At 61.6% G+C, this 55867-nt stretch carries 61 protein-coding genes and 1 riboswitch (2 of these 62 cut by a window edge); of the genes, 33 read left to right on the top strand and 28 right to left on the bottom strand.

Annotation, left to right across the window (positions count from 1 at the left end):
* The 3 genes from HH303_RS20295 to rfaE1 form a co-directional block, all read left to right on the top strand.
* A protein-coding gene (locus tag HH303_RS20295; protein ID WP_169625595.1) for an HD domain-containing phosphohydrolase crosses the window boundary here: on the top strand, positions 1-605 show its final stretch. Its footprint begins 1561 nt before the window's first position; 605 of the gene's 2166 nt are visible here — the last part of the coding sequence; its start codon lies off the left edge, out of view; the stop codon is at positions 603-605.
* A 66-nt stretch (positions 606-671) separates the two neighbouring features.
* The gene (locus tag HH303_RS12190) at positions 672-1421 is read left to right on the top strand and encodes a metallophosphoesterase family protein (RefSeq protein WP_169625596.1); all 750 of its coding nucleotides are present in this window, start codon (positions 672-674) and stop codon (positions 1419-1421) included.
* Positions 1422-1455: 34 nt separating this feature from the next.
* Positions 1456-2931: a D-glycero-beta-D-manno-heptose-7-phosphate kinase gene (rfaE1, locus tag HH303_RS12195; RefSeq protein ID WP_169625597.1), complete on the top strand. Its 1476-nt coding sequence runs from the start codon at positions 1456-1458 to the stop codon at positions 2929-2931.
* A gap of 30 nt (positions 2932-2961) precedes the next feature.
* On the opposite strand, the gene HH303_RS12200 is transcribed toward rfaE1, so the two are convergent.
* Complete coding sequence (locus HH303_RS12200; protein ID WP_169625598.1) at positions 2962-3117, bottom strand: hypothetical protein; 156 nt, start codon at positions 3115-3117, stop codon at positions 2962-2964.
* 110 nt (positions 3118-3227) lie between these two features.
* Positions 3228-4499, bottom strand: a complete 1272-nt coding sequence (locus tag HH303_RS12205) for an MFS transporter (protein WP_169625599.1) — start codon at positions 4497-4499, stop codon at positions 3228-3230.
* A 124-nt stretch (positions 4500-4623) separates the two neighbouring features.
* Here HH303_RS12205 and HH303_RS12210 point away from each other — a divergent pair, with 124 nt between their 5' ends.
* The 3 genes from HH303_RS12210 (at position 4624) to HH303_RS12220 (ending at position 6693) form a co-directional block, all read left to right on the top strand.
* Entirely contained in the window at positions 4624-5370 is a 747-nt protein-coding gene (locus tag HH303_RS12210; protein WP_169625600.1) for an AraC family transcriptional regulator, read from the top strand.
* A gap of 129 nt (positions 5371-5499) precedes the next feature.
* Positions 5500-5585: riboswitch (cyclic di-GMP riboswitch) on the top strand.
* 18 nt (positions 5586-5603) lie between these two features.
* Positions 5604-6143 (top strand): hypothetical protein, encoded by a 540-nt coding sequence (locus HH303_RS12215; RefSeq protein ID WP_169625601.1) that lies wholly within the window; start codon positions 5604-5606, stop codon positions 6141-6143.
* 64 nt (positions 6144-6207) lie between these two features.
* Entirely contained in the window at positions 6208-6693 is a 486-nt protein-coding gene (locus HH303_RS12220; protein ID WP_319637399.1) for an MmcB family DNA repair protein, read from the top strand.
* 16 nt (positions 6694-6709) lie between these two features.
* Here the strand turns inward: HH303_RS12220 and HH303_RS12225 are convergent, their stop codons facing one another.
* Positions 6710-7600, bottom strand: a complete 891-nt coding sequence (locus HH303_RS12225; protein WP_169625603.1) for a transcriptional regulator GcvA — start codon at positions 7598-7600, stop codon at positions 6710-6712.
* Positions 7601-7791: 191 nt separating this feature from the next.
* Between HH303_RS12225 and HH303_RS12230 the strand changes: the two genes are divergently transcribed.
* Positions 7792-8049, top strand: a complete 258-nt coding sequence (locus tag HH303_RS12230; RefSeq protein ID WP_227421740.1) for a DUF1127 domain-containing protein — start codon at positions 7792-7794, stop codon at positions 8047-8049.
* Positions 8050-8171: 122 nt separating this feature from the next.
* Here the strand turns inward: HH303_RS12230 and HH303_RS12235 are convergent, their stop codons facing one another.
* On the bottom strand, positions 8172-8498 hold the full coding sequence (locus HH303_RS12235; RefSeq protein ID WP_169625604.1) for a PilZ domain-containing protein: 327 nt from the start codon (positions 8496-8498) through the stop codon (positions 8172-8174).
* A gap of 265 nt (positions 8499-8763) precedes the next feature.
* On the opposite strand from HH303_RS12235, the gene HH303_RS12240 reads away from it, so the two are divergent.
* Positions 8764-9930, top strand: coding sequence for a hypothetical protein (locus HH303_RS12240; RefSeq protein ID WP_169625605.1), 1167 nt, complete (start codon positions 8764-8766; stop codon positions 9928-9930).
* 30 nt (positions 9931-9960) lie between these two features.
* Here HH303_RS12240 and HH303_RS12245 read toward each other — a convergent pair whose 3' ends face one another.
* Positions 9961-10761, bottom strand: coding sequence for a methyltransferase domain-containing protein (locus HH303_RS12245; protein WP_169625606.1), 801 nt, complete (start codon positions 10759-10761; stop codon positions 9961-9963).
* 77 nt (positions 10762-10838) lie between these two features.
* On the opposite strand from HH303_RS12245, the gene HH303_RS12250 reads away from it, so the two are divergent.
* From HH303_RS12250 to cobM, 11 genes are all read left to right on the top strand, one after another.
* Positions 10839-11528, top strand: a complete 690-nt coding sequence (locus HH303_RS12250) for a hypothetical protein (protein WP_169625607.1) — start codon at positions 10839-10841, stop codon at positions 11526-11528.
* A gap of 110 nt (positions 11529-11638) precedes the next feature.
* Entirely contained in the window at positions 11639-12964 is a 1326-nt protein-coding gene (locus HH303_RS12255) for an ActS/PrrB/RegB family redox-sensitive histidine kinase (RefSeq protein WP_227421741.1), read from the top strand.
* A 72-nt stretch (positions 12965-13036) separates the two neighbouring features.
* Positions 13037-13591 (top strand): ActR/PrrA/RegA family redox response regulator transcription factor, encoded by a 555-nt coding sequence (locus HH303_RS12260; protein WP_169625608.1) that lies wholly within the window; start codon positions 13037-13039, stop codon positions 13589-13591.
* Between the two features lie 527 nt (positions 13592-14118).
* Positions 14119-14427, top strand: coding sequence for a hypothetical protein (locus HH303_RS12265; protein ID WP_169625609.1), 309 nt, complete (start codon positions 14119-14121; stop codon positions 14425-14427).
* Positions 14414-14683: a hypothetical protein gene (locus HH303_RS12270; RefSeq protein WP_169625610.1), complete on the top strand. Its 270-nt coding sequence runs from the start codon at positions 14414-14416 to the stop codon at positions 14681-14683. The genes HH303_RS12265 and HH303_RS12270 overlap by 14 nt, the downstream gene beginning before the upstream one ends.
* Positions 14684-14887: 204 nt before the next feature.
* Entirely contained in the window at positions 14888-16126 is a 1239-nt protein-coding gene (locus HH303_RS12275; RefSeq protein WP_169625611.1) for a sirohydrochlorin chelatase, read from the top strand.
* Positions 16127-16128: 2 nt separating this feature from the next.
* Positions 16129-16764 carry a precorrin-8X methylmutase gene (locus HH303_RS12280; protein WP_169625810.1) on the top strand — a complete coding sequence of 212 codons (636 nt, stop codon included), beginning with the start codon at positions 16129-16131 and terminating at the stop codon, positions 16762-16764.
* The gene (gene cbiE / locus HH303_RS12285) at positions 16761-17978 is read left to right on the top strand and encodes a precorrin-6y C5,15-methyltransferase (decarboxylating) subunit CbiE (protein ID WP_169625612.1); all 1218 of its coding nucleotides are present in this window, start codon (positions 16761-16763) and stop codon (positions 17976-17978) included. The genes HH303_RS12280 and cbiE overlap by 4 nt, the downstream gene beginning before the upstream one ends.
* Before the next feature lies 1 nt (position 17979).
* A complete protein-coding gene (gene cobI, locus HH303_RS12290) occupies positions 17980-18717 on the top strand; it encodes a precorrin-2 C(20)-methyltransferase (protein ID WP_169625613.1) in 738 nt (245 codons plus the stop codon).
* Between the two features lie 2 nt (positions 18718-18719).
* Entirely contained in the window at positions 18720-20531 is a 1812-nt protein-coding gene (gene cobJ / locus HH303_RS12295; protein WP_169625614.1) for a precorrin-3B C(17)-methyltransferase, read from the top strand.
* Complete coding sequence (gene cobM / locus HH303_RS12300; protein ID WP_169625615.1) at positions 20528-21286, top strand: precorrin-4 C(11)-methyltransferase; 759 nt, start codon at positions 20528-20530, stop codon at positions 21284-21286. Before cobJ ends, cobM begins: the two co-directional genes overlap by 4 nt.
* Here the strand turns inward: cobM and mobA are convergent.
* The 8 genes from mobA to HH303_RS12340 all read right to left on the bottom strand — a co-directional run bounded on the left by mobA (position 21283) and on the right by HH303_RS12340 (position 27023).
* The gene (gene mobA / locus HH303_RS12305) at positions 21283-21891 is read right to left on the bottom strand and encodes a molybdenum cofactor guanylyltransferase MobA (protein ID WP_169625616.1); all 609 of its coding nucleotides are present in this window, start codon (positions 21889-21891) and stop codon (positions 21283-21285) included. The genes cobM and mobA overlap by 4 nt on opposite strands.
* A complete protein-coding gene (locus HH303_RS12310) occupies positions 21888-22814 on the bottom strand; it encodes a diguanylate cyclase (protein WP_169625617.1) in 927 nt (308 codons plus the stop codon). Before HH303_RS12310 ends, mobA begins: the two co-directional genes overlap by 4 nt.
* A gap of 33 nt (positions 22815-22847) precedes the next feature.
* The gene (locus HH303_RS12315; protein ID WP_169625618.1) at positions 22848-23366 is read right to left on the bottom strand and encodes a hypothetical protein; all 519 of its coding nucleotides are present in this window, start codon (positions 23364-23366) and stop codon (positions 22848-22850) included.
* A gap of 88 nt (positions 23367-23454) precedes the next feature.
* Positions 23455-23868 (bottom strand): nuclear transport factor 2 family protein, encoded by a 414-nt coding sequence (locus HH303_RS12320; protein ID WP_169625619.1) that lies wholly within the window; start codon positions 23866-23868, stop codon positions 23455-23457.
* 1 nt (position 23869) lies between these two features.
* A complete protein-coding gene (gene mutT, locus HH303_RS12325; protein WP_227421742.1) occupies positions 23870-24334 on the bottom strand; it encodes an 8-oxo-dGTP diphosphatase MutT in 465 nt (154 codons plus the stop codon).
* Positions 24331-24912: a GNAT family N-acetyltransferase gene (locus HH303_RS12330; RefSeq protein WP_169625620.1), complete on the bottom strand. Its 582-nt coding sequence runs from the start codon at positions 24910-24912 to the stop codon at positions 24331-24333. Before HH303_RS12330 ends, mutT begins: the two co-directional genes overlap by 4 nt.
* Positions 24893-26125, bottom strand: a complete 1233-nt coding sequence (argJ, locus tag HH303_RS12335) for a bifunctional glutamate N-acetyltransferase/amino-acid acetyltransferase ArgJ (RefSeq protein WP_169625621.1) — start codon at positions 26123-26125, stop codon at positions 24893-24895. The genes HH303_RS12330 and argJ overlap by 20 nt, the downstream gene beginning before the upstream one ends.
* A gap of 34 nt (positions 26126-26159) precedes the next feature.
* Complete coding sequence (locus tag HH303_RS12340; protein WP_169625622.1) at positions 26160-27023, bottom strand: peptidylprolyl isomerase; 864 nt, start codon at positions 27021-27023, stop codon at positions 26160-26162.
* Positions 27024-27360: 337 nt separating this feature from the next.
* Between HH303_RS12340 and secA the strand changes: the two genes are divergently transcribed.
* Together secA and HH303_RS12350 are read left to right on the top strand one after the other, a co-directional pair.
* The gene (gene secA / locus HH303_RS12345) at positions 27361-30120 is read left to right on the top strand and encodes a preprotein translocase subunit SecA (protein WP_169625623.1); all 2760 of its coding nucleotides are present in this window, start codon (positions 27361-27363) and stop codon (positions 30118-30120) included.
* A gap of 21 nt (positions 30121-30141) precedes the next feature.
* On the top strand, positions 30142-30735 hold the full coding sequence (locus HH303_RS12350) for a tetratricopeptide repeat protein (protein WP_169625624.1): 594 nt from the start codon (positions 30142-30144) through the stop codon (positions 30733-30735).
* Here HH303_RS12350 and HH303_RS12355 read toward each other — a convergent pair.
* Positions 30713-31138: a winged helix-turn-helix transcriptional regulator gene (locus tag HH303_RS12355; protein WP_227421743.1), complete on the bottom strand. Its 426-nt coding sequence runs from the start codon at positions 31136-31138 to the stop codon at positions 30713-30715. The two genes, HH303_RS12350 and HH303_RS12355, sit on opposite strands and share 23 nt — an antisense overlap.
* 149 nt (positions 31139-31287) lie before the next feature.
* On the opposite strand from HH303_RS12355, the gene HH303_RS12360 reads away from it, so the two are divergent.
* Positions 31288-32163, top strand: a complete 876-nt coding sequence (locus HH303_RS12360) for an NmrA family NAD(P)-binding protein (protein ID WP_169625626.1) — start codon at positions 31288-31290, stop codon at positions 32161-32163.
* A 24-nt stretch (positions 32164-32187) separates the two neighbouring features.
* On the opposite strand, the gene HH303_RS12365 is transcribed toward HH303_RS12360, so the two are convergent.
* Positions 32188-33105: an AraC family transcriptional regulator gene (locus HH303_RS12365; protein ID WP_264465894.1), complete on the bottom strand. Its 918-nt coding sequence runs from the start codon at positions 33103-33105 to the stop codon at positions 32188-32190.
* A 109-nt stretch (positions 33106-33214) separates the two neighbouring features.
* On the opposite strand from HH303_RS12365, the gene HH303_RS12370 reads away from it, so the two are divergent.
* Entirely contained in the window at positions 33215-33829 is a 615-nt protein-coding gene (locus HH303_RS12370) for a LysE family translocator (RefSeq protein WP_169625628.1), read from the top strand.
* Here the strand turns inward: HH303_RS12370 and HH303_RS12375 are convergent.
* From HH303_RS12375 to HH303_RS12395, 5 genes are all read right to left on the bottom strand, one after another.
* Positions 33826-34533: a hypothetical protein gene (locus HH303_RS12375; RefSeq protein ID WP_169625629.1), complete on the bottom strand. Its 708-nt coding sequence runs from the start codon at positions 34531-34533 to the stop codon at positions 33826-33828. The genes HH303_RS12370 and HH303_RS12375 overlap by 4 nt on opposite strands.
* 32 nt (positions 34534-34565) lie before the next feature.
* Positions 34566-35420, bottom strand: a complete 855-nt coding sequence (locus tag HH303_RS12380) for an ABC transporter permease (RefSeq protein WP_169625630.1) — start codon at positions 35418-35420, stop codon at positions 34566-34568.
* Between the two features lie 45 nt (positions 35421-35465).
* Positions 35466-36500, bottom strand: coding sequence for an ABC transporter permease (locus tag HH303_RS12385; RefSeq protein ID WP_169625631.1), 1035 nt, complete (start codon positions 36498-36500; stop codon positions 35466-35468).
* Positions 36493-37575 (bottom strand): ABC transporter ATP-binding protein, encoded by a 1083-nt coding sequence (locus tag HH303_RS12390; RefSeq protein WP_169625632.1) that lies wholly within the window; start codon positions 37573-37575, stop codon positions 36493-36495. Before HH303_RS12390 ends, HH303_RS12385 begins: the two co-directional genes overlap by 8 nt.
* 107 nt (positions 37576-37682) lie before the next feature.
* Positions 37683-38810: an extracellular solute-binding protein gene (locus tag HH303_RS12395; protein ID WP_169625633.1), complete on the bottom strand. Its 1128-nt coding sequence runs from the start codon at positions 38808-38810 to the stop codon at positions 37683-37685.
* Positions 38811-39113: 303 nt separating this feature from the next.
* Between HH303_RS12395 and HH303_RS12400 the strand changes: the two genes are divergently transcribed.
* The gene (locus tag HH303_RS12400; RefSeq protein WP_169625634.1) at positions 39114-39950 is read left to right on the top strand and encodes a pirin family protein; all 837 of its coding nucleotides are present in this window, start codon (positions 39114-39116) and stop codon (positions 39948-39950) included.
* Between the two features lie 18 nt (positions 39951-39968).
* Here HH303_RS12400 and HH303_RS12405 read toward each other — a convergent pair whose 3' ends face one another.
* Together HH303_RS12405 and HH303_RS12410 are read right to left on the bottom strand one after the other, a co-directional pair.
* Entirely contained in the window at positions 39969-41681 is a 1713-nt protein-coding gene (locus HH303_RS12405) for a sensor histidine kinase (protein WP_169625635.1), read from the bottom strand.
* Between the two features lie 54 nt (positions 41682-41735).
* A complete protein-coding gene (locus tag HH303_RS12410) occupies positions 41736-42353 on the bottom strand; it encodes a TetR/AcrR family transcriptional regulator (protein WP_169625636.1) in 618 nt (205 codons plus the stop codon).
* Positions 42354-42421: 68 nt separating this feature from the next.
* On the opposite strand from HH303_RS12410, the gene HH303_RS12415 reads away from it, so the two are divergent.
* The gene (locus HH303_RS12415) at positions 42422-42847 is read left to right on the top strand and encodes a VOC family protein (RefSeq protein WP_169625637.1); all 426 of its coding nucleotides are present in this window, start codon (positions 42422-42424) and stop codon (positions 42845-42847) included.
* Between the two features lie 105 nt (positions 42848-42952).
* Here HH303_RS12415 and HH303_RS12420 read toward each other — a convergent pair whose 3' ends face one another.
* Complete coding sequence (locus HH303_RS12420; RefSeq protein ID WP_169625638.1) at positions 42953-43411, bottom strand: MarR family winged helix-turn-helix transcriptional regulator; 459 nt, start codon at positions 43409-43411, stop codon at positions 42953-42955.
* 208 nt (positions 43412-43619) lie between these two features.
* Between HH303_RS12420 and dctP the strand changes: the two genes are divergently transcribed.
* The 4 genes from dctP (at position 43620) to HH303_RS12440 (ending at position 47504) form a co-directional block, all read left to right on the top strand.
* On the top strand, positions 43620-44624 hold the full coding sequence (dctP, locus tag HH303_RS12425) for a TRAP transporter substrate-binding protein DctP (RefSeq protein ID WP_169625639.1): 1005 nt from the start codon (positions 43620-43622) through the stop codon (positions 44622-44624).
* 1 nt (position 44625) lies between these two features.
* On the top strand, positions 44626-45180 hold the full coding sequence (locus tag HH303_RS12430) for a TRAP transporter small permease (protein WP_169625640.1): 555 nt from the start codon (positions 44626-44628) through the stop codon (positions 45178-45180).
* Between the two features lie 3 nt (positions 45181-45183).
* Positions 45184-46491: a TRAP transporter large permease gene (locus HH303_RS12435; RefSeq protein ID WP_169625641.1), complete on the top strand. Its 1308-nt coding sequence runs from the start codon at positions 45184-45186 to the stop codon at positions 46489-46491.
* A gap of 95 nt (positions 46492-46586) precedes the next feature.
* Complete coding sequence (locus HH303_RS12440; RefSeq protein ID WP_169625642.1) at positions 46587-47504, top strand: alpha/beta hydrolase; 918 nt, start codon at positions 46587-46589, stop codon at positions 47502-47504.
* A 6-nt stretch (positions 47505-47510) separates the two neighbouring features.
* On the opposite strand, the gene HH303_RS12445 is transcribed toward HH303_RS12440, so the two are convergent.
* Positions 47511-49469, bottom strand: a complete 1959-nt coding sequence (locus tag HH303_RS12445; RefSeq protein WP_169625643.1) for an acetoacetate--CoA ligase — start codon at positions 49467-49469, stop codon at positions 47511-47513.
* Between the two features lie 171 nt (positions 49470-49640).
* Here HH303_RS12445 and HH303_RS12450 point away from each other — a divergent pair, with 171 nt between their 5' ends.
* Positions 49641-50642, top strand: coding sequence for a DMT family transporter (locus HH303_RS12450; RefSeq protein ID WP_169625644.1), 1002 nt, complete (start codon positions 49641-49643; stop codon positions 50640-50642).
* A gap of 4 nt (positions 50643-50646) precedes the next feature.
* On the opposite strand, the gene HH303_RS12455 is transcribed toward HH303_RS12450, so the two are convergent.
* The 3 genes from HH303_RS12455 to HH303_RS12465 all read right to left on the bottom strand — a co-directional run bounded on the left by HH303_RS12455 (position 50647) and on the right by HH303_RS12465 (position 52257).
* Positions 50647-51180, bottom strand: a complete 534-nt coding sequence (locus HH303_RS12455; RefSeq protein WP_169625645.1) for a GNAT family N-acetyltransferase — start codon at positions 51178-51180, stop codon at positions 50647-50649.
* Positions 51180-51674: a VOC family protein gene (locus HH303_RS12460; protein WP_169625646.1), complete on the bottom strand. Its 495-nt coding sequence runs from the start codon at positions 51672-51674 to the stop codon at positions 51180-51182. The genes HH303_RS12455 and HH303_RS12460 overlap by 1 nt, the downstream gene beginning before the upstream one ends.
* A gap of 73 nt (positions 51675-51747) precedes the next feature.
* Positions 51748-52257: a PAS domain-containing protein gene (locus tag HH303_RS12465; protein ID WP_169625647.1), complete on the bottom strand. Its 510-nt coding sequence runs from the start codon at positions 52255-52257 to the stop codon at positions 51748-51750.
* A 285-nt stretch (positions 52258-52542) separates the two neighbouring features.
* On the opposite strand from HH303_RS12465, the gene HH303_RS12470 reads away from it, so the two are divergent.
* On the top strand, positions 52543-52968 hold the full coding sequence (locus HH303_RS12470; protein WP_169625648.1) for a hypothetical protein: 426 nt from the start codon (positions 52543-52545) through the stop codon (positions 52966-52968).
* 75 nt (positions 52969-53043) lie between these two features.
* On the opposite strand, the gene acs is transcribed toward HH303_RS12470, so the two are convergent.
* Positions 53044-54984 (bottom strand): acetate--CoA ligase, encoded by a 1941-nt coding sequence (acs, locus tag HH303_RS12475; protein ID WP_169625649.1) that lies wholly within the window; start codon positions 54982-54984, stop codon positions 53044-53046.
* A 351-nt stretch (positions 54985-55335) separates the two neighbouring features.
* Between acs and HH303_RS12480 the strand changes: the two genes are divergently transcribed.
* Both HH303_RS12480 and HH303_RS20300 read left to right on the top strand, forming a co-directional pair.
* The gene (locus HH303_RS12480; RefSeq protein WP_169625650.1) at positions 55336-55860 is read left to right on the top strand and encodes a PAS domain-containing protein; all 525 of its coding nucleotides are present in this window, start codon (positions 55336-55338) and stop codon (positions 55858-55860) included.
* Positions 55835-55867 carry the start of a methyl-accepting chemotaxis protein gene (locus HH303_RS20300; RefSeq protein ID WP_169625651.1) on the top strand. 1305 nt of this gene lie beyond the right edge of the window, so 33 of the gene's 1338 nt are visible here — the first part of the coding sequence; its start codon is at positions 55835-55837; its stop codon lies off the right edge, out of view. The genes HH303_RS12480 and HH303_RS20300 overlap by 26 nt, the downstream gene beginning before the upstream one ends.

Below are 55867 nucleotides of genomic sequence, written 5' to 3' on the forward strand. Positions count from 1 at the left end.
TGGTCGGCACGCTGGTTTCCGTCGTCGACCGGCGCGATCCCTATTCCGCGAACCATTCGGTGCGCGTGGGCGAGGTCGCCCGCGCCGTCGCGCAGGAAATGCAGGTCGAACGCGTATTGGTCGAAACCGCGGCGATCGCGGGCAGCCTGATGAATTTGGGCAAGATCACCATCCCGGAAGAGGTCCTGACAAAGCAGGGCGCGTTGACGCCGGACGAGATGCAATTGATCCAGCAGTCGGTCCTGACCAGTGCCGATCTGGTGAAGGACGTCGATTTCGACGGGCCGGTCTACGACACGCTGCGCCAGTTGCAGGAACATTTCGACGGCAGCGGCACGCCGGATCATCTGTCGGGCAAGGACATCGTCGTCACCGCGCGGATCGGCGCGGTCGCCAATGCCTTCGTCGGCATGGTCAGCGCGCGGGCATGGCGTGCGGGCATGAGCTTCGACAAGGCGCTGGATATCCTGCTGGGCGACGGCAACAAGAAATACGACCGCGGTGTCGTCGTGGCCCTGGCCAACTACCTGGACAACCGGGGCGGTCGGGATCAGTGGATGAGCTTCGGCGAACCGCCGGAAGACGGTGGCGACGCCCAGGCCTAATGCCGATCCATCGGTCGTCGCGGATCGCCGGGCAGTCCCCGACGACCGGGGAGACAGGAGAGCGTAATGGCGTCCTTCCGTATACCGGACGGGCTTCGCGTAATTGCCTTCGGCGATATCCACGGGCATTTGGAGGCCCTGAACAGACTGTTGACCCGGCTTCGGGAAAACAGGCTTGAGGACCAACGGGGCCTTCATGACCGCTATATCTTCCTGGGCGATTATGTCGACCGCGGCCCGGATTCCGCCGGGGTGATCGACCGCTTGATCGAATTGGGCGGGACCGGCCTGGATTGTATCTTTCTGCGCGGCAATCACGAATCCCTGTTCTATCGCTATCTCGTTTCCGAAGATCTGCGGATGGGCGACTCCTGGATGGCCAATGGCGGCGTGGAAACGCTGGCGAGTTATGGCGTGACCCTGCCGCGCGATCTGCCGCCGGAAGAAGCCTTGGCGGTCGGTCTGGCGGAAGCCCGGAAGACCGTGCCCAAGGCGCATGTCGATTTCCTGGGCAGCCTGCGCCCCAGCCATCGGGAAGGCGATTATTTCTTTACGCATGCGGGTGTCCGGCCGGGGGTCGCCTTGGACGATCAGGACCCGGAAGACCTGATGTGGATTCGCGGGTCCTTCCTGACATCGACCCGCGATCACGGCGCGATGGTCGTGCATGGACACACGCCGGAACGCGCGCCGGATATTCGCGACAACCGCATCGGCATCGACACCGGCGCGGGGAAAGGCGGATATTTGACGGCAGCCGTGTTCTGGAGTACCGAGAGAACCTTCCTTCACGCCGATCCGAACAGCCTGCGCTGATCGCGGCGGCAATCCGAACGGGACGATCCGGACGATGACGAAATCCGACCTTGCGGCGACCCTGGACAGGATGGGCGAAGCCCTGGTTCTGTGCGTCGGCGACCTGATGCTCGACCGCTTCGTGGAAGGCGCGGTGGAGCGGATTTCACCGGAAGCCCCGATCCCGATCCTGTCCGTGGGACGGGAACGGACGGCCCTGGGTGGGGCCGCGAATGTCGCGCGGAACATTGCGGCATTGGGCGCGCGGTGCCGATTGATCGGTACGGTGGGTAAGGACCCGACGGCCAATGAGATCGAGGCGCTGATCGCCGAACTGCCGGGGATCGAGCCGGTGACGATCGCCGCCGCCGATCGTCCGACGGCGGTCAAGACGCGCTATATGGCCGGTCGACACCAATTGCTGCGCGCGGATCGCGAAAAGACCGGACCCTTGCCGCAGGCGGAAGCCGAAGCCTTGAAGGGCGCCGCCTTGGCGGCCCTGTCCGGCGTCGGGGCGCTGGTCCTGTCGGACTATGGCAAGGGCGTGTTGAGCAATGACTTGATTGCGGAATTGATCGCGGCGGCGAAGGTAGCGGGTATCCCCGTTCTCGTCGATCCGAAGGGGCGGGATTTCAGCAAATATCGCGGGGCCGACCTTGTAACCCCGAATCGCCAGGAACTGGCCCTGGCCAGCGGGTTGCCGACCGAAGGCGACGACGCGGTGCTGGCTGCCTGCCGGTCGGTGGCGGAAACCTGCGGCCTGGGCGGGGTTCTGGCCACACGGTCCGAACAGGGCATGACCCTGTATAGATGCGCCGCCGACGGCGCGGAACAGGTCGATCACCTGCCGGCGCGGGCGCGTGAGGTATTCGACGTCGCCGGGGCGGGCGATACGGTGGTGGCCACCCTGGCCGCCGGATTCGCGGCGGGCCTGTCTGCCTTGGACGCCGCCGCCCTGGCCAATCGCGCGGCGGGCATCGTCGTGGCGAAAACCGGCACCGCCGTTGCCTATCCCAGCGAGATTTTGAGCGATTCCCACGAAGAAACTTTCGAGGCCGGGGAGGCGAAGGTCGCGACCCTGGACGGCGCGTTGGACCGGGTCGCGGTCTGGCGGCGGGACGGGAAGAGCGTCGGCTTTACCAATGGCTGTTTCGACCTGCTGCATCCCGGTCACGTATCGCTGATATCCCAGGCCCGGGCGGCCTGCGACCGATTGATCGTCGGGTTGAACAGCGATGCGTCCGTGGCACGGCTGAAAGGGCCGGAACGACCGGTCCAGCCGGAATCCGCGCGCGCCAACGTGCTGGCTGCCTTGGGCGATGTCGATATGGTCGTGATTTTCGGGGAGGATACGCCCCTATCGCTGATCCGCAGCCTACAGCCGGATGTCCTGATCAAGGGCGCCGACTATACGAAGGATCAGGTCGTCGGGGCGTCCGACGTCGAATCCTGGGGCGGGAAGGTGGTCCTGGCCCAGCTTGTCGACGGTCAATCGACGACCCGGACCATTTCCCGCATGACCGGACGCTGATCGGCGCCCGGCCCTATTCTTTCGAAGAGTCTAACGACCCCAAAGCAGCGTCTGGGCGAAGACGATCGGCACCAGGATCAGTGCGATCCAGAAGACGATTTCGACACCGAAGGCGATGGACGCCGCGAAGCCGAAGATGACCAGCACACCGACGACGGCGAGAATGATCGGGAACAAATTTTTCATGATCTCGGTTCCTTTTTAGTCCGGACGAGAGTGCCATACCCCATCCTACACCAAAAGGATTTGACCTGCGTCAAGAAGCAGCGGGCCGATCCGGGGATTATTTCCGGGGATCATTCCGCCGGTTGAACCGCCGTGCCGCCGCCGCGCGTCAGTGTCGTTTCATTGCCGGGTTCCGGATCGCGCGGCACCAGCAGCGCCAGCACCAGCGAAATCACCGCCATGCCGGCACCGATGCTGAACACCAGGCTGGGATTGCCCAGCCAGATAAACCCGAACAGGGCCGGGATACCGACCGCCGCGATATGGTTGATGGTGAAGCTGACCCCGGCGGTGGAGGCGATGTCCTTCGGGTCCGCGATCTTCTGGAAATAGGTTTTGATCGCGATGGCGAAGGCGAAGAACAGATGGTCGAGAACATAGAGCCCCGCCGCCGCGATATGATCGTCGACGAAGGCGTAGCCGGTGAAGATGCAGATCAGGCCGAGATATTCGAAGATCAGCGCCCGCCGTTCGCCCAAATGGCGGATATATTTTCCGATATAGGGGGCGACGAAGATATTGGCGATCAGGTTGATCATGTAGAGCAGCGTGATCGCGGTCACGTCGTAGCCGAATTTCTCCACCATCAGGAAGGCGGCGAAGACCATGAAGATCTGCCGCCGCGCTCCGCCCATGAAGGTCAGCGCGTAATACAGCCAATAGCGGGGCCGCAAGAACAGCGTCTTCACCTGGGTCGATGCCTCCACCGACGGATAGGCCAGCTTGCAGTAAACGGCGACCGCCAGGGTGAACAGGCCCGCGCCCAGATACAGCGGCTTATAGCCCAGATTGAAGCCCGGGAAGGGGTTTTCGATCCCGATGAAACCCTGGACCATCAGCATCAGCTTTTCGTCGAAGCAGATCATGATGACCAGGAAGACCGCCAAGGTCCCGATCGACGCGGATTTCAACTGCGTCGCCAGATGCACGGCGGCGCGCTGCTTGTCGATGACCTGCAGCGTCAGCGATTGGTTCATGGTTTCGTAGTAGTGGAAGCCCGTCGACATGATCAGCGTCGTGGCATAAAGGCCCATTTCCGTCGGGAAATACCCTGTCAGCGCCGTGCCGATCCCCAACAGTGCCAGGGACAGGAAGGCCAGATTCTGTTCGCGGATGAACGGCAGCAGCAGAACCGCCGCGAAGGACATGAAGCCTGGAATTTCCCGGATCGACTGAAGAAACCCGATCTCCTTCCCGGTGAAGCTGGCCCGTTCCACCGCGAAATTGTTCAACAGCGCAAACCAGCCGTTCATGCTCACGGCCATGGCGCAGGCCATCAGGATCAGCATGCCTTCGGGGCCTTGCAGGAATCGCGGCATATAGCGGGTCAGGAACGGCGACATGAGTATTCGTCTCTTCTTCAAAATCGGGTCTATGCGGTTAGGGTGATATACCCCTGGCGCGATAGGCTGTCTCACGATATTGTGTCATTCAATGTCGAGAAACGGACACACGAGACGCCCTCCTTTGCCCGCCACGCTGTCGCGGCATGTCGAAATGCGTGCCTTCGACATGCGCATGGGCGAATTGGTGGAACCGCATTACCACGATTGGGGCCAGTTCACCTATTCTGCGGAAGGGGTGATGACCGTCCTGACGGAGGATGGCCGCTTCACCGCGCCGCCCGCCATGGCTGTCTGGCTGCCGCCCGGTGTCGTGCACCACATCCGCACCATCGGCCCGGCGAAGTTTCGCAGTCTCTACGTTTCCAGCGGCAATCTGGACGGCATGCCGGATCGCACGACGGTCCTGTCGGTCGATCCGCTGTTACGGCAGTTGATCCTGGCGGCGGCGGATTTTCCGCGCGATTGGGATGAAGACGGGCCTGAAGGGCGGTTGATGTCCGTTCTGATGGACCGAATCCGTGTCGCACCGACCGCGAAGCTGCATTTGCCGCTGCCCGCCGACGCGCGATTGCGCGGGGTGACCGACGCCCTGCTGGCCGATCCGTCGGACCGCCGGACGCTGGACGAATTCGCGAAAACCACCGGCGCGGCGGCGCGCACGCTGGCCCGCCTGTTCGTCGCGGAAACGGGGATGAGCTTCGGCGAGTGGCGTCGACAGCGGGTTTTGCTGGCGGCGCTGGAGCGGTTGGGCGACGGCATGCCGGTGACCAGTGTCGCGCTCGACCTCGGCTATGACAGCCCGTCCGCCTTCATCGCCATGTTCCGCCGGCATTTCGGTGAAACGCCGACCCGTTACATGCAGGTTTGACGCGATACTATTTCCGTTTCGGCGATAATTTTCGTCCGCCTGTGATTCACGTCACTGACCGTTGCCCCGTACCGACCTATAGTCAGGATCACGTGAGACGCCCGGCATCGGCATCTGCCCCGCCGCGGCTCTCGAAAAAGGCAAACCGCCGGGAACGGCGGGACGCAAAGTTACCGGCCCGAAAGCGATCCTCGCTGGGCAGCGGGACTACCGAGTAGCCGCCGGAGAGGGATATGAGCAGCCGATTCGTCCAGACCATACGCAACAACCGCCTGGCCGCCGTCGCGGCCATGCTGTTGGCCGCCGCGGTCCCGATCACGGTCCTGCCGATCCTGGGCTCCCTGATGGTCGATTTCATCGAAGTCGCCGACGGTGTCGAACAGGACAAGGCGGTCTGGGACGACAGCACGCCCGTTCGTCTGGTCACCCGCCCGCTGATCAATCACGCCGGACGGGCGAAAGACATGCTGGTCGCCGTGATCGACCTGCCGTCGGTGACGGCCGCCCATAAAATGTGTGGCCGGTCCCCGCATCTGAACGACGCCTTGCAAATATTCGCGGCGGAAAACCCGGAACGAACCGATGCATTGACCCGCGTGCCGGGCCGCGATCCGGAGCTGAAGGCGGCCCTGTCCGCGCGGTTTCCCGAAATCCCGATCGATACCGTGCGCCTGACGGAACCGACGGCGTATAAGAAAATTTACCCGTTCCGCGACGTCTATGAATGCGTCGGGTTGGGCTACCGCCCCCTCGCGACCAAGTCTGAACAGTAGACAAGTTCCCTTTTTGTTTTATATACCGACAGGCACAGCCAATTCCTGCCGGAGCCCGATTTCCGTGTCCGACGCCGATACCGATATTCCGCCCACCGTCTTCTCACCGACGGCAGCCCGGTTCGACACGCGCCCGGACGCGACACTGGCCGTGACGCGCGGCACGTTGCGGCTGATGCGGGATATGGGCCTGGGCTGCATCACGGAAATGCCGCTGAACAATGGCCGCCGGGTCGATATTATCGGCTTCGATAAAAAGGGCGTCGCGACGATCGTGGAGGTCAAATCCTCCCTGGAAGACTTCACCGCCGATTCGAAATGGGAGGAATACCTGCCCTATTGCGACCGGTTCTTTTTCGCCGTGCCGATGGATTTCCCGGTGGAGGTCCTGCCCGGTTCGGTCGGGCTGATCCTGGCGGATGCCTATGGTGCGGCGGTGGAACGTCCGGCGGCGGAAGGCACGATGAACGGCAGCCGCCGCAAGGCATTGACCCTGAAATTCGCCCGTCTGGCGGCGGAACGCCTGTTGCGGCTGGCGGAAACGGTCTGATCCTCCGGTCCGGGGGCTATTCCCGTTTCGCTTCGCTGAGCAGCCAATCGGTGAAGGCCTTGATCTTGGGCCGTCCGGCGCGGTCCTTTGGGCAGACGATCCAATAGGCGTAGTCGCTGGGAATGGAAAAGCTGAACGGCTTCACCAGCAACCCCTGTTCCAAGGCATCGTGGGCGATGGCGCTGCGGCCCAGCGCGACGCCTTCCCCCGCAATGGCGGCCTGCAGAACGAGGTTCGAATAATTGTAGCGCGGCCCCTTTTCCGGGTTCACGCCCGTCACATTCGCGGCGGTCAGCCAGACACGCCAATCGGTGCGGACATCGTCATGCAGCAATGTGTGGTACTTCAGGTCTTCCGGTTTTTGCAGCGGATGGGTCGGATCGTTGTAAAGGCGCGGACTGCAAACGGGGAACACCTCCTCCGTCATCAGGCGGATTTCGTGCAGGCCTTCATAGCCGCCGGTACCCCAGCGAATGGCCATGTCGATGTCTTCGGTATCGAAATCGGTCATCTCGTAATCGGCGGACAGGCGGATATCGATCTGGGGGTGCAGGGCACGGAACCGGGCAAGGCGCGGCACCAACCAGGCGGAGGCGAATGACGGCAGGCAACTGACGGTCAGCGGGCCTTCCGCGTCGTAATGCCGAATGCGTTCCGCGACCTGACCGATCTGGATCAGCGCCGGGCGCACGGTGGCGGCGAAGATCTTTCCTTCCTCCGTCAGGGCCAGGGCGCGGTTCAAGCGGCGGAACAGCGTGACCCCCATCGCATCTTCCAACTGTTTGATTTGATGGCTGATTGCGGCTTGCGTGACGTGCAGTTCCTCCGCCGCTTCGGTGAAAGACAACAGCCGCGCGGCGGCCTCGAAGGCCGGTAGAGGTTTCAGCGGCGGTAATCGTTGGGCCATGATCCGCGCCCTTCACATAAATATTTCTAATTCGATGAATGAAAATATATCCTTTGTCGCAGTGCGGTAAAGCCCCTATTTCTCCCTTGTCAGGGCGATATGGCCCTGAAGCAGGTCCAGGGTCGCATTAAACGACCGGACTTGAAGCGCTGCAGCCGGATGAGCCGGCTGCATAAAGAGGAGTAAGGAAAATGGCGAGCACAATGCAAATGCATGGGGCTGGCGGCCCGTTCATGCCGCTGGCTTCCCTCCTGGTAGACACGACGGCTTCGGCCCTCGACGGTATCCGTTCCCTGTCGCTGAACCCGATCGCCGCGCTGATGCGGTTGCAGGGTCGCGCCGACGAACGCCGCCGTCTTGCCGAACTGGACGACCGCCTGCTGGCGGATATCGGCCTGGATCGCGTCACCGCGCAAGCGGAAGCCGACAAGCCGGTCTGGAAAGCGTAATCGCTGCCAACCGACACCGGGCGCGGACGGGTACCCGCCCGCCCCGGTGAAGCCCGAAGCCCCTGCGATCGCTCGCGGGGGCTTTGTCATTCCGGATTGATTTTACGGAAAAGGCAGGCGTCTTAGGCGTTCTGGCGGCTCAGCTTCGTGACGAATTCCGTCACCGTTTCCACATGCTGCGGGAAGACGCAGGCCATGGAACAGCCGACGCGATCGTCCTCGATCCGGCGGACGGTCAGCTTTACCGGCATTTCGTATTGTTCTTCGGTATCCTGCAGCACCAAGAAGCCGTCGATCGTCTGACCTTTCGACAGGGCATCGACATTTTCCGACCGGAAGCCCAGCCCGCTCGCGCTCAAGTCTTCCAGGGGCAGCGGTCTGTCGTCGATTTCGATAAATCCCGCCTTGAAGGGATACCGCGGTTCAGAGCGGGCTTCCGTAAAGCGCATCAAGACCTTCCCCGTTTACATCCGCACCGGCTATACCGTCACCCGAACATCGTGACACCGACTTAAGGTCCGGACCCGTCGCCGACCGCGAAACCGACCCGTTAACCATGCGGCGCGATTCTTAACGCCTCGCCCTTGTGCCAAGGCTCTTTGTCCCAATAGTATAGGGCGGGAGATCGGTCGGTGGAAACCCTGATCGACGGATGGAGTTTGTTCCGCGTTGTCTGCATGAAGATCGCGGCGTTCTTGGGGGGCGTCTGGCCGAATGAATCGCCGGGCATTGAAAACACTTCTGCGGTCGGGGCGGTTCTTGTGTTTCGATGCGCGCGCCGTCTATTTGAATCTGAAGGAAGCCCATGGCGACGAGGGCTTTCCGCGGGATAAGCTGTTCGACCTGTCGACGCTGAATCTGGGTATCTTTTTCAAGGAAGTGACGCTGGACGATGAGGGGGACGAGGTTCTCGTCTCCACCCGGGTCTATTTCCCCTATAACGATTCGGAGGTCGATCAGGGCGGAGAATCCACCCTGGCGGACCCGGATCGCATCGTGCGGGTCCTGGCGAAGCGCGGCGCGATCAAGGCCGATGAATCGCTGTCGACCCACGATCAGCGCGTGTTGGATATCCTGACCAAGGTCCCGACCTTCGACCCGTTCCTGTTGCTGTCGCAACGCCGGGAACTGGAGGTCGAACGATCCATTTCCCCGAACTATTTCGATATTACGGAGGCGGATTGGATGCTGATCCGCCGTCCGGTGCTGGAAAAGATCGGCACCCTGGTGGCGAAGGCGAATGCCGGCGACGGGTTGGACGTCTATCAGGAATATGTCGGCGACCGGCACAACGAGAAGGACGACCATCAGCGCATCATGACCGGCGCGGTGGTCGACGCCATCTGGCAGGGGGAGGAAACGCCGGGGTCGCGCAGCCTGATCCGCAGCTTCCGTCTGAACGAAAGCCAGACCAAACAATTCCTGTTCGCCTGGAAGGGCATCAATTATTACGAATTCCAATATGAGCGGCATAAGCCGTTGTTCTATGAATTCTTCGAATGGCTGGGGTCGGAACGGTCGCTGCCGCGCGACCGGGAGGCGATGACGGAATCGGCGATGGATCGCTTCATCTTCCGCCGTAACCGGGCAAAGGCGCTGATCCGGTCGACCCATTCGACGGTGATCCGGATCATCCAGAACTACAATCAGGCCTTCGATCAGTTGATTCAGAACGACGATCCGCGGCCGTTTCAGGCTTTCCTGCGGGATGCGCCGAAGAATTTTCTGACCGTCGGTCTGGCCATCGGCATTCTGGCACACACGGCCAATGCCTGGGACAACACGGCCAGCAACAAACGCAAGCCGATGCGCAGCGTCGATCTGGAACCGTTTTACGATTTCATCATCGCGATCAACGGGCAGGACTTTCAGTTCAGCTGATCGTCCCGCCCGTCTCGCGGATGCGGGCGTCTATTGCGGTTTTTCCCCGATGAACAGCGCCCAGCCGATCCGGCCCTCCGCCGCCAATTCCGCCCCCCATTGCCACATCGCATAATTGTCCCGCAGCGTGTCCGGGTCGATTTCCGCCTCCAGGCGCGGGCGATCCGCATCGATGCGGCGGCACAGTTCCGCGAAGTGCCGGGCCATATGGGTCGTCCATTCCTGGGATCGAACGTTACCGAATCCAGCCTGACGCAACCCGGTCTCGAAACCCTCGCGGTCCCATAGATCGTTGGATCCATGGCGGGCCACGATCCGGTCCCGGTCAGGCTGGGACAGGCGGTCCGGTTGGGTCGTCTGATCGGAAAACACGATCCGGCCCCCCGGCTTCAGGACCCGCAGGGCTTCCGCGAAGACGCGGGCCTTGTCCGTGGCATGGACGAGGCATTCCTGACTCCAATGCACGTCAAAATGGGCGTCCCGGAAGGGAAGGCTGTGAAAGTCCGCCATCGCGAACCGGATCGATCCCGTCGCGGCGAGGTCCGCGCTAAGGGACCGCGCGATGTCGGCTTGCCGCCAGGAATAGTTGGTGGCCGTAACGTGGCAGCCGATTTCACGGGCCAGAAATCGGGCCGTGGCCCCCCAGCCGCTGCCGACCTCCAGCACGGAATCACCGCGGCACAGCCCCGATTCCCGGGCCATCCGGCATTTCGTGCCCAAGGTTGCCTGACCGATTTCCGTCACGTCGGTATCGAAAAGACCGAAATGGATACTGTCGCCCCAAGCATGGGAGAAAAGCCGATCCATGGACCTGTCGTCATAGCGCTTCATGTCTAACCCTTTTCTATAATAACAAGAGAGCGATCGGTTCTCTCCACTCTTTGGAATAAACCACAAGGGGTGAAGAGATGACATACGCGTTCGATGAACTGTCCGCCGCGAAATACGTGGCGCGACGGGTCGCCGCCGTTGAGGCGAAGGGAATCAGCTTAAGATTGCTAAATGATTTTGATCACCTTCGTCAGGTGGTCGGCGAAACGGCGGGGCGGGCGCCGCTGACGCCGATTTTCGACAATCGCGTGTCGGAGGTCGGACCGGACAATGCCTTCTGGCTGTTGGGAACGGGACCGGACGGTACGGTGCGACACCTTCAGGCCGTGAGAATGGACGACCTGATCCGCGAATCGTTGTCGGAATTCCTGAAACGACACGGACCGCAACTGATGTCGCCGCATATTCCCGGCAATCCCATGGCGTCGGATTATGCTGCCTGCCGATACACACGGGAAATGCGGGGACGGATTTGTTATCACGGAGAGGTTTGGTTAAGCCCGGAAGGCGCGGTGCGCGGTCAGGGCCTGTCGGTCGACCTGCCGCGGATCGGTGTCGCCGTCGCCTTGCTGCGCTGGCGTCCGGACTTCATCTATGGGCTGGTCCATCCCGATCTGGTGTTGAAGGGAATTCCCGCGCGCTACGGCTATACCCATTTCCATCCGCATGGCATTCGGTGGCACAGGACGGACCAGCCGGGAACGCTGGATGAATATATCACCTGGATGACACGTCAGGATATGCAGGACATGATCGGCGCGGAATAACGCATCCGCCCCGCCCAGCCCCGCCCCGCCCGGATGTAGCAGCGTATCGCTTGCCGGATCGGGGCGGGGCGTGCTGCATTACCGGCATCCGATACGATCAGGAGCCGGATATGAAATATCTGCCGGATTTCGGCGGCGGTGCCGCGACCGAAATGCTGCAAGGGCGGACCTCGCGGACCGTCGGTCTCAGCCTGTCCAGCTTGATTCTCGTCCGGTGGATCGCGATGACGGGCCAGATGACGGCCTTGCTGGTGGTCGAATATGCGCTGGGTTTCGATGTCCGTATGCCGGAATGCCTGATCGCGGTCGGGGCGCTGGCGGGGTCCAACCTGGCCTTGATGGCGACGCGCCGCCGCCGGTTGACGGCGATGCGCGCCACCTTCCTGATGGCCTTCGACATCCTGCAACTGGCCAGCCTGATCGGGCTGACCGGCGGTCTTCAGAATCCCTTCGCGCTGTTGATCCTGGCCCCGGTGACGGTCGCGGCGACGATCCTGTCGCGGCAGGCGGCGGCGGGGCTGACCGTTCTGGCGATTGCGGCGGCGACCTTCGTCTCCTTCTATCATCTGCCGCTGCCCTGGGATGGCGGGGAACTGCCCGCGCTCTATCGGCTGGGCATCTGGACGGCGCTGACCATGTCGATCGCCTTCATCGCCGCCTATGTCTGGACCGCGTCGGAAGACACGCGTCGCCTGGGCGCGGCCCTGTCCGAATCCGCCGCCGCCCTGGCGCGGGAGCGCGAAGTGTCGGCCCTGGGCACCTTGGCGGCGGCGGCGGCGCATGAATTGGGGTCGCCGCTGGCCACCATCGCGGTGGTCGCCAACGACCTGATGAAATCCGTGCCGAAGGACGATCCGATCCACGAGGATATCGAGCTTCTGAAACAACAGTCGGATCGGTGCCGCGATATCCTGGTCGGCCTGTCGCGTCAGCCGGGATCGGCCTCCGACGATCCGTTCGAAACCCTGCCCCTGTCCGATCTGGTGGACCTCGCGACGGACAAGCATGTGCCGGACGCGATCGATCTGGAGATCGAAATCGCGGAGGATTGCGACGGCCCGGAACCGATGGTCCGGCGCACCGCCGAATTCCTGCATGGATTGGGGAACTTCGCGTCCAATGCGGGGCAATTCGCGAAAACCAAGGTGACGATCCGCCTGCATTGGGATGCGCGGGAAGTCGTCGTGTCGGTGCGGGACGACGGGCCCGGCTTCACGCCCGCGATGATCCAGGTTCTGGGCGAACCCTATATGTCCACCCGGTCCGGCAAGGACGGCCATATGGGGCTGGGCGTCTTCATCGCATCGACTTTGCTGGAGCGGATCGGCGCGGAAACCGGCTTTCGCAACCGGGGCGGCGCGGAAATCCTGATCCGCTGGCCGCGTGAGCAAATCGACGAGAATTTCCAACATAGCGCCGACGAAGACGACCGCTGATCCAACGGAAGGTTGGAAGGTCCGGTTCCGACGCTATAATCGAGTTCAAGAATGTGATGGAGATAGAAGAAGATGGTCGAACCGTTGCCGTCCCATATCCGTGACCGGTCGCTGTTGGTGGTCGATGACGACGCGCCTTTGCGCAACCGGCTGGTCCGTGCCCTGGAACAGCGCGGGTTTCAGGCCACCGGCGCCGCCGGGGTGACGGAAGGGCTGGAAGCGGCGTCCGAACGCCCGCCCGCCTTCGCCGTCGTCGATATGCGGCTGGAGGACGGAAACGGCCTGGACGTGGTGGAGGCACTGCGCGACGCGCGGCCCGATATCAAGATCGTCATGCTGACCGGCTACGGCAATATCGCCAGCGCGGTGACGGCGGTGAAGAAAGGGGCCATCGACTATTTGGCCAAACCCGCCGATGCGGACCAGATCGTCGCCGCCCTGTTGGAGGACGACCGCCCCCTGCCGCCGCCGCCGGAAGACCCGATGTCCGCCGACCGCGTGCGCTGGGAACACATTCAGCGCGTCTTCGAACAGTGCAACCGCAACGTCTCCGAAACCGCGCGGCGTTTGAAAATGCACCGCCGGACCCTGCAGCGGATTTTGAACAAGCACGCCCCGCGCGGATAAACACTTACCTACTTAAAACGTTAGTTTCACTCGGGCGTATTCGCATTTGTGTATGCGCATGATATGCGCATGATATATTGACGTGATGTGCTGGTTTGTGGCATGTTGCATAAGTCCAGAAGTTGGGCAATCAAACTCAATACGCCTTTCGCTGCGCGTATGATTCACCAGAAAGGAGGTGATTTTAATGTTCTTAACTTCGACGAAATACCAACTCTTTGGAATGTCGAAACTTATGAAGCGCTAAAGGCGCCGCCACAAAGCCGTGGGAGAGGTCTAAGGCCCTCCCTACCAAGTTCGTGCCTTTGAAAGTCGCGAGCTTTCTTAAGCAGGAGGTTCTCGGATGAGAATGTTCTTCCACATATTGATCACCTAGCGGTGATCTATCCTTGATGAAAGAACACTGACTTCAGTGCACTTTTTCTCGCAGCTATCACTCGGGCTTTACTGAGTCGTTAGGCTGCTTTCATCAAGGGAGGCGAGAAAAGGTGAGTCTGGCGGCTCGACGCCCGTGGAGGGCTGAGAGCATGAAGATGCGTGTTGTGGTCGGAGGCGCTTTCGACAGTCTGAAGGTGTCGGAGCGTTATGGACAAAGTGATGAAATCGTTTCGCAGATTGAGGCGGAACGAAAGGCTAGCGAGAGTCGGACAAAGTCCGTTCTTGCGTGCATAGCTGTGCTTGTTGGGGGCATGTTCCTCTTTGTCGCAGCCGGGATAGGTTTGTACGACGGCTCGTTCGACGAACTGCAAAACGTGTGGATCGTGAGCGGTCCTGTCGTTGGTGCCGTCTTCGGGCACTATTTTGGTGGGGCCGGAAGGAATAATGAGCAAAAATAACGAAACGGGTAAGAGCATTCTGCGATCTAACCCAAAAAATATGCGCCTCAATGTCGTTTTGTCCAAAGATGACAAAGCAAGAATAGAGCGTCTTGTTGAATTAATTGAGGCTGATACTGTTACCGAGGTTACTAAGGATGCTTTTAGATTGTTGGAATATTTTGTTATTAAGTCAAAAAATGGAAACAGTTTTTATATAAAAGACCCAGAGGGTACTCTGTCTAGAATAGAGATATTCGGTATTACGACAAAGTGATTTCGATGTTCCTAACCCATTAAGCCTATTGGAAGGTCGCTTTCGCGTTGAAATCGGACGGTTTCGCGGCTGACGGCCCCTGTCCGATCTGTTAGACAGCCTGTCATGAGCACCCTACCCGGATGCGGGTTCGAACCCGTGGGGGCAAATTTTCGCCGGGACATGAGCTGTCGATAAGAACCCTAGCTTAGGACGGGGGCAAATATGTCCGAAGGTACCCAACAGGCGCACACCGCGTCGTCCATCATCGATATTCCCACCCATATCGGCGCCGACAAGATCGGCATCATGGTCTGTGGCCATGGCAGCCGCGATCCGGGCGCCGTCGCCGAATTCGAACAGATCGCGCAAACGTTGAAAGCGCGCTGGCCGCATTTGCCGGTCGAATACGGTTTCCTGGAATTCGCGACGCCGATCATCCGCACCGGCCTGGACAAGTTGCGCGAACAGGGTGTGACGAAATGTCTGGCCGTGCCGGGCATGCTCTTCGCCGCCGGTCACGCGAAAAACGATATCCCGTCCGTCCTGAATACCTATAAGGCGCAGAATTCGGGCATGGACATCACCTATGGCCGCGAATTGGCGGTCGACCTGAAGATGTTGCAGGCGGCGGGCGACCGGGTCGCGGAAGCGCTGGCCCAATGCAGTGACGATATCCCGCGCCATGAAACCCTGCTCTGCGTCATCGGGCGCGGCGCGTCGGACCCGGATGCGAATTCGAATGTCGCGAAGGTCATGCGCATGCTGTGGGAAGGCATGGGCTTCGGCTGGGGCGAGGTCGGCTATTCCGGCGTAACCTTCCCGTTGACCGAACCGGCGCTGGAACATTGCGCGCGCATGGGCTACCGGCGGATCGTCGTTTTCCCGTATTTCCTGTTTACCGGTATTCTGGTGCAGCGGATTTACGATTACACCGATAAGGTCGCCGCGCGGCACCCCGACATTGAATTCGTCAAGGCGGGCTATCTGAACGACCACCCGAAGGTCATGGATACCTTCGCCGACCGGGTCGCGGAAATCCTGGACGGCGCCAATCTGATGAACTGTCAGATGTGCAAGTATCGCGCGCAGGTTCTGGGGTTCGAGGACGAGGTCGGACTGCCGCAGGAAAGCCACCACCACCATGTGGAGGGCATCGGCACCGGCCTGGACGATCACAGTCACGATCATAGCCACGACCACGACCATGGGCATGATCACCACCATGACCATGACCATGACCATGATCACGGCCACGACCATGGGCACCACCATCACCACGCCCACGATCATCATCATGATCACAGTCATGGGCATAGCCACGACCATGACCACGGGCACGACCACCATCATCACCCCTATCCACATGCCGATCATCCGCATGGGCCGCGCAGCATGGACGAAGGCGTGAAGATGCCCGGAGACGCTATGTCGGGTGAAAATAGGTTGGGGGATAAGGGCTAAGCATCGTGACGGGCCGTTACGACTATATCCGGGATCCCGCCGCGATCTATCGGGAAAGCGAACGCATGATCCGGGACGCGACGGACCTTTCCGCCGTGCCGGAGGATCTGCGCACCGTCGCCGTCCGGCTGGTCCATACCGTCGGGCGGCCGGAGATCGTATCGAACCTGATCGGTAGCGACGGGGCGGTCGCGGCGGGGCGGCAGGCCCTGACGAATGGCGCGCCCGTCCTGTGCGATGTCGAAATGGTGTCGAAAGGCATCATCCGATCCCGCCTACCGGTGGCTAACGATGTGTTGTGCACCCTGACCCTGGGCGGGGTTCCGGCCCTGGCCTCGCGATTGGGGACGACGCGGTCGGCGGCGGCGGTGGATTTGTGGCAGCCTTGGTTGGACGGGGCGGTGGTCGCCATCGGCAATGCGCCGACGGCCCTGTTCCATCTGCTGGAGCGGATCGCCGAGGGCTTCCCGAAACCAGCCCTGATCCTGGGTTTCCCCGTCGGTTTCGTCGGCGCGGCGGAATCGAAACAGGCGCTGGCCGAAAGCGGCCTGCCTTTCATCGCCCTGACGGGGCGGGAGGGCGGCAGCGCCCTTGCCGCCGCGGCGGTCAACGCCCTGTGCGGAGGATTGAGCGAATGAGCGATACAGCCCCTTGGCTGTCGATTGTCGGGATCGGGGAAGACGGCTTGTCCGGCCTGTCCCCGATCGGTCGCGCCCTGATCGACGGGGCGGGGACATTGGTCGGCGGCAAGCGGCATCTGGCCATGATTCCGGACGATCATCGGGCCGAACGCCTGACCTGGCGCGTGCCGCTGACCGATACGGTCGCGGATATCACCGACCGGCGCGGTACGCCCGTCTGCATCCTGGCGACCGGCGATCCCATGAGTTACGGCATCGGCGTCACCTTGGGCCGCTATGTCGCGCGGCAGGAAATGACCGTCGTGCCGGCACCGGGGGCGTTCTCCCTGGCCGCCGCGCGCATGGGCTGGCCGTTGGAAGAGGTCACACGCCTGACCCTGCACGGGCGGCCCTTGAGCCTTCTGTCCAGCCATCTGGAGCCGGGGGCGAAACTGTTCATCCTGTCGGAAAACGCCCAGACACCGGGAGAAGTCGCAGGGGTCCTGACGGCGGAGGGCTATGGCGCCAGCCGCGTGACCGTCCTGGAACATCTGGGCGGCGAAAAGGAACGGCTCGTCGATGGGGTCGCACGCGGTTGGGACATCCCACCGGGCGCCGATCTGAACACGATCGCCGTGGACTGCATCCCGGAAGCGGGCGCAAGGGTGTTGAGCCGCATGCCCGGCTTGCCGGACGACGCCTTTCATTCCGACGGACAACTGACGAAGCGGGAAGTCCGCGCCGCGACCCTGGCGAAGCTGGCCCCGCGCCGGAATGCCCTGCTGTGGGATGTCGGGGCGGGTTGCGGGTCCATCGCCATCGAATGGATGCGGGCCGGGGGGCGGGCCGTCGCGATTGAACGCGATGCGACGCGCTGCCGCTATATCACGCGGAACGCGGCGGCGCTGGGCGTGCCGATGCTGGACCTGCTGGAAGGGCCCGCGCCGGACGCGCTGTCCGAATTGGACGAGGCGCCGGATGCGGTTTTCATCGGCGGCGGTCTGACTACGGCGGGATTGATCGCGCAATGCTGGGACCGTTTGGCCCCCGGCGGCACCTTCGTCGCCAATGCTGTGACCCAGGAAGGCGAAATCATCCTGGCCGGGTTGCAACGCGATTGGGGCGGCGAAACCGCGCGGATCGCCGTGTCCCGCCTGGAACCCATCGGTCCGCATCACGGCTGGCGGCCGATGATGCAGGTTACGCAGTATTCGATAAGGAAACCCTTCTGACATGACGGGCACCCTCTACGGTCTGGGCGTCGGTCCCGGCGACCCTGAACTGATAACGCTGAAAGCCCTCCGTATTCTGAAAGAGGCGCCGGTCCTGGCCTGGCCCGCGCCGCTGGAAGGCGATTCTCTGGCCCGCTCGATCGCCGAACCGCATCTGGACGGCCATCACCGGGAAATCGCGATCCGCATGCCGATGGACGTCGCGCGCTTCCCGGCGCAGCAGGTCTATGACACGGCGGCGGCGGAAATCGCGGCGGAACTGGATGCCGGGAACGACGTCGCGGTCCTGTGCGAGGGCGATCCCTTTTTCTACGGGTCGTTCATGTATCTGTTCGGGCGGTTGGCGGAGACGTATCCGGTGGAGGTCGTGCCCGGCGTGTCCTCCCTGATGGCGACGGCGGCGGCCAGCGGTGCGCCCTTGGCCGCACGCAACGATGTGCTGACCGTCCTGCCCGCGCCGTTGGAGGAAGCGGAATTGGTCCGCCGTCTGAAGGAGATCGAGGCCGCCGCCGTGATCAAGGTTGGCCGGCACCTGCCGAAACTGCGTCGCGCACTCGACGCGGCGGGGTTGAGCGATGCCGCGCGCTATGTCGGCCACGCCACGATGGGGGAACGCCAGACGGTCTGCCCGTTAACCGACTATCCGGAAGAAAAGGCCCCGTATTTCAGCATGGTCCTGGTGCATCGCCGCCGTGACGCCTGGATCGACGGACGCGGGCAGGAAGAGGCGGGAGAATAGCCATGCCGACAGAAACGCCCATCGCCCTGATCGTGTTGACGCAGGCGGGGTACGAAACGGCCCGCCGTCTCAAGGCGATGCTGCCCGAAATCGTTATTTTTGGGAAAGGCGATCGTATCGACGGCGCGGATTGCGTGTTTGACGATGCGATGGAAACCATCCGGGGCTTGCATGGCGAAGGCTGGACCGTTGTCGGCCTGTGCGCCGCCGGGATTCTGGTGCGCGCCCTGGCCGGGATGGCGTCGGACAAATGGCGGGACGCGCCGGTGCTGGCCCTGTCGGAGGATGGTCAGGTCGCGGTGCCGCTGCTGGGCGGCCATCATGGGGCGAACAAATTGGCGTGCCGGTTTGCCGAACTGTTGGGCGGGCAGGCAGCGATCACCACGGCGGGCGACCGCCGCCTGGGCTTCGCGCTGGACGATCCGCCGACGGGCTGGACGCTGAAAACACCCGATGCGGTAAAGGCGGTGACGGCGCGCTTGTTGGCGGGGGAAACCGTCACCTTGCGTCGAGAATGCGGCGATGCGTCCTGGCCGCCCGCCACGGCGTTTCGAGAGGCCGGGCCGGGACAAGTGGCCGACGTCCTCATTACCGACCGCGTGATAAAGGCGACGGACGGTCAGGTCGTTTTGGTGCCGCCGACCCTGGCACTGGGCATCGGCTGCGAGCGTATGGCGGATGCCGGCGGATTGCGCGATTTCGTACGGACCGTCCTGTCGTCGGAAGGATTGGATCCTGCCGCGATCGCCGCCATCGGCTCCGTCGATCTGAAAGGCGACGAACCGGCATTGAAGGCTTTGTCCGCCGATCTGGATCGCCCGGTGCGGCTGTTCGCGGCGGCGGAATTGGAAGACCTGACCCCGCATCTGCCGAATCCGTCGGATGTGGTGTTTCAGGAAATCGGCTGCCATGGCGTAGCGGAAGCGTCGGTCCTGGCCCTGGCCGGACGGGACGCCCGCTTCGCCGTCGAAAAGCAACGGCGCGGGCCCTATACCTGCGCCGTGGCACGGGCGCGGGACAAGTCGGTCGATACGGGGGCGGGGAAAGCGCCGGGCCGTCTGTTCGTTGTCGGCATCGGGCCGGGCGACACGCTGTATCGGACGGGCGCCGCGGCGCGGGCGATCCTGGGGTCGGATTGCGTCGTCGGTTATCGCCTGTATCTGGATCTCGCCCGCGATCTGATCGGGGGGAAGCCGACCCATGATTCGGAATTGGGGGAGGAAGCCGCCCGCGCGCGCAAGGCGCTGGAACTGGCGGCGCAGGGGCAGACGGTGTCGCTCGTCTGCTCTGGCGATCCGGGAATCTATGCGCTGGCGACGCTGGTTTTCGAGCTGATAGAAGCAACGGAGGACCGGGCGCTTCGGGCCGTCGATGTCGATGTGGTGCCGGGGATTTCCGCCTTCCAACTGGCCGCCGCCCGTCTGGGCGCGCCGATGGGGCATGATTTCTGCCTGATCAGCCTGTCGGACCTGCTGACCCCGGTCGCGGCGATCCGCATGCGGCTGAAGGCGGCGGCGGAAGGCGATTTCGTGCTGGCCTTCTATAACCCGCAAAGCAAGCGGCGGCGGACCTTGCTGCCCGAGGCGCGGGATATCCTGATGGCCCATCGTCCGCCGACCACGCCGGTCGCCCTGTGCCGTCAATTGGGCCGCCCGGAAGAAAGCATCACCGTCACCACCCTGGCCGATTTCGATCCGGCGGTGGTGGATATGTTCACGCTCGTCGTCATCGGGTCCAGCGAAACGCGGGCCTTCGATCACGCGGGCACACCGCGCGCCTTCACGCCGCGCGGCTATGCGGGGAAACAGACATGACCGTTCATTTCATCGGCGCGGGGCCGGGGGCCCCGGATCTGATCACCGTGCGGGGGCTGAAACTCATTCAGTCCTGCCCCGTCTGTCTGTATGCCGGGTCGCTGGTGCCGGAAGAAATCGTCGCCGCCGCGCCGTCGGATGCGCGGGTCCTGGATACGGCCCCGATGAACCTGGAAGAAATCATCGACGAAATCGTCGCGGCCCATGAAAAGGGGCAGGATGTGGCACGGGTCCATTCCGGCGATCCGTCGATCTACGGCGCGACGGCGGAACAGATGCGGCGCCTGGATGCGCTGGGCATTCCCTATGACGTGACGCCGGGCGTATCCGCCTATGCCGCCGCGGCGGCCAGCCTGAAGAAGGAATTGACCCTGGCGGGGGTCGGCCAGACCGTCATCCTGACCCGCACGGCGGTGCGCGCCTCCGGCATGCCGGAAGGCGAGGATTTGGAAACGCTGGGCCGCAGCAAGGCGACTCTGGCGATCCATCTATCGGTCAACAATCTGGCCAAGGTCGTGCGCGAACTGGTCCCGCATTATGGGGAGGACTGCCCCGTCGTCGTCGCCTATCGCGTCGGTTGGCCGGATGAGGATTTCATTCATGGCACGCTGGGCGATATCCGCCCGAAGGTGAAGGCGTCGGGCTATACGCGGACGGCGCTGATCCTGGTCGGTCGCGTCCTCGATCCGCACGGTTTCGACGACAGCAAGCTCTATGATGCAGGGCACCACCATGTTCTCCGGCCCAAGGCCTAAAGAGACGATAATAGGGTCTCCGCTTCTGTCAGGTTGTCCGGCGTATTCACATTGAAGAACGGGTCGACCGGATCGGTGGAAAAGGCGACAACAACCGTGCGGTGCCGCGCGGTCCACGCGCCGACCTTGCGAATCCCTTCCTCAATCAGCGCGTGCCGCAGATCGTCGGCCAGGGTCGCGGACCACAGGCCGATCACGGGGTGGTTGCGCCCACCGGACCGGGCATAGGCGATGTCCGCCCCGGCTTCGGTCAGAGCCGCGTGAAGGCGCTGTACGAGATCGGTCGGTAGAAAGGGCGTGTCGCTGGGGAAGGTCGCCAAATAGGCGCAATCTTGTTCCACGGCCCAATCCATACCGGTCAGGATACCCGCCAACGGACCTTCAAATCCTCCGATACCGTCCGCCAAAACCGGCAGGTCGACCGCCGCGAACCGGGTCGGGTCGCCATTCGCGTTGAGCGCAAGCGGCGATACCTGGGAGGCGACAATACCGACAATGCGGGTCAGGATAGGGGTGCCGCCCAAGGGCAGAAGCGCCTTGTCGCCGCCGCCCATGCGCGACGACCGGCCCCCGGCGAGCACCAGTCCGGCGATCGCGCCTTTCATGCCTCAACCTGTGTGTCGCCGTGGGCGGTAACCCGGTTCCGCCCGCCTTCCTTGGATTGGTACAGCGCGGCGTCGGCGCGTTCGATGACGGCCTTCAAATCCGCGTCCTTGGTAATCTGCGCCAGCCCGAAGGATGCGGTGACAGGCAGTTCCCGGCCGTCCTCCAGCTTGATGGGCCGTTCGGCCATGGATTCACGCAGGCGTTCCAGCACCGCCCGCGCGATTTCCAAATCGGCATTCGGCAAACAGATCAGGAATTCCTCCCCGCCATAGCGATAGATCATATCGTAGGGCCGCAGGTGGGAGGTCAGCCGCCCGGCGGTTGCGGCCAGAACCTCGTCGCCCACCGCATGGCCATAGGTATCGTTCACCTTCTTGAAGAAATCGATATCGGCCAGGGCCAGACAGCAGGGCGTACCGCTTCGCACCGCGCGTTCGTATTCGACCGTCAATTCCGCCGTCATCGTCGCCCGGTTGCTGAGGCCGGTCAGGGGGTCCAGGTCAGATACGGCCTTGCGGAATGCGTCGCGAATACGCCGTGCGGTCGACAGGAAACGATCGGACGCCGACAGGAAACCGTCATAGTCTTCTGAATGAATCCGGTCGTCGGGCCGTTCGACGGAACAGGCAATGCGTCGGGCTGCGTCATGCATGGCGGTATAGCGTTCCCACAGCCCCTGGAAAGCGGGCTGGGTCAACAGCGGGTCGTCGTTGTGGCGGGACCGCCACCGACCGAATTCGGTCAGGTTTTCCGATCCGTCGGCTTTCACGTCGTCCGGTAGGGGCAGGCCGCAGACCAGGGACCGGTGCCATCGGGCGGACCAGCGGCCCTGTTCCTCGATCGCGGCATCGATCGCGGTCAGAATATCGCCGGGGACGAGGGTCGGCGATTCGGTTTGGGAAGGATCGGCGTGATCGGACACTGCGCGTGCTTTTCTGTTACCGAGGGTCCGGGATCAACCGCCGACCTGGGTTCGGACGGCGCGCGAGACCTTTTCCGGTTCCTGCCGATTGTCGCGGACACGCACATCCGTCGAGCGCAGTACCTGAACGCAGCGGGTATTGGCCGCCGCGCAGGCCGCGACTTTCCGTTTCGGATGATAGTAGCCGGACCGGCTGACCGTCCGGATCGTTCCCGGATCGTAAAAATTGGAGAAGTCGCAATACCAGCCGATATCGGAATAGACGTTGTTCGCCTGAATGATGCGATAGCAGACCAGGGCGGCGACCTGCGCGTTGCACAGGTTTTGCGCGGTGATGGTGCGCAGGCCGTTATTGTTGACCTCCTCCACCTTCATGCATTTGGTCGCGTTGTAGAAGTTCTGGGAAAATTCCCCGGTGTCCTGGGCCGTATCCTGGGCTGCGCCCGGTTTCGGCAGGGCGGCGGCGAATGCGCCGATCAAGAACAGGAATATCGCCGTGGCGGCGGTGGGAAGACGGCATTCTGCAGCGTCCGACGGTCGCGTCGTAGTCATGATTGACCCCTCATTCAAATGGGTACGTCACCATATAAGGCTTCTGCCTTACGGATAGTATACCCACTCGGGGCCGATTATCCGAGCATCAATTGACCCGGTTGTTTTGCGGCGGTTGGGCAGACGTGGGCGGCGTGCCGTTCACGGGACCGGCCTGATGATGCACGATCTTCCACATGCCGCCTTCCCGCCGGTAAATGTTGGTCGCGATCAGGTAGTCTTCCTCGATCCCTTCCCAACAGATCACCGCGGCACCGTCCTCGCCCAGCGGTAAGACGGATGGGGCGGCGCAGACAATCGGGGGCGGTGCTTGAAGAACGGCGTTCCAGCTGGCGATGATCCGATTGCGTTCCATCAGCGGTTCCCAGCCGGGATGCAAGCAGCAGACGGGGCCATCCGATCCCCATAGCGAGTCCATAGCGGTCATGTCGCCCCCGGAAAACGCGGCATAGAACCGTTCGTTCGCGAACAGGATTTCGGCCTTCTGGCGGTCGTTCAACATATCAAACCCAATCGCGCAATTGCGCCACCAGCGGGATATCGGCGGGTGGCATGGGATAGTCGCCCAGACGGTTCGGGCGGACCCAGGCGAGTTCCTGACCTTCCATCGACGACGGCGTTCCCTGCCAGACGCGGCAGACATAAAGCGGCATCAACAGATGAAAATCGTCATAGGCATGGCTGGCGAAGCCGATGGGCGCAAGACAGCTTGTCCGCGTGTCGATTCCCAGTTCTTCCTGCAATTCGCGGATCAGCGCGTGTTCCGGTGTTTCGCCCGGATCGACCTTGCCGCCGGGAAATTCCCACAGCCCGCCCAGCTTTTTGCCTTCCGGACGTTTCGCGATCAATACGCGCCCGTCGGCATCGATCAACGCAACCGCGACGACCAGGACGATATCCACGGGTTTCGCCGGGCCTTCCGGGGTTTGATCGACAGCCCAACAGCCACCGGCGGTCAGTTCGCTCATCCGTTATCCTTCATCCATTTTTCTCGGGTCAGCTCGAATCGATACACCGGATAGTGTTTGTCGCGTGCGGGGAAGAATGTTTCGTCTTCGCCGGTGCGATTCAGGCCGACCTTTTCCAGCACATGGCTGGAGGCGGCGTTCTCGCGTACCACCGTTGATACGATTCGGTCCAATCCCATTGCCGTGAAACCGTGGCGGATCAGGGCTTGAGACGCCTGCGTCGCGAACCCCCGACCCCAGAACGGCAGGCCGATCCAGTAGCCGATTTCCGCCTCCGCCGGGTCGTCATCGATCGTCAATGCGGCGATACCGACGAATGTGCCGTCCTTCCGGTCGCGCAGGGCGCATTCCAGGGAGCCGTTCCGGCGCCAGGCATCGGCGACGCGCGCGACATAGGCCTCCCCATCCGCTTGGGAATAAGGGTAGGGGATGCGCGAGGTATAGCGCACCACTTCCCAGCTTCCGAGGAGCGGCAGGAATTCCGAAATATCGTCCCGCACGATCAGCGCCAGCGTCAGGTCAGGCGTCGTCAGGCCGGGCGTTGTCGGGTCGGGAAAATCAGCTTCGGTAGTCTGCATTGATGTCGATATAGGCATGGGTCAGATCGCAGGTCCAAACCCGGGCCTTGCCCTTGCCGATGCCGATATCGACGGCAATGTCGATTTCGCGGCCTTTCAGATGCTTGGTGACCGGCGCTTCGTCGTAGCCTTGGACGCCTTCGCCCTTTTCCACGATCAACACGCCGCCCATGGACACGGTCAGGCGGTCGCGATCCGCCTTTTCCCCCGCCTTGCCGACGGCCATGACGATCCGCCCCCAATTCGCGTCCTCGCCCGCGATCGCGGTTTTCACCAGGGGCGAATTGGCGATGGACAGGCCGATGCGGCGGGCCGCCTTGTCACTGGCCGCGCCGGTGATGTCGATGGTCACGAATTTCGACGCGCCCTCGCCGTCTTTCACGACCTGATGGGCCAGATCGGTCAGGACCTTGTCCAAGGCTTCCTTGAAATCGGCCAGGGATTTGTCGGACGCTTTCTTGGGCGCCTTGTTCCCGGCCTTGCCCGTCGCCGCCAGCAGCAACGTGTCGCTGGTGGAGGTGTCGCCGTCGACGGTGATGCTGTTGAAGCTTTTATCCGCGCCCTTGGTCAGCAATTGCTGCAACACGTCGGACGGGATATTCGCGTCGGTGAAGACGAAGCTCAACATCGTCGCCATGTCCGGGGCGATCATACCGGACCCCTTGGCGATCCCGGCGATCTTTACCGGAATGCCGTCGATTTCGCATTCCGCCCCGGCCCCTTTCGGGAAGGTGTCGGTGGTCATGATCGCGCGGGCGGCGGCTTCCCAGGATTCCGGCTTCAACCCGGCATGCAGCGCGGGCACGGCGACCGAAATGCGATCTGCGGGCAGGCGCATGCCGATCACCCCGGTGGACGCGACCAGCACTTCCTTTTTCTTACAGCCGACGGCGGCGGCTGCCGCAGCGGCCATGTGTTCCGTGCCTTCCATCCCCGCCTTGCCGGTAAAGGCGTTGGCGTTCCCCGCATTGACCAGCATCGCCCGGCCCGTGCCGTGCTTGATGACCTTCGCGCACCATTCGACGGCGGAAGACCGCGTCAGCGATTTGGTCAGCACGCCCGCGACGGCGGTCCCGTCGGCCATTTCGGCCATGAACAGGTCGGGCCGGTTCTGATATTTCACACCGGCGGCGATGCTGCCGATCCGAACACCGTCGATAACGGGCAGGTCCGGGAAGGATTTCGGGGCGAAAGGAGAGGGCGTCGCAGACATGGCTTTCTACGGTCCTTAAAGGGGTGGATACGGATCAGTTACCCGAGTCCGGCAGCGGGTTGCCCTGCATGTCGAACCGTTCGATTTCAGCGGCGGCGATCGCTTCTTCAACAATTTCGCGGATCTTGTCTTCCGCCAGATTCTGACGGAACTGATCGGCAACCTCTTCGAAGGCCGGCGGCGCCACTTCGCGGCGATCGGACACCAGAATAACGTGATATCCGAACTGCGTCTTTACCGGTTCGGAGGTAAACGTGTTCGGTTCCAGCGAGAAGGCGGCTTCTTCGAAGGGTTTCACGAAAGTGCCCTTGCGCTGCCAGCCGTAGCTGCCGCCATTGTCCTTGGAGCCCGGATCCTTGCTGCGTTCCTTGGCCAGATCGGCGAAGGGCGTGCCGTCGGTGACGAGCTGGATGATTTCCGTCGCTTCTTCTTCCGTGTCGACCAGGATGTGGCTGACATTCACTTCCTCTTCCACCGGCTGTTCGGACACCCATTGGTCATAGGCGGCGCGGACGGCGGCGTCATCGACGCGGGCCTTGGATTCCTGGGTCAGGTAAAACTGATAGATCAGTTCCGCTTCCAACTGCGCCAGACGTTCCTGAACTTCCGCGCTATCGGCGACGCCGGTTGCACGGGCCTTTTCCACGATCAGCTTCCGTCCGATGACTTCGTCCAGAACCAGCGGGTAGACCGGCTGAAGCCCGGTTTGCTGCACTTCGCGCGGCAGACCGGCAAAGAAGGTCGCGACCTCGCCTGCCGTGACGGTTTCGCCGTTGACCTTCGCAACCGTGGTGTCGGGGTCCTGGGCCTGGGCGGAAACGGCGGACGTCATCGCACCGGCGGCGGAAACGGCGATCGCGGCGGCGGCGGCAAGATGACGAAGGGACATGCGTCGCATGGGGAACCTTTCTTTAGGGAATGATGGGCATCCTTTACCGGGATCGGCATGGGGGCCGGGATACCGGGCGGATGCCGCCTTTAACGTACCGGCGCGCACGAAACCATGTCCCGCCACGCTTCACAAGTAAGTTTACCGGCGAATCCGGCGTTAGGCGGCACACCTGCGTTGACAGGGCCGGACCGGCCCCTTATCTCCAATCGCGCGGCTTCGTTGTGCGCCGCGTGCCGGGTATGGGCTGGGTGATTGCCATGCCGGGACGCAAGGGCAGCGATTTCTTACGGGACCTCATCCAGACGGGACCGGCACCGGCCCCCTTTCGAAGGTGATTTTCTTCATGCTGGGCGGATTGCTTAAAAGCGTTTTCGGGTCGGCCAACGACCGGATTGTCAAACAACTGCGTAATCGAACGGAAGCCATCGGCGCCCTGGAAGAGGGGCTGAAGGCGCTGGACGATGCGGCGCTGCAGGCAAAGACACAGGAATTCCGGACGCGCCTGGAAGGCGGCGAGACGGAAGATGCATTGCTGGAGGAGGCCTTTGCGGTCGTCCGCGAAGCCTCGCGCCGGGTCCTGGGCATGCGGCATTTCGACGTACAGCTGGTCGGCGGCATGGTCCTCCACCAGGGCAAGATTACCGAAATGAAGACCGGGGAAGGGAAGACGCTGATGGCGACCCTGCCGGTCTATCTGAACGCGCTGTCCGGCAAGGGCGTCCATGTCGTCACGGTCAACGACTACCTCGCCAAGCGCGATGCCGAATGGATGGGGGTGTTGTATTCCTTCCTGGGCCTGACGACGGGCGTGATCCTGCCGGGTATGGGCGACGCGGAACGGCAGGCGGCCTATCGCTGCGACATCACCTATGCGACGAACAACGAACTCGGTTTCGACTATCTGCGCGACAATCTGAAATTCCGGCTGGAGCAAATGGCCCAGCGCGAATTCAATTACGCCATCGTCGACGAGGTGGATTCCATCCTGATCGACGAGGCGCGGACGCCGCTGATCATTTCCGGCCCGACGGACGATTCTTCCGAACTCTATATGGCGGTCGACGCCCTGATCCCGCTGCTGACGGAAGAAGACTACGAAAAGGACGAAAAGCAGCGCGCCGTTACCCTGACGGAAGACGGCACGGAACGGATCGAACAGCTGTTGCGCGAAAAGACGGAACTGCTGGGCGAAGGCGGTCTTTACGATGTGCAGAACGTCACCGTCGTGCATCACGTCAACCAGGCCCTGCGCGCACACAAACTGTTCACCCGCGATGTCGATTACATCGTGAAGGACAACAAGGTCGTCATCATCGACGAATTCACCGGGCGCATGATGGAAGGCCGCCGGTATTCCGAAGGCCTGCACCAGGCGCTGGAGGCGAAGGAAAAGGTGGCGATCCAGATGGAGAACCAAACCCTGGCCTCCATCACCTTCCAGAACCTGTTCCGCATGTATCCGAAACTGTCGGGCATGACCGGGACGGCGATGACGGAAGCGGGCGAATTCGCGGAAATTTACGGCCTGGAAGTGGTCGACATTCCGACCAATAAACCGATGGCCCGTATCGACAACGACGACGAGGTCTATCGGACCTCCGCCGAACGCGACAATGCGGTGATCGAACAGATCCAGACCTGCCATAAAAAGGGTCAGCCGGTTCTGGTCGGTACGGTGTCGATCGAAAAGTCGGAGCAGCTGTCGGCGCAGCTCAAGAAACGCGGGATCAAGCACGAGGTGCTGAACGCCCGCCACCATGAGCGGGAAGCCTTCATCATCGGCGATGCCGGTGTGCCGGGCGCCGTCGTGATCGCCACCAACATGGCCGGTCGCGGGACGGATATTCAGTTGGGCGGCAACGTCGACCTGCGCCTCGCCCGTGAATTGGCCGATGTGACGGACGAGGGCGAACGGGAAACGAAGGCCGCTGAAATCCGCGCCGATATCGCGAAGAAACACGATGAGGTACTGGCTGCCGGCGGGCTGTTCGTCCTGGGGACGGAACGTCACGAAAGCCGCCGCATCGACAACCAGCTGCGTGGCCGGTCGGGCCGTCAGGGCGATCCGGGGGAATCGAAATTCTTCGTGTCCCTGGAAGACGACCTGATGCGCATCTTCGGGTCCGAACGCATGGACGGCGTCCTGCGCAAACTGGGCCTGGAAGAAGGGGAGGCGATTATCCACCCCTGGGTCAACAAAGCCCTGGAAAAGGCGCAGTCGAAGGTCGAGGCCCGCAACTTCGACATTCGCAAGCAGTTGCTGAAATACGACGATGTGATGAACGACCAGCGCAAGGTCGTGTTCGAACAGCGCAAGGACCTGATGCGCGAAGAAGACGTGTCGGAAACCATCCGTGACATGCGGGCGGAAACCGTGGACGACATCGTCGATCGCTGCATCCCGGAAAAGGCGCTGCCGGAAGAATGGGCGGTGGATTCCTTGCACGAGGAATGCATGCGGGTCTTCGGCTTGAATCTGCCGGTGCATGACTGGGCGAAGGAAGAAGGCGTCGGCCATACGGAATTCCGTGACCGGATCGGCGACGCGGTCGACCGCAAGATGGCGGAAAAGGCGACCCGCTATGGGCCGCAGATCATGCGCATGGCGGAACGCAGCCTGCTGCTGCAACTCCTGGACAATGCGTGGAAGGACCACCTGCTGCAGTTGGACCATCTGCGCCAGGGGATCGGTCTGCGCGCCTTCGCGCAGCGCGATCCGCTGAACGAATATAAAAGCGAGGCCTTCGCGCTGTTCGAGGCCATGTTGACCGGCCTGCGCGGTCAGGTGACCCAGGTTCTGGCGCATGTCGAACTGCGCACCGATGTCGATCAGGCGATGGAACCGCAACGGCAGGAACAGCAGATGCAGGAATCTCGTCCCGCCGCGGATGAGGATATCGCCAGCGTCGGCAGCCCCGCGATGCAGAAACTGTCGACCGAAGGCATGACCGCCGAAACGGCGCCGCCGGGTTTCGTCTTCCACGAAGCGACCGGGCGGTGGCTGCATCCGGGCGATCAATCGACCTGGGGCAAGGTGCCGCGCAACGCGCCCTGCCCGTGCCAGTCCGGCAAGAAATACAAACAGTGCCACGGCGCTGTCTGATCCAGTGCTGGGTCTGACGGGATGAGCGCCGCCGCCTCTCAAAAGCGCCTGCTACTGGTGCGGGAGGCGGTGGCGGCCTTTCAGGCCGGCGATATCGCAACGGCGGAGACGCTGTTCCGAAAGGCGGCGGCGGATATCGGCGGTAAGCGGAACGACGATCCGCGCATTCCCTATAACTACGCCGTTTTCCTGCGTCGGACCGGTCGGCCGCAGGACGCCGTCTATTGGCTGGACCGCTGCCTGCGCATGGCGCCGGACCATACAAACGCGTCCATTGAAAAAGGCCTCGCGCTGATCGAGCTGGGGCAGGCGCAACCCGCCATCGACCTTTTGACGGCGTTTCCCGGCGATGCGGATGCCTTGCGTGGCCTCTCCATCGCGGCGTTCAAGTTGGGTCAATGGGATCGGGCGCTCGGCGCGGTGACGGCGTTGCCGATGCCGCAGGCGGAAGACCGGCTTTTGGCCATCCGCGCGTTGGCGGAATTGGGGCGGCTATCGGAGGCCGAAGCGGATGGTGCCGACCTCGCCGCATCGCATCCGACCCTGAAGGCAGATATCGCCAAGGCCTTGACCCGCCGGTCGAAGGGCCGATTCAGCCTGCACGAACCTGCCTAGCGCCGTCGATCTGTGCCGCCGCGTGATCGAAGCTGTCGCGCGAGTCCTGGATGCTGGGCTGATTGACCTGCGCCCAATTGACGAGGCCCGCGATGGGCGTCAGCAGGGACTGGCCCATATCCGTCAGGCTGTATTCGACGCTGGGCGGGACCGTGTCGAAAACGGTGCGGTCGACCAATCCGTCGCGCTGAAGGTTCCGTAGGGTCTGCGTCAGCATGCGTTGCGAAATATCGGGCAGGGATCGGCGCAACACGCCGAACCGTTTCGGCCCGTCCTGCAATTGCAGGATCAACAGCGTGCTCCACTTATCGCCGATCCTGTCCAGCACGCTGCGCACCGGGCAGTTCGACAGATCGTCGAACTCGCAGGGAATCGGGATTTTCGGGGTAGGCGTCTGTGTCATGCCGCGCGCTCCATTGCGATCCACCATCCATTCCGTCGGAGGGTGGTTACGTCCAGGTAACCAAAGGCATTGAAAGTGCCATCTTTTCGTCTTTCAAGTTGGTTACTATTTTAGACCTACTCTCAAATCTATACAAAGGATCGGTTCTTATGTCCAACAAACTCCTCGTCAGCGGCGCCGCCGGACAGTTGGGGGGCGCGGTCGTCGCCCATCTGCTGGATACGTTCGGCGTCGACGCGTCGCGCATCGTCGCCGGGTCCCGGGATCCGGGCAAACTGGCGGATATCGCCGCGCGCGGCGTCGCGACGGCGCGGGTCGATTTCGACGACCCGGCATCCATGGCGGAGGCCTTCGCCGGGATCGATACCCTCTTGGTGATTTCGACCGACGCGCTGGGGCAACCCGGCAAACGGCTGGCACAGCACAAGGCGGCGGTCGCGGCGGCGGCGAAGGCGGGGATACGGCATATCGTCTATACCTCGCTGATCAATCCGGAAAAATCGGTGATCCACTTCGCGCCGGACCATGTCGGGACGGAACAGGCGCTACGTGACAGCGGCGCGGGTTGGACGGTGTTGCGGAATGCCTGGTACATGGAAAATCTGATGGCCGCCATTCCCTCCGCGTTGGAATCGGGCACGTGGTACACGGCGTCCGGCACGGGCTCTGCCGGCTATGTGACGCGCGACGATTGCGCCCGGGCGGCGGCGGCGGTGCTGGCATCCGGTCCGACGGAAAACGCGGTCCATTCAATCACAGGACCGGAATCGCTGTCGGTGGACGATCTGGTCGCCACGCTGAACAAGGTGAACGGAACGTCGATCGAGGTCGTGCAGCTTGATGACGCCGGCTTCATCGGTGGGCTTCAGGCAGCGGGCCTGCCGGACATATTGGTCAACATCATTTCCGAATTCGACCGGGATGTGCGGGCCGGTACCATGGCGGGCGCCAGCGACGCGGTGAAGACGCTGACCGGCACCGCGCCGGTATCCTTCGCCGATTTCGCGGCGACGATAAAAGGCTGACCGGATGATGGGCACGCGGCGGGGCTAGTAAGCGCCGCCGCGTTGCCTGCGGAAGGTGCCGGGACCGATGCCGACCGTGCGTTTGAAGACGGCGGAAAAGGACGGCACGGATCGATAACCGCAGCGTTCCGCGATTTCCGCCATGTCCAGGTCGGTCGATTGCAGCAATTCCCGCGCGCGCAGCAACCGCCATTGCCGTAGATAGGCGATAGGCGCCATGCCGACGGCGGTGGCGAAACGGTCGGCGAACCGGGCGCGGGACATGCCCGCCTCCGCCGCAAGGGTCGTCAGGGTCCAGTCTTCTGCCGGTCGCTCGTGGATCGCCGCGATGCCCCGGCGCAGGGATGCATCCGACAGGGCGGCCAGGAATCCCGATCCTTCCAGAACCGCCTGTCGCCGCAAGGCTTGCAAGAAGACGATTTCCAGCAGGCGCGTCAGAACCTCCCGCCCTCCCTGTGCGTTCAAATCCGCCTCCATGGCCGTCAGGCGCAGTGCCGCCACGGACCAGGGCTCGGCCCCCAGATCGCTTTGTCGCACGGTCATCAGCGGTGGCAGGGCGCCCAACACCGGATGATCCAAGCCGTCGTGAAAGGCGCAGAAGCCGCAGAGCAACCGCGTGACGGTTCCGGTCTCGCCCACCGATAGGACACCGTCGGTGAACCTCCCCGCTGTCATAGCCGCGTCCAACCCGATTGGCGGGATATCGCAGTCGAGAATCAAATCCTGAGCGGCCCCATTCGGGATGATGGCGATGTCGCCTTCCTCCAACATCACGGTTGCGTCTCCGTCCGGTAGGCGGACCATGCACTGGCCCTGCAATACCTGATGAAAGCGAATGTCGCGCCGGTTCGCCGGAACACGCACCGCGAAAGGCCCCCGGAACAGGGTGCGGAAATAGACGTCGCCGGTCAGGCGAAGCGTACGGCAGATATCACTGATCAAATCATTCGTCATAGCGGTTGAGACGATTGAATAAGTTTTTAGGTCTGTTGAGGATCGTGTTTCCCGAACGATCTGTCAATTTGCGCGGACATCGTTCGGGAGGTTATTCATGTCCATCGATACTGTGCTTGCCTTGATCGGCTTCGCCTTTGTCATGTCCGTATCGCCGGGGCCGGGGAATTTCCTGCTGCTCGCTTCCGGTGTCAATTTCGGTTATCGGCGATCTCTGCCCTTGGTCTTCGGGATCAGCCTTGGCTTCCTGACCATGGTTTTCGTGCTGGGCATCGGGTTGGGCGAAATCCTGCGGCAAGTGCCGGAGGTTCTGGTTGCCCTTCGGCTGATCTGTGGGGCGTATGTTTTCTATCTGGCTTGGAAGATCGCGCATATCCGCTCTCTGGGGAGCGGCGCCGGTCCGGCAGTCGACGAACCCATCGGGTTTACCCAAGCGGCCCTGTTCCAACTGGTCAATCCAAAGGCCTGGGCTGTGGCGCTGATATTGGGTGTGTCCTATACCGACCCCGACAACTACCTCACCAGCCTGATCATCCTGATCGCAGTGTTCGCCGTGGTGAATATTCCGACGATCAGCATATGGGCGATTTCCGGTCAGGCGTTGCGACGCCTCCTCTCCTCCGACCGGCGGCTGCGGTTTTTCAACCTGTTCATGGCATTGCTGCTGGTCGGCACGATGGTGCCGGTGCTGGCCGGGGTCTATACGTTCTAGCGGTTGTGGGCGCGGTGATTCTTGCGATAGCCGCCGCGCGCGTCGCCGATAAGGTCCAGGGTTTCTTCCACCTGCCCCACGTGATCGCCGTCCAGCGTCCCGAAACGGGCCGTGATCCCGCGCGGCACGGGCCACAATTGCGCGACGGGCGTTCCTTTCGGCAGGGTGCCGGTCCAATCCCGATCGGTCCAGAGGGCCGGGAAATGCACGAAGCCATGGCTGAAGGCGTCGCAATCCACAATCCCGGTCAGGGTGCGGAAGGGCAGGTCGAAGCGGTTCACCGGATGGGTGAACAGGACCGACCAGCCGTCCGGGACCGACACCGTCCAGGCGGAATTGAATTTCAGCGCCGCCATGCCCGGCGCGGCGAAAGGCACGCCGTCCAATTGGGCGGAGGGATGCTGCGCGATCGGTGCGCGGGTCAGGCGGTCCAGGCTGCTGACCGGTAGGTCCCAATCCCAGGAGAAACTGCAATCCGCATCCACACTCACATCGCAGAGTAGGGGCATCAGCCACCCGCCGCCCATCGCGTCGATGAAGGGTGGGCATTGCTTTACCGTGCGCACATCCTGATCCAGGGGAACGCTGTGTGCCTGCCCCGGCATGGCGCGCAGCCAGTCGGGCAGACCGTCTCGACCGGGGATCGGGCGAGGCAGGATATCGTCCCATTCCGGGGGGCAGCGAAAGACGATTTCCACGGTCATTCGATGCCTGTCCCTGCCTGTTGTCGATCCCGTTAGCGGATGGATTTGCGCTTGCGTTCCCGTTCCTTGTGGATCGTGTAGGCCACTGCCGCGACGATGGTGACAAGAACGAACAGGACGCCGATCACATTGATAACCGGCGACAGTCCGAAGCGAAAGCGCGATCCGATTTCCGTCACCAGGGTCCAGTCGCCGCCGATGGCAAACACCGTGGTGTTGTAGTTTTCGATGGATTGCAGGAAGGAAATGACCGCCCCGGTGATCAGCGTCGGCCGCAGGAAGGGCAAGGTGACGCGCCGGAACATGAAGAAGCTGGACGCGCCCAAGTCCAGGGCCGCTTCCTCCAGCACCCGGTCCTGCCGTTGCAGCCGCGCCATGAACAGCAGCATGCAATAGGAAGCGACGAAGCTGGCCTGCGCGACGACCGTCAGGAACAGACCGCCGCTGACCCCGGCGCGGCCCCAGAAGATCAGCGTGGAAATCCCAAGCACGATGCCCGGCATTAGCAAGGGGGAGACCAGAACGGCATAGAGCATGTTGTTATAGCGGCTGTTCAACCGGGTCAGGATCATCGCGCCCGACAGGCCCAGCGGCAGGGCGACGACGATTACCCCAACGGCGACGGTCAGGGAATTCACGATGCCTTGCAGGATCCGGTCGTCCTGCGCCAACTCGCCGAACCAGTGCAGTGTCCAGCCGCGCCATTGCGTGACCGACGGATATTCATAGGCGTTGAAGGCCGCCAGCGACATGACCGCCAGGGGCGCGAACAGATAGATGAAGAACAGACCGATATAACAATTCAGAATAACGCTGGACCAGGCGATGCCGCCCTTATCGGCGCGTGCCTTGGGTCCAATCGTTCCGTCCGCCGTCGTGACCGCCATGATGGTGCCTCCCCCTATGCCGTCGCCCAAATCAGTTTGCCCAAATCACTTTGCGATATCGCGGATGCCGACCTTGAACACCTTCATCATGATCAGGATGAAGGCCAGGCAGACCAGGACCAGACTGAAGGAATAGGCGGCGCCCACATTCCAGCTCTGTGCCTCGAAGAACTGCCGGTAAATCAATTGCGAAAACCAGTCGCCGGATTTGCCGCGCGTCATGATCTGCGGCACGGAATAGGACCCGACGGACAGCATGAAGGTCATGATGCAGCCGACGGCGATCCCGGGCTTCGCATGCGGGATGACGATCCGCCAATGAATCTTGAAGGTCGACGCGCCCAAATCCTTCGCCGCTTCCAACTGATTGCGGTCCAGCGTATCGACGGTGTTGTAGATCGGGAAGATCATGAACAACACATAGGCATAAATCAGCGCGACGAAGACCGACCCGGAGTATTCCAGGAAGGGAATCCAGCTTTTGTCCGCGAATTCGACCATGCCCAGCCACATCAGCACGCTGTTGATGACTCCCTGATAGTCGAGGATCATCAGCCAGGCATAGACCCGCAAAAGCTCGTTGATCGCATAGGGAATGACGAGGCCCAGCAGCATCAGCGCCGCGCGTTGCGGCGGCGCGACCTTGGCGATGGCGAAGGCGATCGGGTAACACACGACCAGCGCCAGCGCCGTCACCATCAACGCGTAGACGATGCTCTTTACAAAAATCATGAAATGAAGCGACGACATCTTGGTGTAGTTTTGGATGCCGTATTCCCGGGGCGGGTCCGTTTCCTGGGATTCCAGGTCGGCGATCTCCGACTGCAAGGCGTCGATCTTCGCCTGAATCGCCGGTTTGTCGGCTTCCGCCGCGGCGGTGACGTCGTATTCCAACAAGCCCAGGTCGGAATAGGCTCGGTCGATTTTCATCCCCAACTGGTCGTCGCGATTGATGTCCCATAAGGAGGTTTCCAGCATGAACCCCTGGGGCAGGACGATCAGGACCAGAATCCAGAACGCGGTCAGGCTCACGAAGATCCAGGACAGGCCGCGTCCGTAGCTGCGCAGGAGGTCAGTCATTGTCGACTTCCCCCGCGCGCATGACCAGCGCGTCCCGTGCGTTGAACCCGACCCGGGTGTTGCCATCCAGATGGCCGTGCATGCCGATATTCGGCTGATGCACGATGATCGGCCCGGCGCTGCCCCGGAAAAACAGGTTCACATAGGCGCCTTCCAGATCGCGACGTTCGAAGGCCGCTTCGAAATGGTTTTCCGGGATCACGCCGTTGACCAGTGCGGTGCGCTCCGGCCGGACGAACAGCATCGCCCGATCCCCGGCGGTCAGCGCGTCCTGATTCAGGCCGCGCACCTCACCATAGGGGGTTTCGATGGCCGCGTATTCCGCGTCGGCACGGGTGACCTTGCCTTCCAGCACGTTGTTTTCGCCGACAAAGGTTGCGACGAAAGGCGTTTTCGGATTGGCGTAGATATTGTCGACCGTGTCGACCTGTTCGACGACGCCCGCCTTCATGACGGCGATGCGGTCGGACATGGTCAGCGCTTCCCCCTGATCGTGGGTGATGAAGATGAAGGTGACGCCGGTCCGGTTCTGAATTTCCTTCAATTCCGCGCGCATATGCTGGCGCAGTTTCAAATCCAGGGCCGACAGCGGCTCGTCCAGCAACAGAACGGCGGGTTCGACGGCGAGCGCGCGGGCGATGGCCACACGCTGCTTCTGGCCGCCGGACAGTTCCGCCGGGGTTTTCTCCTCATGCCCTTCCAGGCCGACCATGGAGAGGAGCTCATAGGCCTTGGCGCGCCGGGCGGTCTTGTCGATGCCGCGCGCTTCCAGGCCGAACGCCACGTTTTCCCAATTGCTCATCAACGGGAACAGGGCGAGGTTTTGGAATATCAGGGCGGTGGGCCGTTTCGCCGGGCCCAGGCCGCGCATGTCGTCCCCGCCGATCAGGATGCTGCCTTCCGTCGGTTCCATGAACCCGGACACCATGCGCAGGATCGTCGTCTTGCCGCAGCCGGACGGCCCCAGGATGGAAAAGAATTCCCCCGCCTCGATGGTCAGGTTGGTTTTCTGAACGGCGGTGAAGCTTCCGAACCGCATCACCACGTCGCGCAACTGTACGTCCTTGCCCCGCATCGCATCCCCCATAGTGCTGAAATGGTTACCTGATGAATCGGTCCGATATGAAAAGCGGAAGGCCGGGCGGCATTTCCCATCCGCCCGGCCCACCGACCTTATGAAGATCAGGCGTTGGTGATCTTCTCGACATATTCCTGACGCAGCGGCGCGAAATACGGCGTATCCGCCTGCCACCACCAAAGATTCGCCAGCGCTTCTTCGGAATAAACTTCGTTGAACTGCTTTTTGTATTCTTCACCGGCGAAGTCGCCCGCGCCCTTGACGGCGGAGTTGTAGCCGGTGTTGGCGGCGAACATGCCGGCCATTTCCGGATCCAGCAGCGCGTTGATGAGGGCATAGGCCTGTTCCACGTTGGCCGCGCCGGAGCACACGCCCATGGAATCCATCCAGGTGATGCCGCCTTCTTTCGGCATGCGGTACTTGTATTTCGCGTCTTCGCGGTTCAGCAGCAGGCCCGTCGTGTCCCAGGTCTGGCCGATCGTGGCGCCGGCGTCGGTATAGGCCGCCGTGGCTTCGGTCGCGTTGTTCCAGAAGGCCGCGATGTTTTCCTTACGCTCAATGATGAATTTCGTGCAGGCGTCCCAGATGCGGCGCGCGTCGTCTTCGGACTTGTAGATGTCCAGCGCGCGGTTGGACGGCACGTCGCCGGTGGAGTCGAGGTAGATCGCGACGCCCATGATGACCGACTTCTGACGGAAGGCGGCGGCGCCCTTCGCTTCCGGCGACCACATGGTGCCGAAGGAAACGTCGGCGTCGGCCAGATCGAATTTGGAACTGTCGAAGGTGATCGCCTCGGTGCCCCAATCGAACGGCAGCAGGTACCGCTTGCCGCGATAGGTGGCGCCCAGGTTGATCGAATCGCGGACCATCGACGGGATGATCGCGTCCATCTTCACCTTGCTTTCGTCCAGCGGGGCCAGAAGGTTGTCCGGATAGTAGTTCGCACCGTTGGTGATCGACGGGAAAATGACGTCGAAGCCCTTGCCGCCGGCGGCACGCAGTTTGTTTTCGGCTTCGTCGTTCGAACCGAAGGTCGACAGGTTCACCTTGATGCCCGTGTCGGATTCGAATTTCTGGATCATGTTGTCCTTGAAATAGTCGCCCCAGGCGAAGACATCGACCTGGCCGGAGGAGGCCAGCGCGTCATGGGCGCGCAGGATGGCCGGCGCGGCGACGGCGGTCGCGGCGGCAGCGGCGGTGCTCTTCAGCACGAAACGGCGTGAAACGGACATGGATGGACCCCTTTTCTGATCGAATGAGGCGGCGAACGGCCGCCCGTATGTCGGTTATTGATTCTGTCGTACAGACCTATCGGCGGATCGGCGGAACCCGCGGATGGAATACCCGATGGGACCGCCTATGCCTGGGGCGTTTCCATACTCCCGCTCGTTGACGCTATGGTGTCGTCTGCGTTGCAAGTTCGTGACGGAGCGCTTTTCCCGTAGAGCGGCTGCAACGGATTGTTTCCTGAAAAGGGCTTTTGTTTCGGAAATTCGCTGCCATATCTGTCACAGTGAACACAATGAGGACGCGCCATGTATATCGCCCGCGTATTTGACGGCATGGAAACCGCCGACGGGGATGGGGTCCGGCTGACCCGTATGATCGGCACCCCACAGTTGGAGATGATCGATCCCTTTCTGATGCTGGATCGGTTCGACAGCGACGATCCGGACGCCTATATCGGCGGCTTCCCGGACCATCCGCATCGCGGTTTCGAAACCGTGACGGTGATGATCGACGGTCAGTTGCGCCACAAGGATTCCACCGGTGGCGCGGGGCTGATCGGTCCCGGCGACGTGCAGTGGATGACGGCGGGGCGGGGCATCGTCCATTCCGAAATGCCGGAACAGATCGAAGGCCGCATGCGCGGGTTCCAGCTTTGGGTCAATCTGCCAGCGAAGGACAAGATGGTTCCCGCGGGCTACCAGGACCTGACGAATGACAAGATCGCCGTCGTGGAAAAGGACGGTCTGACCGTGCGCGTCATTGCCGGGTCCTATGACGGGACTGACGGGGCGGCGGGCACGCATACGCCGATCCGCCTGCTTCGGATCAATGCCGACCCCGGCACCGAAATCGAACTGACCGCGCCCGACGGCTACAACGCATTCTTCTGTATCTATGAAGGGTCCGTCACCGGCCAGGACAACCTGTCCCGCGAGATCGTGGCCAAGGCACCGTCGCTGGCCCAATTGCACGGCAAGGGCACGATCAAGGTCACCGCCGGGAATCAGGGCGCGGCCCTATTCTATGGCGAGGGCCGCCCGATCAACGAGCCGGTCGCCCGCTATGGTCCTTTCGTCATGAACACCCGCGACGAACTGATCCAGGCGGTTCAGGATTACCAGACAGGCCGGTTGACCGCCTGATCCCGACATCGCCGGTCCCTATTTTCCGGCAGGACGAATTGTGCGTGCGGCGGGCAGGGTGACCGTAACGGCGGTGCCCTTGCCCAGCGTGCTTTCGATGGTCAGGGTCCCGTCGTGCAATTCCGTCAGCTTCTTGGACAGCGACAGGCCCAGGCCGGTTCCTTCATGCGCGCGCATGGAATCCGACCGGGCCTGACCGAAGGGTTCCTGCACCTTTGGAATATCCTCCGGCGCGATGCCGACCCCGGTATCGGCCACGGTGAAGCGAACCCGGTTCTCGCCGTCGATTCCTGCGGAAACGATGATCTTGCCGCCCGGCACATTGTATTTCGCGCTGTTGGACAGAAGGTTCAGGACGATCTGCTTGATCAGGCGCTCATCGGCTCGGATATGGGGCAGAGATTTAGGGACGTGGAATTCGAAGTTCAAGAAGGCCGTGTTCTTCGTGCCCTGGATCATGCGCAGGCATGATTGCAGAATCTGCGCGAGGTCGATCTCCGATTCCTCAACGGTCTGCCGCCCCGCATCGATCTTGGTCAGATCCAGAACGTCGTTGATCAGGTTCAGAAGGTGTAGACCGGACCGCCGGATGTCCTTTGCATATTCCAGATATTTCGGCTGGTTCATCTTGCCCAGAATCTCTTCGGTCATGATCTCCGAGAACCCGATGATGGAATTCAGCGGCGTGCGCAGCTCATGGCTCATATGCGCCAGGAATTGGGATTTGGATGCGCTGGCCCGTTCGGCGTCTTCCTTCGCCTTTTGCAGGGCGCGTTCCCCGGTCTTTTGCCGCGTCACGTCGGAATAGATGGTGACGAAACCGCCCTCCGGCAGCGGATTGCCCTGTACCGAAATCACGGTGCCGTCCGGCCGGACCCGTTCAAAGCGATGGGGTTCGAACCGTTTCGACAACTCGATGCGTTTCTGCACCATTTCTTCGACATCACCGATGCCGTATTCGCCCTTTTCCGCATTGTACCGGAAGAAATCGGCCATGTTCGACCCCAGACCGAACTGGTCGCGAGGGAACCCCAGAAGATCGAAGAATTGCTGGTTCGCGGCGATCAGGTTCAGATTCTTGTCCATAACGCTGACGGCGTCCGACATGGCCGACAAGATCGTGTCCAGAAGGTCGGACTTTTCATGCAGCAAGGCTTCCGTGCGCAGCCGCTGTTCCGTATCCAGCAGCAGCATGCCCAGAACCGCCGTTCCCGGTGTGAAAATCAGGATGTAGGGCACCGCCAGCCGGTCCAGGATGGATTGAACGACATCCGTCGGCAGGAACAGCATGAATTCCAAAACGCACAGGGCGTGGATGAGGAAGCCCATGGCCAGAAAAACATACCATCTGGCGGACACGATCCCTCGCCGACGCAATGTGTGGAAGGCGAGACCGATGCCCATTGCCGTTGAAATCGAGACAACACCGACCAGCGCCCCGCTACCCCCGAGATAGAGGCGATAGGTGCCGCCGATCGCGGTCGCGATGACCCCGGCGACCGGGCCGCCGAATAGGGCCGCCATGGAAACGATGACCGTGCGGGCGTCGAAGATGACACCATTCGCGAATTGCAGCGGCGACATCATGCCGATGACACAGATAGCACCGAACAGGATACCGGACGCCACGCGTCCGACGATCTGTTGGTTTGGCCATTGCCGCACGATAAAGTAGTTCAGCAGGCTGAGCGCCAAGAGAAGCGCGACGCCGTGCGTCAGCGATGTAATCATCTATCCGACCCGAATTCGATGGTTCCAGATACCATATCGGGTCTTAAAGAATAGTTAGTTTTCAGGCGTTCGAACGCCAGACGTGAACAGGCCGTTCAATAGACGGCGGACGACTTGCCGATACCGGTCGGTATCGCCGCCTTGGGCAATGGCATAGGCTGCCCGGTCGAAGACCGCCGACAACAATACCGCCGCCTCCTCAATGGCGAGAAAGTCATCGCCCGCCGATTGCGCCGCCGCCGCAAGCCCGGCCTTGAGAGTGCCGCCGCCCGTAACCCGATCAATCTCCGCCATGGTGTCGACCCCGAGGACGGCGGGACCCTCGACAAGCAGCAAATGGGCGCGCCCCGGCACGGCCATCGCTTTAAAATAGGCCGCGGCGCCGTATTCCAGGGCCTCGATAGGTGACGTTGCCGTCGCGGCGCTTGCTTCTATTTCGGCGGCTACCGCTTCGGCTTCCGCCACGACCACGGCTCGGAACAGGTCGGCCTTGTCCGCGAAATGGTGATAGAGAGCACCGCGTGTCACCGAGGCCGCGGATACGATCTCCGGCGTTCCGGTTGCATTGTAGCCGTTCTTCACGAACAGATGCCGTGCGGTTCGGATCAGGTTCGCGCGCATGTCTTCCGATCGTTCGCGGTTCGATCGGCGTTCTTTGATTTTTTCTTGCATACAAACAGCCTGTATGTTTATTTCATTCACATGCAAAGTGTATGTAAATGACAAAGGGAAAGCAATCCATGCGCTGCACGCAATTCTATCCGGTCATCATGACCGGAGACGTCGTCGGAACGGCTCGGTTCTATTGCGATCATTTCCGCTTCACCCCCGCCTTCGAGGCGGACTGGTATGTCCACCTCCAGTCGCGGGAGGATTCGACGGTGAACATCGCCGTTCTTCAGGGCGATCATGAGACGATCCCCGAACCGGCACGGGGACGAGCTTCCGGGGTCATTCTGAATTTCGAAGTCGACGACGTCGATTCCGTATACCAAGCGGTGACGGCAAGCGGCTTGCCGATCTGCTTGGCATTGCGTGACGAACCGTTCGGACAACGCCACTTTATCACCAGGGACCCGAACGGAGTGTTGATCGACGTCATCACACCGATTCCCCCGTCGGAAGAATTCCTGGCCCAATACGCACCGGGTGCCGCGGCAACCTGAACAATAGTGGGGTTCAGGCAGCTTCAGTCCCGTGGCTCGGCGAGGTCCTGGTCCAGCTCACGCGCCACCGGATTGGCCAGGGCCTCGGCGTTCTTCACAGCGCGGCTACGACAGTTTCGTCGCCGCGAGTCTTTTTGAAAGTTTTAGGGTCACGATCTCGAGCGCGGCGCGATCCTCGTCGTCCAGCAGGGACAGTATCGCATCCGCGCGGTCGGCATAGAGCGCGATGAGTTTCTCGTAAAGTTCGGTCCCCTTTTCCGTCAGGTTCAGAAAGGACCTTCTGGCGTCGCACGGATCCGCCACCCGCGTGATCAATCCCTTTTTCTGAAGTTTCTGCACGCCGCGGCTGATGTTGTTTTTCGGTAGGCCGGTAATGCCGCAGATTTCCCACGCCATCGTGTTCGCCCGATGGGCCGTTACGTACAGCACGACGAATTCCATGCGCGAAAGGTCGTACTCCCTGTCGAACCTGGCATAGATCGGAAAGATGAAGCTGTTGGCGATAAAACAGATTTGCCAAATAGCCCCGATCTTATTCTCCTCGAGGATTCCGATCGCCTCCATCCGCTCCGGTTTATTTGCTGGCTCCGTCATTCGTTCTCTTTTCTTGTCGTCTCTGTGTTGGACAGATTTGGTCCCATGCCGACACCCGATCCGCAACAGATACTGAACAAAAATGGTTCCATATGGAACTTGACATTGTTCCATATGGAACCATACTCCCCGACATAAGAAGACCAATCAGCGTTTTCATCAAGGGAGGAAACAGGAAATGAAGATCAGCTTCCGTAAAGTCGTCAGTGCCGCGGCGCTTGCCATTGCCGCCGCGACGGGGAGCGCATCGGCGCCGGCCCCTGTCGAGGCCGCCGAACTGCGCATGTTGTCGGGCTTTTCACCCAATTTCGTCTGGTATCGTGAAATCGGTCCGCGCTTCATTGAGATGGTGCAGGAAAAGAGCGGTGGCGACACGACGATCAGCTTCACCGGTCCCGACGCCGTGCCGACCTTCGAACAGTTCCAGCCGGTGCAAGCCGGCGTGTTCGACTTGTTGTTCACGCATCCGGCCTACCATTCCGGTACGACGTCGGTCGGTCTGGCGATCGACGCGATCGATGTGGATCCGGTCAAACGCCGTGACGTCGGCATCATCGACTATATCGACCAACATTACATGCAGCGCGGGATGAAGCTGATTTCAGCGCCATCGACCGGTACCAAGGGGTTCCGCTATTACCTGCGGGAGCCGATTGACGGCGTGCCCGGTCTAAATGGCCGCATCATTCGCGGTACGGTTTCCTATCATCCGATGATCAAGGCGCTCGGCGGCAGTCCGCTGAACATGCCGGTCAGCGAAATCTACACGGCGCTTCAGCGCGGCACGGTGGATGGCGCGGCCTGGGGCCTGACAGGGGCCAAAGACCTGAAATGGAACGAAATCATCAAATACATGGCGGACCCGGTCTTCGGCCAGGTGGGCGTGATGATCTTTATGAATCTCGATTCCTGGAACGCTCTGGACGAAAAAACACAGAATATTCTGTTGGAAGCGGGGCGCGAGATTGAAGTCGAGGCCCAATCCCACTTCGATAAATTGCAGGCGGACGAATTTGAGTGGTTGAGCGCCAACGGTATGGAGGTGACCAGCTTCGATCCGTCCGAAGGCAACGAATTCGAGCGTCTGTGGGCGGAAGGCGTCTGGGAAGTCGCGGCGGAAGTGTCCGGCGACGACGCGCGCAAGCTGCGGGAATTGGCGAAAAGCCACGGCATGACGCGTTGACATGTCGGCCGAACGGAAAATTGAGGCAGCCGGGGAGACCCGGCTGCCGTCCCGCCTGACACCGGTTTTCCGCGTTCTGGATTGGGTAACAAGCTTCGCCTATCGCGTCAGCGCGCTGATCCTTTTGGCGATAACGGCGCTGTACTGCATGGAAATCGCACTGCGCTATTTCTTCCTGTCGCCGACGTTATGGACTCGCGACACGATTACCTACTTCCTGTGCGCGACGCTGCTTCTCGCCGCGCCGCAAGTGGCGCGCGATAACACGCATGTCGCGATCAACATCTTCGTCGAAATGATGCCGCAGAGGATTAAGGGCCGTATGGAGACGATCCTCGCGCTCTTGACCGGGCTGATTTCCGGCGGCGTTGCCTGGATCACGGCGCAGGACACGATTCGCCTGTTCGACTCCAACATTCTGACGCTGACCACCATCGCCGTCCCGAAATGGTGGATATCGATCTTCATTCCGATCGGCTTCGCCCTGGTGGCGCTACAATTCCTCTCCCTTGCGTTGGATCCGACGCGGATGGGGCACGACAAAAGACAGGTTTAGATCATGGAATGGTATTGGGCGCTTACCCTGGCGCTGGGGGTATTGCTGGCCTTGATGGCCGTCGGACTGCCGGTCTTCGCGGCCTTTCTGGTCGCGAATGTCGGCGGGGTTCTCCTGGTCATGGGGCCGCGCGGTTTCGGGCTGTTTTCCAACAGCATTTATGAAACCGTCACGTCGGAGACCTTCGTGACGATTCCCTTGTTCATCCTGATGGGCGAAATATTGTTCCGGTCCGGCTCGGTGGAGGTTCTTTCCAACGCGCTGGACAAGCTGATCGGGCGTATGCGCGGACGTCTCTATTTCCTCGTGATCGCGCTGTCGACGGTGTTCAGCGCCTTGTCCGGTTCCGCGGTCGCGGTCGCGGCGATGTTGGGGCGATCGCTATTGCCGCAAATGACGTCGAAAGGATACGACAAGGGCCTCTCGAATTTCACGATCCTGGGCGGTGCGTCCCTGGCGCCGATCATCCCGCCGAGCCTGCTGGTCATCGTTATCGGATCGTTGGTCAACAACGTCTCCATTGCGGGATTGCTCATCGCCGGCCTGATACCGGGAATTCTGATGTCGTCCCTGATCGGTCTTTATGTCGTCGCGCGTGTGAGGATGCAGGCGGATCTCGCACCGGCGACGGAAGTCGGCACTCAATACTCCGCCAAGGAAAAATGCCTGGCCCTCGCCGGGACGCTGCCCTTCGGCATCGTGATTTTTTTCGTGATGGGACTGATCATCTTGGGTGTGGCGACTCCCTCGGAAGCGGCGGCGTCCGGCGTTCTCGGGGCGGCGGTAACCGCTGTGATCTACCGTCGGTTCTCCCTGAAGCTGATTTGGGATTCCTTGCGCTCCGCCGTGGGGATCAGCGCCATGATCATGCTGATCGTCGCGAGCTCCAAACTGTTCGGGCAGCTATTGTCCTTCGTCGGTGCGACGGCGGGGTTGATCGACTATGTCGGTGGGTTGTCGATCGACCCCTGGATGATGTTGGTCGTGTTGATGCTGGTACCCCTGATCCTGTGTATGTTCATCGACCAGTTCGCGTTTCTGTTGCTGGCGATTCCCCTCTACGAACCGATCATTCGGACTTACGGCTTCGATCCCATGTGGTTCTGGACGCTGTTCCTGATCAACCTGACGATAGGCAGCATCACACCGCCGTTCGGATACACGCTCTTTGCGCTCAAGGGGGCCGCCCAGGACACGACGCTGAATGAAATCTATCGCAGCGCGTGGCCCGCTGTGGTGATTTTTGTGATCGGGCTCGGTCTGCTGGCGGTTTTCCCGTCCTTGGTGACCGCCTTGCCGTCGCTGCTATGACGATGTCGATATCCGTCTCGGAATACGGTGACAACAGGCCGGTCGCGCGACGCCATGACATTCCGTCGTCGTCGACTCCCGGCCTGAGACTGCATGTGCGGGAGCGACGTCCGCCGCAGGGCGTCCCGGTGTCGTCCACGCCGCTATTGCTGGTACACGGTGCCACGATCGCCAGCGCCTTATGGGATGCCCCATTGCCCGGCTGGTCGTTCATGGACAGGCTTGCGCGGCAGGGGCTGCATGTCTTCGCGGTCGATTTACGGGGGTATGGCGGGTCAAGCCGACCTGCCTGTTTCAGTGAGCCCCCGGACTCTTCGCCGGCCTATGCACGGGCGGCGGATGTCGTCGCGGATGTCTCCGACGCCCTCGACGCGGTGCGGGAATGGACAGGGGCAGCGCAGGTCGATCTTCTGGGCGGCTCATGGGGTAGTGTGATTTGCGGCATGGTCGCGGCGGAACACGCCGTTGGGCGCGTGCGGCGGCTCGTTCTATACGCGCCGCTATATGCGGAGCCGAATTACAGACCTACATGGCTTCCGCCGGTTCGCGGGCCCTTCCAAGAGAAGATGATCGAGGAGACGGTTGGCGCATACCGCTGGGTGACAATCGACGCGTTGCGGGCGCGCTGGGATGAAGAGATCCCCTTTGCCGACAAGTCGCTGTGGCGCCCGCAAGGAATGCTGGCGACCATGATAGCACCTTATATCGAGAATCCGGGCGGGGGGGCGGACGGACCGGCGGGCCTGAAGGTCCCCAACGGGACCCTGGTCGACCTGTATCGCGTGTTCGACGGTCGGCCGCTATATGATTGTGCCCAGGTCACGATGCCGACCCTGCTGATCCGTGGTCAGGCGGACCCCATTTCTACTCGGGACGACGCCTTGCGGCTGCTCGACGGGTTGGGCACGTCGGATAAGCACTATGTCGACGTTGCGAACGGCGCCCATTTCATGGTCGCAGAGCGGACCTCTCCCCGCGTACAGGAGATCGTTACCGGGTTCCTGCAGGATTGAAGAACGTCAGTCCTGCAATTCCGGCAGGTCCTTGTAGAGGTCGAGCGCTTCCGGATTGGCCAGGGCTTCCGCATTCTTCACCGCGCGACCGTGTACAACGTCGCGGACGGCCAGTTCGGTGATCTTGCCGGACCGAGTGCGCGGGATATCCGCCACCGCGATGACCTTCGCCGGGACGTGACGCGGGGTGCAGTTGGTGCGGATGCGGGTCTTGATCGCCGCGATTAGATCGTCGGTCAGCGCGTGGTCCGGCAGCATCTTCACGAACAGGACGACGCGGGTATCCGCGTCCCAGGTCTGCCCGATGACGATGGATTCCAGGACCTCCGGGAAGGCCTCCACCTGGCGGTAGATTTCCGCCGTGCCGATGCGCACGCCGCCGGGGTTCAACGTGGCGTCCGACCGGCCATAGACGACGAAGCCGTTATGGTCCGTACGTTCGATGAAATCGCCATGGGTCCAGATATTCGGGTATTTTTCGAAATAGGCGGCCTTGTAGCGTTCGCCCGTATCGTCGCCCCAGAAGCCGAGCGGCATGGACGGGAAGGGCTTTACACAGACCAGTTCGCCCTGTTCGCCCTGAACCGGCTTGCCCTCGTCATCGAAGACCTGAACCGCGAAACCCAGGCCCGGCGACTGGATTTCACCGCGCCAGACCGGCTTCACCGGGTTGCCCAGCATGAAGCAGCCCAGAATGTCCGTGCCCCCGGAAATGGAGCTGAGCTGCACATCCCGTTTCACGTCGCGATAGACATAGTCGAAGCTTTCCGGCACCAGCGGCGACCCGGTGGACAGGATCGCGCGGACGCTGGACAGGTCATGGGTTTCCTTGGGCTTCAACCCGGCCTTGGCGCAGGCATCGATCCATTTGGCCGACGTGCCGAAGACGTTCCATTTTTCCGCCTGGGCATAGTCGAACAGGATGTTGCCGTTCGGATAGAAAGGGGAGCCGTCATAGAGCATCAACGTGGAGCCGCAGGCCATACCGGCGACCAGCCAGTTCCACATCATCCAGCCGCAGGTCGTGAAGTAGAACACCTTGTCGCCCGGACGTTCGTCGCAATGCATCAGATGTTCTTTCCACTGCGTCAGCAGCGTGCCGCCCGCGCCGTGGGTGATGCATTTCGGCTTACCCGTCGTGCCCGACGAATACATGATGTAGAGCGGCGTGTTGAAGTCGAGTTGCGGGAAATCGATATCCCCCGCCGCGAAGGGGGCGATGGCGTCGGTCAGCGATACCGCGCCCGGCATGGCGGAACAATCCGGCGCGTCGGACAGCAGCGGCAGGACGATCACCTTTTCCACGCTGGGAAGCTGCGGCAGGAAGTCGGCGACGCGCGGCAGGCTGTGGATGGTCTTGCCGTTGTAGAAATAGCCATCGGCGGTGAACAGGACCTTGGGTTCCGACTGGCCGAAGCGGTCGAGAACGCCCTGTTCGCCGAAATCGGGGGAGCAACTGGTCCAAATCGCGCCCAGGGATGCCGTGGCCAGCATGGCGACAATGGTTTCCGGCATATTGGGGACGAAGCCCGCGACCCGGTCGCCGGGACCGACGCCCGCCGACGACAGTGCCTGCCGCAGGCGGGAGACGAGGTCGTAGACCTGATTCCAGGACAGGCGACGTTTTACCTTATCTTCCGACCAGAAGACGAGGCAGTCGCTATCGTCGCGGCGGGACAGCAGGTTTTCCGCGAAATTGAACTTCGCATCCGGGAAGAATTTCGCGCCCGGCATCTTGTCGCCGTCGGCGATGACGCGGGCGCCCTTGGTTTCCGCCTTGATGCCCGCGAAATCCCAGAAGGAATCCCAGAACCGTTCCGGCGCATCCACCGACCATTGCCACAGCGCGTCATAGTCCGGCAGGTCGACGGACCAGCGCTGGGCGCATTGCTTGCGGAAACGGGTAATGTTGCTGGCTTCCACACGCTGCGCATCGGGCGTCCAAAGCGGTTGGGTTCCGGACATCGGCGGGTCTCCTTCGGGGCGGTTTTATGCGACGGATTTGGCCGAACCGTCACAGGCGTATTGCCGCATATCCGCTTGTTTTAAAACTGGCAAGGGGATAGCACGGTAAGGGGGCAAGGCCAAGCGAGTGCACCTGTGTTCGCAGGCCGCCCGGATGTCTGGATAGGAAGCATGAGTCCGCCCATCGCGGAAGTCGACGCGACAGCAACGAAACATACGGTCCTGGGGCCGGACGGGAAGCGGCCGGGGCCGGGCGCGCAGACTCCGGGGAACCCGTTTCTGGGCGCTGTGCTGATGACGGGGGCGGCGGCGCTTTTCGCCGCTCTAAACACGCTTGTGAAATACGCGTCCAGCCTGGGTATGGATCCGTTGCAGATTTCCTTCCTGCGCAGTTTCTTCGCCGCCGTCACCATGCTGCCGATCCTGGTCGGGCCGGTGCGTCGGAACGGCTTCCGTCACTTGGTGCCCACCCGTTTCTGGTTGATGACTTTTCGCGGCCTGTCGTCCGCCGTCGGCGTCATCGTCTGGATGACGGCGGTTACCTTGCTGCCGCTGACCGAAGTCACGGCGATCAGCTTCACCGCGCCCCTGATCGCGACGGTCGGCAGCGCCCTGATCCTGGGGGAAGTCGTGCGCGCAAGGCGGTGGAGCGCCGTCGCCATCGGTTTCGTCGGCGTCCTGATCATTCTGAGGCCGGGGATGATCCCGCTGGATGTCGGGTTTCTTTGGGCCATCACGGCGGCAGTGTTCATGGCCATGGCGGCCTTGATCATCAAGCTTCTGACACGCACCGAACCGCCGGACCGGATCGTCTTCTGGACGAATGTGTGGCTCACCGTCGGGACGCTCATCCCCGCCTTGACGGTCTGGCAAACGATGACCTGGGAGTTCTGGGTGATCGGCATCGCCATGGGGGTGACGGGCGCGATCAGCCATATCCTGCTGACCTACAGTTTCTCCGTCGCGGATGCATCCATCGTGCTGCCCTTCGACTACGCGCGCCTGCCCTTCGTCGCCGTTCTGGGCTATGCGCTCTTCGGTCAGGTGTCGGATCTGTATACTTGGGGCGGCGCCGCGTTGATCGCGGCGTCAGCGATCTATGTCGCCCGGCGCGAACAGCAGGTCGCCAAGCGCGCCCGGATTGCCGCCGCGGCGGCGGCCGAAGCCGACTGATCCATTAGCGCGGGATAGCCGTCAGGCCGTCGGTGAAGACGATATGAGTCTTTCCGGCGTTTTCCGGATGGACGAAGCGAAAATTCTCCACAAAGCCCAGCTTTTCCGCGACCCGCTTCGACCGCAGGTGATCTTCCGCCATATGGATGACCAGGGGATCGATGTCCGCGCGGGCCCGTCCGACGGCCAGGATCGCGCGGGCCGCTTCCTCGCCGTAACCCTGGCCGTGATGGTCGGCATGCACGATATAGCCCAGATCGGTATAGGCCGATCCCTGCAATTCCATCGGCACCAGCCCGCAATCGCCGATCACCGCGCCGTCGGATTTCCGAACCAGGGCCCAGCGGCCCAGCTTCCGTTCCGCCCAGAGTTCCTGTGCCCAATCATGCCAGGATTTAATGTAGGCGTCGGATAGCGGCGCGGGCCATTGCTTCATGGTTTCCGCATGGCTGAGAATACCGTGCAGCACGGATAGCTCATCCGGTCCCCAGGGCCGGAGGATCAGACGGTCGCTTTCCGCGACGATGTCGGTGGTCATTATTTCGCGTCGTCCAGGGGTTTGGTTTGTTGCCAATGGTCCAGGACGGAATGGGCCTTGGCGCGGCCTTCTGTCAAGATCACCGGGGCGTCGGGCGTCGGCGCGGTCAATTCGATGACATATCCGTTCGGGTCCCGGAAATAGATCGACTGAATGAAGCCGTGATCCGCGACCCCGCGCGTTTCGCGACCGGCGGCCTTTCCCTTTTCGAACATTTCCAGCAGCGTTGCATGGTCGACCTGTAGCGCGATATGCAGGTCGTAATCGTGCTGATCCTTGAAATCGAAGGGGGAATTCGGAACCTCGAAGAAGGCCAGGAAGGACCCGTCCTGCATTTCGTAGAAGGAATGCAGGACGCGGGTCACGCGACCGGTCTTGGTTTCCTGAATTTCGAAGGCATGGGCCAGCGGCAGACCCAGGAAATCTTCGTAGAATCCGCGCGTTTCCTCGGAATCGCGACAGCGATACGCATTGTGATGCAGGCCTTGGATCATGGCGTCGTTTCCCCGGTCGTTTTGCAGCAGTATACCGGATCGCTCCGATTTGGACACCTTCGGGGCGGAAAGATTACCTCTGCCGCATCGGTTTCAGCGCATCGTAGTTGATGTGCCGGATTTCGCCGAAATCCTCCAGCGCGATACATTGCATGTAGCCTTCCCGGGCGACGGAAAGGGGGAACATGCCGAATTCCTCCGGCAGCATGAATTCGACATCATTGTCGCGCAGGGGGACATGGGTCTTGCCGTAAACGGGACTCCCTGTCGTGCGGACCAGGTCATAACCTTTTTGCCAGATGCTGGGTTCCGACGCGGCCATATCGAATTCGTCCAGCCAATGGCCGGTGAAATCGATGCGGGAGACCTGGACGATCTTGGTTCCGACCAGCCGATAGAAGACCCGCCCGGTTTCCAGTTCGATCTCGCTTATCACGATATAGGGCAGCAAGTCCTTGATTTCGGCGGGGTCCAAATCGCCGCGGGTCGGCCAGGCACCGGGCGCGCAAAGCGATTCCCAATAGCCGCGGAGCCGACCTATTCTTTCGGAGGAGACGAAACTGGACTCGTTTGAAAGATTCAACGCGATACAACCTGCTGTCTGGACGGACCTAGAATACTGACCCGTCAAATAGGATAGAGAAAGTTGCCACGCGACGGAACCCGAGAAATCACATCAGATCGATGGCGACATGGCGCCGTAATGTTTGGCGTGGCACAGCATCAAATGGTATTCAGTGTTCGTTCAGTGACGGTTTTCTGCGGGTTTCCCGCACTGCGATAGTTTGGCATGAATAAATACATCCCCGTATCCGATCTTGATGAAGCACCGCCTCGGCTAAGGTCCTTGCTGTCGTTTTGGGAAAGCGTGGCCGCCGACGGTGGAAGGCCGACGCGGGCGCAATTGACGCCGTTCAGCCTGCGGCCCTGGTTGGGGCATATCGACATTTATCGCACGGAACGAGACGGCGCGGATTTCAGATTGGTCTTGAACGGGACCGTCGTGGTGGAAAAGACAGGCGAGGACTGGACGGGCCGTACCGCGCAGGACGTGGACGACAAGTATAAGCTGACTCTCCTGGCGGACCTGCAGGACGTCTATGCCAGGAAGGTGCCGCGTGTGGATCGGATCACGCTGTTTCAGAAAGAATACGTGACCTGTTACCGTCTGCTCCTACCCGTTTGGGAGGAAGGGCGGGACGATAGAATCCGCGAGATTTTGCTGTCGCTGTTCTGGAGCAGCGACCCCCGGGACGACAGCGTCACGTTCCTGAAACTGACAACGGGCCCCTGATATTGAGAACGGGGACGCAAGGCGCCCCCGTTCCCGAGTCCCGACAAGTGTGGCCGGCTGTTACGTCCGGTTCGGTTACTTCCGGTTTTGACGCTGATCGATCAGGTTGTCGACCACGCCCGGATCGGCCAGCGTGGAGGTGTCCCCCAGGTTGGAGAATTCGTCTTCCGCGATCTTGCGCAGGATGCGGCGCATGATCTTGCCCGACCGGGTTTTCGGCAGGCCCGGCGCCCATTGCAGCCAGTCCGGGCTGGCGATCGGGCCGATTTCGTGGCGCACCCACTGCACCAGTTCCTTTTTCAGCGCATCCGTCGGTTCCACCCCGACATTCAGCGTGACATAGGCATAGATGCCCTGACCCTTGATGTCGTGCGGCGCGCCGACCACGGCGGCTTCGGCGACATCCTTGTGCAGAACCAACGCGCTTTCGACTTCCGCCGTGCCCATGCGGTGACCGGACACGTTGATCACGTCGTCGACGCGGCCCGTGATCCAGTAATAGCCGTCTTCGTCGCGGCGGCAGCCGTCCCCCGTGAAATACTTGCCGGGATAGGTGGTGAAATAGGTCTGGACGAAGCGTTCGTGGTCGCCATAGACGGTGCGCATCTGGCCGGGCCAGCTTTCGCTGATGCACAGATTGCCTTCCGTCGCGCCGTCCAGGACCTTGCCTTCGCCGTCGACGATTTCAGGCTGCACACCGAAGAACGGGCGGGTCGCCGATCCCGGCTTCAACGCCGTCGCGCCCGGCAGCGGGGTGATCAGGATGCCGCCGGTTTCCGTCTGCCACCACGTATCGACGATGGGGCAGCGTTTCTTGCCGACCACTTCGTAATACCAGATCCAGGCTTCCGGGTTGATCGGTTCGCCGACCGACCCCAGCAGACGCAGGCTGTCCAGCTTGCACTTCTCCACCGGGGCGTTGCCTTCGCGCATCAGTGCGCGAATCGCGGTCGGCGCGGTGTAGAAGGTGTTGACTTGGTGCTTGTCGCAGACCTGCCAGAAGCGGGACGCGTCGGGATAGCTCGGCACCCCTTCGAACATCAGCGAGATCGCCCCGTTGGCCAGCGGGCCATAGACGATATAGCTGTGGCCGGTGACCCAGCCGACATCCGCCGTGCACCAATAGACATCGCCGTCGTGATAGTCGAAGACATATTCATGCGTCATGGAGGCATAGACCATGTAGCCGCCGGTCGTGTGCAGCACGCCCTTCGGTTTCCCGGTCGAGCCGGAGGTGTACAGGATGAACAGCGGGTCTTCCGCGTTCATTTCCTCGCACGGGCAGTCGGCGGAGGCCGCTTCCGTCGCTTCGTGGTACCAGATGTCCCGGTTGTCGACCCAGTTGATCGCGCTGCCGGTGCGCTTCACCACGACGCAGGTCTTGACCGACGGGCAGTTTGCCAGGGCTTCGTCCGCGTTGGCTTTCAGGGGGACTTTCTTGCCGCCGCGCAGGCCTTCATCCGACGTGATGACGGCGACGCAATCGCTGTCCTGAATGCGTCCGGCCAGCGCATCCGGCGAAAAGCCGCCGAAGACGATGGAATGCACCGCGCCGATGCGCGCGCAAGCCAGCATGGCATAGGCCGCTTCCGGGATCATCGGCATATAAATGCAGACCCGGTCGCCTTTCTTCACGCCGCGCGCCTTCAGCACATTGGCGAGGCGGCAGACATGGCCGTGCAGATCGCGGTAGGTGATCTTGGCGTCGTCCGCCGGATCGTCACCTTCCCAAATGATCGCGGTCTGGTCTCCGCGCTTTTCCAGGTGACGATCAATGCAGTTATAGGCGGCGTTCAGCGTGCCGTCTTCGTACCATTTGATGGAAACGTTGTGCGGGTCGTAGCTGACATTCTTGACCTTGGTATACGGCTTGAACCAATCGATCCGCTTGCCGTGGTCGCCCCAGAACCCGTCCGGGTCCTTGACCGACCGGTCGTACATTTCCTGATACTTGGCGTCGTCGACCAGCGCGCGCGACGCGACCTCGGTCGGAACAGGAAAAATCTGTGCACTCATGTAGCGTTCCCCCTCACAAAGTACCGCCCACACGATCACTTCATGCGGCAGGCGGTGCGTTTCGCTGTTCGGATGTTACCGGCTGTCACGACGCCGGGCGGATTCTAAACGTCCGCTTCTTATCCAAGAATAGTGTCGACCATTTCAGACTTCAAATCGCAATTGGACCCTTCGTCGCATTGAATTGCAACTCGTTTGATGGATTCGAATTCCAGCAGATGGAAAAATCTCCGGATGCGACCCTGTGCCGCCATGTTTTCCTTCCGTGAATGGACATTGTTAACCTATTGTAAATAGACAAACAGGTACATGTGGGGAATCTGTGGGGACGTTTAATAAAGGAAGGCGGCCGTGACGAAATATGCCGTACAGCCGACGGGGCGGGAGGTTTTTTTCGACGATGAAGGCATCATCGTATCGAAGACCGATCTGAAGGGGCGGATCACCTACGCCAACGACGTGTTCATCGATGTCGCCGGTTATTCGGAAGCCGAGTTGCTGGGCCAGCCGCATTCCATCGTTCGCCATCCCGATATGCCGCGCTGCGTGTTCAAGTTGCTGTGGGATGTTCTGCATGCCCGTCAGGAAATCTTCGCCTATGTGAAGAACATGACAAAATACGGCGATCATTATTGGGTTTTCGCCCATGTCACCCCCAGCCTGAACGACAAGGGTGAGGTTATCAGCTATCACTCCAATCGGCGGGTGCCGACGCGTGAGGCTCTGGCGAAGATCGAACCGATCTATCAGGCGCTGCTTGCCGAAGAACAACGCCATGCAAATGCGAAGGAAGGTATGAACGCCGCCTTTGCCGTCATGGTCGATACAATCAAAAACACGGGGATGGCCTATGAAGAGTTCGTCTTCACACTCTGAACGACGG

Origin of the sequence: Pacificispira spongiicola (assembly GCF_012926505.1) — a bacterium.
Classification (GTDB): domain Bacteria; phylum Pseudomonadota; class Alphaproteobacteria; order UBA8366; family Aestuariispiraceae; genus Pacificispira; species Pacificispira spongiicola.

Excerpts from the sequence above, each read along its gene's own strand:
- HH303_RS12410 (WP_169625636.1), bottom strand. The coding sequence starts at position 42,353 with ATGCAAGAAAAAATCAAAGAACGCCGATCGAACCGCGAACGATCGGAA.
- HH303_RS12205 (WP_169625599.1), bottom strand. The coding sequence starts at position 4,499 with ATGTCGCCGTTCCTGACCCGCTATATGCCGCGATTCCTGCAAGGCCCC.
- acs (WP_169625649.1), bottom strand. The coding sequence starts at position 54,984 with ATGAGTGCACAGATTTTTCCTGTTCCGACCGAGGTCGCGTCGCGCGCG.
- HH303_RS12430 (WP_169625640.1), top strand. The coding sequence starts at position 44,626 with ATGTCGGCCGAACGGAAAATTGAGGCAGCCGGGGAGACCCGGCTGCCG.
- HH303_RS12340 (WP_169625622.1), bottom strand. The coding sequence starts at position 27,023 with ATGCGACGCATGTCCCTTCGTCATCTTGCCGCCGCCGCCGCGATCGCC.
- cobJ (WP_169625614.1), top strand. The coding sequence starts at position 18,720 with ATGCCGACAGAAACGCCCATCGCCCTGATCGTGTTGACGCAGGCGGGG.
- mutT (WP_227421742.1), bottom strand. The coding sequence starts at position 24,334 with ATGAGCGAACTGACCGCCGGTGGCTGTTGGGCTGTCGATCAAACCCCG.
- HH303_RS12400 (WP_169625634.1), top strand. The coding sequence starts at position 39,114 with ATGTATATCGCCCGCGTATTTGACGGCATGGAAACCGCCGACGGGGAT.
- HH303_RS12450 (WP_169625644.1), top strand. The coding sequence starts at position 49,641 with ATGAGTCCGCCCATCGCGGAAGTCGACGCGACAGCAACGAAACATACG.
- HH303_RS12255 (WP_227421741.1), top strand. The coding sequence starts at position 11,639 with ATGAAATATCTGCCGGATTTCGGCGGCGGTGCCGCGACCGAAATGCTG.
- HH303_RS12235 (WP_169625604.1), bottom strand. The coding sequence starts at position 8,498 with ATGCGCTTTACGGAAGCCCGCTCTGAACCGCGGTATCCCTTCAAGGCG.
- HH303_RS12315 (WP_169625618.1), bottom strand. The coding sequence starts at position 23,366 with ATGACTACGACGCGACCGTCGGACGCTGCAGAATGCCGTCTTCCCACC.
- HH303_RS12395 (WP_169625633.1), bottom strand. The coding sequence starts at position 38,810 with ATGTCCGTTTCACGCCGTTTCGTGCTGAAGAGCACCGCCGCTGCCGCC.
- HH303_RS12240 (WP_169625605.1), top strand. The coding sequence starts at position 8,764 with ATGAATCGCCGGGCATTGAAAACACTTCTGCGGTCGGGGCGGTTCTTG.
- cobI (WP_169625613.1), top strand. The coding sequence starts at position 17,980 with ATGACGGGCACCCTCTACGGTCTGGGCGTCGGTCCCGGCGACCCTGAA.
- HH303_RS12275 (WP_169625611.1), top strand. The coding sequence starts at position 14,888 with ATGTCCGAAGGTACCCAACAGGCGCACACCGCGTCGTCCATCATCGAT.
- HH303_RS12355 (WP_227421743.1), bottom strand. The coding sequence starts at position 31,138 with ATGACACAGACGCCTACCCCGAAAATCCCGATTCCCTGCGAGTTCGAC.
- dctP (WP_169625639.1), top strand. The coding sequence starts at position 43,620 with ATGAAGATCAGCTTCCGTAAAGTCGTCAGTGCCGCGGCGCTTGCCATT.
- HH303_RS12460 (WP_169625646.1), bottom strand. The coding sequence starts at position 51,674 with ATGATCCAAGGCCTGCATCACAATGCGTATCGCTGTCGCGATTCCGAG.
- HH303_RS12370 (WP_169625628.1), top strand. The coding sequence starts at position 33,215 with ATGTCCATCGATACTGTGCTTGCCTTGATCGGCTTCGCCTTTGTCATG.
- HH303_RS12230 (WP_227421740.1), top strand. The coding sequence starts at position 7,792 with ATGGCGAGCACAATGCAAATGCATGGGGCTGGCGGCCCGTTCATGCCG.
- HH303_RS12420 (WP_169625638.1), bottom strand. The coding sequence starts at position 43,411 with ATGGAGGCGATCGGAATCCTCGAGGAGAATAAGATCGGGGCTATTTGG.
- HH303_RS12245 (WP_169625606.1), bottom strand. The coding sequence starts at position 10,761 with ATGAAGCGCTATGACGACAGGTCCATGGATCGGCTTTTCTCCCATGCT.
- HH303_RS12265 (WP_169625609.1), top strand. The coding sequence starts at position 14,119 with ATGAAGATGCGTGTTGTGGTCGGAGGCGCTTTCGACAGTCTGAAGGTG.
- HH303_RS12375 (WP_169625629.1), bottom strand. The coding sequence starts at position 34,533 with ATGACCGTGGAAATCGTCTTTCGCTGCCCCCCGGAATGGGACGATATC.
- HH303_RS12260 (WP_169625608.1), top strand. The coding sequence starts at position 13,037 with ATGGTCGAACCGTTGCCGTCCCATATCCGTGACCGGTCGCTGTTGGTG.
- HH303_RS12435 (WP_169625641.1), top strand. The coding sequence starts at position 45,184 with ATGGAATGGTATTGGGCGCTTACCCTGGCGCTGGGGGTATTGCTGGCC.
- HH303_RS12225 (WP_169625603.1), bottom strand. The coding sequence starts at position 7,600 with ATGGCCCAACGATTACCGCCGCTGAAACCTCTACCGGCCTTCGAGGCC.
- HH303_RS12190 (WP_169625596.1), top strand. The coding sequence starts at position 672 with ATGGCGTCCTTCCGTATACCGGACGGGCTTCGCGTAATTGCCTTCGGC.
- HH303_RS12270 (WP_169625610.1), top strand. The coding sequence starts at position 14,414 with ATGAGCAAAAATAACGAAACGGGTAAGAGCATTCTGCGATCTAACCCA.
- mobA (WP_169625616.1), bottom strand. The coding sequence starts at position 21,891 with ATGAAAGGCGCGATCGCCGGACTGGTGCTCGCCGGGGGCCGGTCGTCG.
- HH303_RS12445 (WP_169625643.1), bottom strand. The coding sequence starts at position 49,469 with ATGTCCGGAACCCAACCGCTTTGGACGCCCGATGCGCAGCGTGTGGAA.
- HH303_RS12455 (WP_169625645.1), bottom strand. The coding sequence starts at position 51,180 with ATGACCACCGACATCGTCGCGGAAAGCGACCGTCTGATCCTCCGGCCC.
- HH303_RS12350 (WP_169625624.1), top strand. The coding sequence starts at position 30,142 with ATGAGCGCCGCCGCCTCTCAAAAGCGCCTGCTACTGGTGCGGGAGGCG.
- HH303_RS12390 (WP_169625632.1), bottom strand. The coding sequence starts at position 37,575 with ATGCGGGGCAAGGACGTACAGTTGCGCGACGTGGTGATGCGGTTCGGA.
- HH303_RS12415 (WP_169625637.1), top strand. The coding sequence starts at position 42,422 with ATGCGCTGCACGCAATTCTATCCGGTCATCATGACCGGAGACGTCGTC.
- argJ (WP_169625621.1), bottom strand. The coding sequence starts at position 26,125 with ATGTCTGCGACGCCCTCTCCTTTCGCCCCGAAATCCTTCCCGGACCTG.
- HH303_RS12360 (WP_169625626.1), top strand. The coding sequence starts at position 31,288 with ATGTCCAACAAACTCCTCGTCAGCGGCGCCGCCGGACAGTTGGGGGGC.
- HH303_RS12215 (WP_169625601.1), top strand. The coding sequence starts at position 5,604 with ATGAGCAGCCGATTCGTCCAGACCATACGCAACAACCGCCTGGCCGCC.
- rfaE1 (WP_169625597.1), top strand. The coding sequence starts at position 1,456 with ATGACGAAATCCGACCTTGCGGCGACCCTGGACAGGATGGGCGAAGCC.
- cobM (WP_169625615.1), top strand. The coding sequence starts at position 20,528 with ATGACCGTTCATTTCATCGGCGCGGGGCCGGGGGCCCCGGATCTGATC.
- cbiE (WP_169625612.1), top strand. The coding sequence starts at position 16,761 with ATGAGCGATACAGCCCCTTGGCTGTCGATTGTCGGGATCGGGGAAGAC.
- HH303_RS12250 (WP_169625607.1), top strand. The coding sequence starts at position 10,839 with ATGACATACGCGTTCGATGAACTGTCCGCCGCGAAATACGTGGCGCGA.
- HH303_RS12385 (WP_169625631.1), bottom strand. The coding sequence starts at position 36,500 with ATGACTGACCTCCTGCGCAGCTACGGACGCGGCCTGTCCTGGATCTTC.
- secA (WP_169625623.1), top strand. The coding sequence starts at position 27,361 with ATGCTGGGCGGATTGCTTAAAAGCGTTTTCGGGTCGGCCAACGACCGG.
- HH303_RS12200 (WP_169625598.1), bottom strand. The coding sequence starts at position 3,117 with ATGAAAAATTTGTTCCCGATCATTCTCGCCGTCGTCGGTGTGCTGGTC.
- HH303_RS12330 (WP_169625620.1), bottom strand. The coding sequence starts at position 24,912 with ATGCAGACTACCGAAGCTGATTTTCCCGACCCGACAACGCCCGGCCTG.
- HH303_RS12405 (WP_169625635.1), bottom strand. The coding sequence starts at position 41,681 with ATGATTACATCGCTGACGCACGGCGTCGCGCTTCTCTTGGCGCTCAGC.
- HH303_RS12380 (WP_169625630.1), bottom strand. The coding sequence starts at position 35,420 with ATGGCGGTCACGACGGCGGACGGAACGATTGGACCCAAGGCACGCGCC.
- HH303_RS12320 (WP_169625619.1), bottom strand. The coding sequence starts at position 23,868 with ATGTTGAACGACCGCCAGAAGGCCGAAATCCTGTTCGCGAACGAACGG.